Source organism: uncultured Shewanella sp. (genome assembly GCF_947497935.1).
Lineage (GTDB): Bacteria > Pseudomonadota > Gammaproteobacteria > Enterobacterales > Shewanellaceae > Shewanella.
On sequence record NZ_CANMIO010000025.1, the window covers coordinates 1 to 46,234 of the forward strand.

35 protein-coding genes are annotated in these 46,234 nt (G+C 45.0%); 21 read left to right on the forward strand and 14 right to left on the reverse strand.

The genetic code is table 11. The features are described 5' to 3' along the window. The 5 genes from Q1A86_RS19225 to hemC all read right to left on the reverse strand — a co-directional run. On the reverse strand, positions 1–2,510 hold a 2,510-nt coding region (locus Q1A86_RS19225), incomplete at its 3' end, for a retention module-containing protein (RefSeq protein WP_299810419.1). A gap of 279 nt (positions 2,511–2,789) precedes the next feature. Further along, a complete protein-coding gene (locus Q1A86_RS19230; RefSeq protein ID WP_299810422.1) occupies positions 2,790–3,959 on the reverse strand; it encodes a heme biosynthesis HemY N-terminal domain-containing protein in 1,170 nt (389 codons plus the stop codon). Further along, positions 3,959–5,134 (reverse strand): uroporphyrinogen-III C-methyltransferase, encoded by a 1,176-nt coding sequence (locus Q1A86_RS19235; protein WP_299810425.1) that lies wholly within the window; start codon positions 5,132–5,134, stop codon positions 3,959–3,961. Before Q1A86_RS19235 ends, Q1A86_RS19230 begins: the two co-directional genes overlap by 1 nt. Before the next feature lie 65 nt (positions 5,135–5,199). After that, entirely contained in the window at positions 5,200–5,931 is a 732-nt protein-coding gene (locus Q1A86_RS19240) for a uroporphyrinogen-III synthase (RefSeq protein WP_299810428.1), read from the reverse strand. Between the two features lie 7 nt (positions 5,932–5,938). Continuing rightward, positions 5,939–6,871: a hydroxymethylbilane synthase gene (hemC, locus tag Q1A86_RS19245; protein ID WP_299810431.1), complete on the reverse strand. Its 933-nt coding sequence runs from the start codon at positions 6,869–6,871 to the stop codon at positions 5,939–5,941. A gap of 198 nt (positions 6,872–7,069) precedes the next feature. Between hemC and Q1A86_RS19250 the strand changes: the two genes are divergently transcribed. After that, a complete protein-coding gene (locus Q1A86_RS19250; protein WP_299810434.1) occupies positions 7,070–9,493 on the forward strand; it encodes a class I adenylate cyclase in 2,424 nt (807 codons plus the stop codon). An 84-nt stretch (positions 9,494–9,577) separates the two neighbouring features. On the opposite strand, the gene cyaY is transcribed toward Q1A86_RS19250, so the two are convergent. Next, positions 9,578–9,907 carry an iron donor protein CyaY gene (gene cyaY / locus Q1A86_RS19255; RefSeq protein WP_220765540.1) on the reverse strand — a complete coding sequence of 110 codons (330 nt, stop codon included), beginning with the start codon at positions 9,905–9,907 and terminating at the stop codon, positions 9,578–9,580. 399 nt (positions 9,908–10,306) lie between these two features. Here cyaY and Q1A86_RS19260 point away from each other — a divergent pair, with 399 nt between their 5' ends. From Q1A86_RS19260 to Q1A86_RS19290, 7 genes are all read left to right on the forward strand, one after another. Further along, a complete protein-coding gene (locus Q1A86_RS19260; protein ID WP_299810438.1) occupies positions 10,307–10,483 on the forward strand; it encodes a hypothetical protein in 177 nt (58 codons plus the stop codon). A gap of 5 nt (positions 10,484–10,488) precedes the next feature. Further along, the gene (gene lysA, locus Q1A86_RS19265) at positions 10,489–11,733 is read left to right on the forward strand and encodes a diaminopimelate decarboxylase (protein ID WP_299810441.1); all 1,245 of its coding nucleotides are present in this window, start codon (positions 10,489–10,491) and stop codon (positions 11,731–11,733) included. A 65-nt stretch (positions 11,734–11,798) separates the two neighbouring features. Then, complete coding sequence (gene dapF / locus Q1A86_RS19270; protein WP_299810444.1) at positions 11,799–12,626, forward strand: diaminopimelate epimerase; 828 nt, start codon at positions 11,799–11,801, stop codon at positions 12,624–12,626. Further along, positions 12,623–13,255: a DUF484 family protein gene (locus Q1A86_RS19275; protein WP_299810447.1), complete on the forward strand. Its 633-nt coding sequence runs from the start codon at positions 12,623–12,625 to the stop codon at positions 13,253–13,255. The genes dapF and Q1A86_RS19275 overlap by 4 nt, the downstream gene beginning before the upstream one ends. Positions 13,256–13,267: 12 nt before the next feature. Beyond that, complete coding sequence (xerC, locus tag Q1A86_RS19280; RefSeq protein ID WP_299810450.1) at positions 13,268–14,182, forward strand: tyrosine recombinase XerC; 915 nt, start codon at positions 13,268–13,270, stop codon at positions 14,180–14,182. Then, complete coding sequence (locus tag Q1A86_RS19285) at positions 14,179–14,901, forward strand: HAD-IA family hydrolase (RefSeq protein WP_299810453.1); 723 nt, start codon at positions 14,179–14,181, stop codon at positions 14,899–14,901. The genes xerC and Q1A86_RS19285 overlap by 4 nt, the downstream gene beginning before the upstream one ends. A gap of 111 nt (positions 14,902–15,012) precedes the next feature. Then, positions 15,013–15,477 (forward strand): Sbal_3080 family lipoprotein, encoded by a 465-nt coding sequence (locus Q1A86_RS19290; protein WP_299810456.1) that lies wholly within the window; start codon positions 15,013–15,015, stop codon positions 15,475–15,477. Positions 15,478–15,550: 73 nt separating this feature from the next. Here the strand turns inward: Q1A86_RS19290 and ric are convergent, their stop codons facing one another. Further along, positions 15,551–16,291: an iron-sulfur cluster repair di-iron protein gene (gene ric, locus Q1A86_RS19295; protein ID WP_299810459.1), complete on the reverse strand. Its 741-nt coding sequence runs from the start codon at positions 16,289–16,291 to the stop codon at positions 15,551–15,553. Between the two features lie 335 nt (positions 16,292–16,626). Between ric and Q1A86_RS19300 the strand changes: the two genes are divergently transcribed. From Q1A86_RS19300 to Q1A86_RS19315, 4 genes are all read left to right on the forward strand, one after another. After that, the gene (locus Q1A86_RS19300; RefSeq protein WP_299810461.1) at positions 16,627–17,040 is read left to right on the forward strand and encodes a hypothetical protein; all 414 of its coding nucleotides are present in this window, start codon (positions 16,627–16,629) and stop codon (positions 17,038–17,040) included. 114 nt (positions 17,041–17,154) lie between these two features. Further along, the gene (locus tag Q1A86_RS19305) at positions 17,155–18,525 is read left to right on the forward strand and encodes a TolC family protein (protein ID WP_299810464.1); all 1,371 of its coding nucleotides are present in this window, start codon (positions 17,155–17,157) and stop codon (positions 18,523–18,525) included. Beyond that, on the forward strand, positions 18,522–19,637 hold the full coding sequence (locus Q1A86_RS19310; protein WP_299810466.1) for an HlyD family efflux transporter periplasmic adaptor subunit: 1,116 nt from the start codon (positions 18,522–18,524) through the stop codon (positions 19,635–19,637). The genes Q1A86_RS19305 and Q1A86_RS19310 overlap by 4 nt, the downstream gene beginning before the upstream one ends. 12 nt (positions 19,638–19,649) lie before the next feature. Continuing rightward, positions 19,650–22,802, forward strand: a complete 3,153-nt coding sequence (locus Q1A86_RS19315; protein ID WP_299810468.1) for a CusA/CzcA family heavy metal efflux RND transporter — start codon at positions 19,650–19,652, stop codon at positions 22,800–22,802. A gap of 136 nt (positions 22,803–22,938) precedes the next feature. Here the strand turns inward: Q1A86_RS19315 and Q1A86_RS19320 are convergent, their stop codons facing one another. The 4 genes from Q1A86_RS19320 to prmA form a co-directional block, all read right to left on the reverse strand. Beyond that, positions 22,939–24,471 carry a leucyl aminopeptidase gene (locus tag Q1A86_RS19320; protein ID WP_299810470.1) on the reverse strand — a complete coding sequence of 511 codons (1,533 nt, stop codon included), beginning with the start codon at positions 24,469–24,471 and terminating at the stop codon, positions 22,939–22,941. Positions 24,472–24,914: 443 nt separating this feature from the next. After that, positions 24,915–25,220 carry a DNA-binding transcriptional regulator Fis gene (gene fis / locus Q1A86_RS19325; protein ID WP_012153658.1) on the reverse strand — a complete coding sequence of 102 codons (306 nt, stop codon included), beginning with the start codon at positions 25,218–25,220 and terminating at the stop codon, positions 24,915–24,917. Between the two features lie 17 nt (positions 25,221–25,237). After that, entirely contained in the window at positions 25,238–26,206 is a 969-nt protein-coding gene (dusB, locus tag Q1A86_RS19330) for a tRNA dihydrouridine synthase DusB (protein WP_220765554.1), read from the reverse strand. A 151-nt stretch (positions 26,207–26,357) separates the two neighbouring features. After that, the gene (gene prmA / locus Q1A86_RS19335; RefSeq protein ID WP_299810481.1) at positions 26,358–27,239 is read right to left on the reverse strand and encodes a 50S ribosomal protein L11 methyltransferase; all 882 of its coding nucleotides are present in this window, start codon (positions 27,237–27,239) and stop codon (positions 26,358–26,360) included. A 350-nt stretch (positions 27,240–27,589) separates the two neighbouring features. Between prmA and Q1A86_RS19340 the strand changes: the two genes are divergently transcribed. The 5 genes from Q1A86_RS19340 (at position 27,590) to Q1A86_RS19360 (ending at position 32,995) form a co-directional block, all read left to right on the forward strand. Next, positions 27,590–28,312, forward strand: a complete 723-nt coding sequence (locus tag Q1A86_RS19340) for a fumarate reductase cytochrome b subunit (RefSeq protein WP_299810516.1) — start codon at positions 27,590–27,592, stop codon at positions 28,310–28,312. Between the two features lie 161 nt (positions 28,313–28,473). Further along, positions 28,474–29,148, forward strand: a complete 675-nt coding sequence (locus tag Q1A86_RS19345; RefSeq protein WP_299810484.1) for a fumarate reductase cytochrome b subunit — start codon at positions 28,474–28,476, stop codon at positions 29,146–29,148. Positions 29,149–29,206: 58 nt separating this feature from the next. Next, positions 29,207–31,207, forward strand: coding sequence for a fumarate reductase flavoprotein subunit (locus tag Q1A86_RS19350; RefSeq protein ID WP_299810487.1), 2,001 nt, complete (start codon positions 29,207–29,209; stop codon positions 31,205–31,207). A gap of 8 nt (positions 31,208–31,215) precedes the next feature. Next, positions 31,216–31,947: a fumarate reductase iron-sulfur subunit gene (locus Q1A86_RS19355; protein ID WP_299810519.1), complete on the forward strand. Its 732-nt coding sequence runs from the start codon at positions 31,216–31,218 to the stop codon at positions 31,945–31,947. 133 nt (positions 31,948–32,080) lie between these two features. Further along, positions 32,081–32,995: a LysR family transcriptional regulator gene (locus Q1A86_RS19360; RefSeq protein WP_299810490.1), complete on the forward strand. Its 915-nt coding sequence runs from the start codon at positions 32,081–32,083 to the stop codon at positions 32,993–32,995. A gap of 112 nt (positions 32,996–33,107) precedes the next feature. Here Q1A86_RS19360 and rho read toward each other — a convergent pair whose 3' ends face one another. Beyond that, complete coding sequence (gene rho / locus Q1A86_RS19365; RefSeq protein ID WP_299810493.1) at positions 33,108–34,373, reverse strand: transcription termination factor Rho; 1,266 nt, start codon at positions 34,371–34,373, stop codon at positions 33,108–33,110. A 236-nt stretch (positions 34,374–34,609) separates the two neighbouring features. Next, positions 34,610–34,936 carry a thioredoxin TrxA gene (gene trxA, locus Q1A86_RS19370; protein WP_299810495.1) on the reverse strand — a complete coding sequence of 109 codons (327 nt, stop codon included), beginning with the start codon at positions 34,934–34,936 and terminating at the stop codon, positions 34,610–34,612. A gap of 402 nt (positions 34,937–35,338) precedes the next feature. Here trxA and rhlB point away from each other — a divergent pair, with 402 nt between their 5' ends. From rhlB to Q1A86_RS19390, 4 genes are all read left to right on the forward strand, one after another. Next, on the forward strand, positions 35,339–36,649 hold the full coding sequence (gene rhlB / locus Q1A86_RS19375; protein WP_299810498.1) for an ATP-dependent RNA helicase RhlB: 1,311 nt from the start codon (positions 35,339–35,341) through the stop codon (positions 36,647–36,649). Positions 36,650–36,661: 12 nt separating this feature from the next. Beyond that, positions 36,662–37,573, forward strand: coding sequence for an exopolyphosphatase (locus Q1A86_RS19380; protein WP_299810501.1), 912 nt, complete (start codon positions 36,662–36,664; stop codon positions 37,571–37,573). Between the two features lie 913 nt (positions 37,574–38,486). Next, positions 38,487–41,468: a TonB-dependent receptor gene (locus Q1A86_RS19385; protein WP_299810504.1), complete on the forward strand. Its 2,982-nt coding sequence runs from the start codon at positions 38,487–38,489 to the stop codon at positions 41,466–41,468. Between the two features lie 499 nt (positions 41,469–41,967). Continuing rightward, positions 41,968–44,658 (forward strand): TonB-dependent receptor, encoded by a 2,691-nt coding sequence (locus tag Q1A86_RS19390; RefSeq protein ID WP_299810507.1) that lies wholly within the window; start codon positions 41,968–41,970, stop codon positions 44,656–44,658. Positions 44,659–44,738: 80 nt separating this feature from the next. Here the strand turns inward: Q1A86_RS19390 and Q1A86_RS19395 are convergent, their stop codons facing one another. Further along, positions 44,739–45,272: a thioredoxin family protein gene (locus Q1A86_RS19395; protein ID WP_299810513.1), complete on the reverse strand. Its 534-nt coding sequence runs from the start codon at positions 45,270–45,272 to the stop codon at positions 44,739–44,741. Positions 45,273–46,234: the final 962 nt, after the last annotated feature.

Consider the following 46,234-nt stretch of genomic DNA (forward strand, 5'->3'; position numbering starts at 1 on the left):
TATTCGGTGTTTGGCGTGCCTTGTACACTCCAAGTTTCACCGTCGTTGAGGTCAACATCGTCGGCGTTAAACTGTCCGGAAACGCTATCGATACCTGCGACAGGGGTGTTACCTTCACCATTGATATCAACCACCCCGGCTTCTTTCACCATGCCCGCGTCTGCGCCTTGGGCAAAAGACAGTACAGGAATATCGTTGGTACCCGTGAGAGTAATGGTCACGTCTTGATCTGCATAGGCGCCATAATCATCCGTCACGCGAACCGTGTAAGTGAGGACGACGACTTGGCCTTCAAACAGACTGTCGGCTAAGTCATTATCAAGGGTATAGGTCCATAGGCCGTTGTTATCAACTGAGAACAGTCCATATTCGGTGTTTGGCGTGCCTTGTACACTCCAAGTTTCACCGTCGTTGAGGTCAACATCGTCGGCGATAAACTGTCCGGAAACGCTATCGATGCCTGCGACAGGGGTGTTACCTTCACCATTGATATCAACCACTCCGGCTTCTTTTACCATGCCCGCGTCTGCACCTTGGGCAAAAGACAGTACAGGAATATCGTTGGTACCCGTGAGAGTAATGGTCACGTCTTGCTCTGCATAGGCGCCGTAATCATCCGTCACGCGCACCGTGTAAGTGAGGACGACGACTTGGCCTTCAAACAGGCTATTGGCTAAGTCATTATCTAGGGTATAGGTCCATAGGCCGTTGTTATCAACTGAGAACTGTCCATATTCGGTGTTTGGGGTACCTTGTACACTCCAAGTTTCACCGTCGTTGAGGTCAACATCGTCGGCGTTAAACTGTCCGGAAACGCTATCGATGCCTGCGAGAGGGGTGTTACCTTCACCATTGATATCAACCACTCCGGCTTCTTTTACCATGCCCGCGTCTGCGCCTTGGGCAAAAGACAGTACAGGAATATCGTTGGTACCTGTAATGGTCACTGTGAACGTTTGAGTATCAGTTAAACCGAATTCATCAGTCACTGTTATGTTAAAGGTTTCAGTTGCTGTATCGCCATAAGCCAGGCTATTAGCGAATTCGTTATCTAAAGTGAATAGCCACTCACCGGTAGACTCGTTGAGAGTAAAGATACCGTATGGAGCTACAGGGTCATCATTTAACTGCCAGGTTAGCACTGCACCATTATCAATATCATCGGCGGTTAGTGTGCCGCTAGCATGTGGAATACCGTCAGTTACTATGTTTCCACCGACTAAAACACCCGCTTCAGTAACATTACCTAAGGCATCTTCAAACGATGTGGTGATCTCTGGGGCATCATTTTCACCTGATATGGTGATAGTTAGCGTCTGGGTGACTGAGTCACCATCGCTATCCGTCAGTAGGTAGTCAAATGATTCGATAAGCTGTTCACCGAGAGCGAGTGATTGAAGCTCAGGTAATTGATTGTTTAATTGATAACTATAACTACCATCAGACGCAATGATTAATGAGCCATAAACACCTGATATTGCGGTGTTACCAGCAATGTCGTTGCTACTATTCTCACTATTAGTTATTTGAGTTACGGCAGCTAAGTCGGCACCGAGAGTATCGTTATCCAGCACATTCCCGACTACGCCATCAAGGTCATTCTGACTAGTCGAATTGCTATCATCTAAGCCGAACGGCGCGTCATCTACAATGTTTGCTGTGACTAGGGTTGTTGTTTGCACGCCCTGATTGTCAGTGAGCTGTAATAAGAAAAGCTCGGATAACATATCTGAATCTGAATGGTCGAGTGTAGCTACTAAGTTATAGCTGTAGGTTAATACAGAGTCTATTGGGTCATAGCTGCTGAACGTTAGTACGCCATGTTGAGTAGTGATTGAAACTGGCCCCACAAAGTTACCGTTGGTAAAAACTTGTATGCCATTAATGACCAGTTCGTTGATCCCTGCTTGGACATTAACAGAGACACTTCCAGTTTGTGATAGTTGTGAAGCTTGTGGATCAGAACCTTGATCTAAGTGTTTTTCAAACAGAGTCACCGCTCGTGCAGAGATGCGAGGCAATGCTAATTCGGTTAGGAATATAGGCAATTGTTCAGCTTGAGTTACATCTACCTGAACGAAGCCTGCTGTATCATGGCCAGCGTTTGCTAAAGTCTCGTCACCCGTACGGTTAACGGCAACATACTCTCCGCCTTCATTTCCGGTTTGAGCTGTTTCACCCGCTGCGGTATCGGGGAGGATTTCGGTTGGGTCATCGCCACTCAGGATCTGAGCCTGTAACGCTTCAACTTCGGGGTCGACAGTTGGTTCGCTTGTTTGCAGAGGGTCATTAGTCATAGATTCCATGACTAACTGGTCTTGAGTGACTGTACTGCCATCGATGTATTGTAAGGTGAAGGTGCTTCCCACAGAAAAGCTATAAGCCGTATTCTGCTTTAAAGTGTCACCCTGACTGAGGCTGATCTCTTCACCTTGGCTGTTTTTTGTATTTATAGAACCAGAAAGCTCGACAATAGTAGCGTCCTGCTTCGCGATAAATGTATCCATCATTAAGTGCTCTAACTGGCTCATCCTTGAGTTAAATTGGAGGGTTATCAATACTTAATTAGTCATTATTCTTATATCGACAGTATAAATTCTGTACTGGTATGTGCCGTTGTCAAATCAAGGGAAGTCAAGTCTGGACTGGGATAATTAATGTCAAATACTGATAGGACAAGGAAAGTTTTTTTTATCAGGTAGTTAGAGTAAGCGTAGTAACACAGCTGATATCGCTAAATAAAAAAAGGCCGCATAAATAGCGGCCTTTAGTTAAAAAAGGTATAAAGACTAAATTAGTTTCGCCGCATTACGTCTGGTTTGCAGCGCTCTGTTGAGTTCACCTAAGTGTTCCTGGGCATCTGCGAGAGCATGCAAGCTATCTTTGTCATCTTGCAGGTAACAGGCTTTTTGCCACCAAATTTTAGCTTGGTGATAATCATGATTTTGCTGATACAGCTTAGCTAAGCAAGTTTGATAGTCGACGTTATTTTCAAATTGAGTTTCTAAGGCGAGTAGCTGCTTTTTAGCTTCTACATCTGTTGGTTCTAGCACTTCCGCTAGCGCCTTAAAAATGGATGGTGCGACAGTAGTTTTTACTTGCTTAAGTAACATCTTCACCGCTTCAGCTTTACGTTCGAAACGGCTCAATCCAATAGCATATTGTGCAATATATTCTGCTTGTTTTCTTTCTGCTCGAGATAGCCAGTGCCAGCACTTTTCTAGCTCTTGCTCATTAGCTTTACTTGCCTCAGTTAGTAGCGCCATATTGGTTTTTAGCGACAAGGCTTGGAAGGCGTCGTCGGTCAAAATATGTTTTTTACTCACGATAGGTAGTAGTAACTTTAGGGCTTGCCAATCTTGTTGCGCCTGATAAAGCTCGATGGCTAACTTGAGTACAGGTAACTTGCTCTTACTCGTCGGATTAAGCTTATCTAACTCTTCTCTCGCGGCGACTAAGTCACCTTGTTGCAATAAATAACGAGTACGAGTGGTTCGCACCGCTTTGACGGCTAGTGGTTCTAGTTGCGCCTTAGCTAGGTATTCATCTCGGGCTTTCGCGTTATTCTGATGGTGCGCGGCTCGAGCAGCAGCGAGTAGGTTAAGAGCAGGGATTTCACCTTTCTCGGCGCCTTTAGCCATGGCCTTTTCGGCTGCCAGCCAGTCTTCTTCCGCTAGCGCTAGTGCACCAAGCAGGGTGTGTTTTCTTGCCGCTTTTTTACGCCACCTTTCTGGAAGATAGCGGCTACTGAGTATCATGTTCAATAACCAAACAACAACGAACTCAACTAACTGCAATAAGCTGTAAAAGATGATCAGTGCAATGACGGCGAAAACTATACTGGTTTCAACTTGGTAGTCGCCGATCGCTAGATAAAGGTAGCCCTTGCTGCCGACAAGAAAAGGACTAATGCACAGCCCTAATAAGATAATAACAAGATAGACGAGCGCTCTAACCATTACTGCGTCTCCTCTGTCATCAAGTTACCGTAAGTGACTAATTGATTAAGCAGGTTAGAGGCCTCGAAGTGTTCAATACTGGTCGTTTGGATCTTCAGTGTCTCTAAAGCATCTAAGGTGGCAAGCGTATCAATGGTTTGCTGATCTTTCAGATCGAAGTATTGAAAAATCCATTTTCTCGCAAGCTTGATTGAGTTGCGATAATTAACCTGATCTTGACGATACAGGGCAAGTTGGGCTTGGAGTAGTTTATTGCGAGTATTCTCGACTAAATACCACTGTTGGTCTGGCTCAAGCAGTGGCGCCGCATCTGTGGTGCGCTTTCTAACAATAACGAAGTCATCAATTAGAGCCTGCCAAGATTTTGCTAGGTTAGATTGCCAATCATCGAGTGAATGGCTGACCTCTGTATCGGCGAGTTCATCGGCCGAAAAGTGAGTCTCTGCACGGTTTAATGGTAGCTTTTCTAACCCATCTATGATGGTGTCTAAGGTCAACACAGTGCCCGATATATCAGTATTCTTTACCGTAGCTACGGCGGCAATATCTTTCGATAGGGCCTTTCGCAGCGGCATCAAAGAGGGATCGCGCATCGACTTAATACGCTCATCGGCCGCTCTTAATAAGCTAGTTGCAGTGCTTGGATCTTTCTCAAGCCAGAGTTTCTGTCCTGCCAGTCTGACTAGGTACTTAGCTTCTTCTGCGCGCCAATGGTTTGGATTGCGCTGGGCGATAATCGATACGCGCTCTTCAAGCTGAGTTTGCTGATCCAGTGTCTGTGCCATAGTTAAATCGACGCTAGATTTAAATTGGTTCTGTTGCTGTTCTAAGAAAGCAATACGTTGATTTGGCTCAACGAGTACCGTTTGTAATTTTTGCTCTAGTTCTTGCTTCAGCTCGGCTGTTTCGGCTTGCTGTGTCTGTAGTTGTTGATAGAAGTAATATCCGCCAGCCGTAGCTGCAAAAGTCAGTAACAGTAATAAGAATAGGGTAAAGATAACTCCCCAAGGCGCAGGTTTGCTTTGAGTGGGTTGTGATTGCGCAGTGTTTTCATTAGCGCGAGTGCCTTCATTAGGCAGACTTTGGGGCTCTGACTGAGTGTCGTTAACTGGCTGCGCCACAGTTTGCTCAGTTGTTGGCTCTGAAGCGCTGGCGTCAGTGTTCTTGGTTTCCATTAAACAGTCCTTGAAAGCTATGATGCTGCAGTAATAGCGAGTATTAACTTAAGTCAAGCTGCGAACTACTTTAAAGATAACGCAGCCAGCATGGCATTAGTGTTAGCGGCGCTAGCATTGCTGACATGTGCAAGGCCATAAGCCTTTGCCTTTTCATATACTCGGGGGCTAGGAACTATGATATGACAAGTTTGCAGCCAAGCAAATAGCTCTTTTGGCACTGTTTTAACTAGGTTATCGAGTATTTCGCCACTGGTAATGATAATAGTGTTAATGCCGAAGCTTTGCCATTGTAAGCAAAGGTCTGCAGCATCAAGCGTTGGGCAGCCACGTTTATAGACTTCCCAATAGCTAAGCAAGGCATTTCTGTTGATTAGCTCGGTGGCTAAATCTTCTCTGCCGCCTTGACCGCGGACGATAATAATTTGCTTACCTGCAACATCTGTCAGTGAGGGAAGGGTGAGTAAACCTTCGGTTTGTTGGCAGTCTTCAGGCGCTTTCTGGGCATCAATACCAAGTTGTTTTAACGCGGTATGAGTGGCATCGCCAACGGCAAAATATTGTGCGGAACTAGGCCATTGGTTATCGATTGCTTGCGAGGCAAAAGCAACGGCATTGGTGCTGATAAAAATGATAACGTCTGCTCGATTAAGCAGTGTATCTATTTGATTAGCATCAAGATTTGAAGTTGGTTGAACGTTAAGTAGGGGCGTGATGAAGTAAGAGACGTTGCGCTGAGTCAACGCCTCTGCCATCAACTGATTGCGCCCTTCTGGGCGCGTCAGTAAGACTCTCATCTAGGTGTTACGCGTTCGCGTAAACAGCGTCAAGAATGGTTTTAGCACCCTTGCTCAGTAGTTCTTCTGCTAGTGCAACACCTAGCTTCTCTGCATCAGCAGTGCTACCAGAGGTTGTGCCAGTGATGATTTGGCTACCATCTGGGTTACCCACTAAACCACGAAGGTTTAATGTGTCGCCGTCGATTTCAGCGTAGGCGCCGATAGGTACCTGACAACCACCTTCAAGGCGGGTATTCATTGCACGTTCTGCGATAACACGCATACGCGTTTCAGCGTGCTCAAGCGGTGCAAGCAGTGCCTTAACGCGAGCGTCATCAGTACGACACTCAATACCCACAGCACCTTGGCCGTTTGCTGGTAGTGATTGCTCTGCTGAGATAAAGCTGGCGATTCTTTCTTCTAGCTTAAGACGCTTAAGGCCCGCAGCTGCAAGGATAATCGCGTCATAGTTGCCAGCATCTAGTTTTGCTAGACGAGTACCCACGTTACCACGTAGATCTTTGATGACTAGATCTGGACGCGCAGCGCGAATTTGGCACTGGCGACGTAGGCTTGAAGTACCGACGACTGCGCCTTGTGGTAGATCTTCGATTGTCTTATAGGTGTTTGATACAAATGCGTCACGTGGATCTTCACGTTCACAAATCACTTCAAGACCTAGACCTTCAGGGAACTCTACAGGGACATCTTTCATCGAGTGAACTGCGATGTCTGCTTGGCCTTCTAGCATTGCCACTTCAAGTTCTTTAACGAACAAGCCTTTACCACCCACTTTGGCAAGTGGAGTATCTAAGATGATGTCACCTTTAGTGCTCATTGGTAGCAATTCTACAGTGAGGCCTTCATGGATTCTTTCCAGTTCAGCTTTCACAAATTCGGCTTGCCACATGGCAAGAGGGCTCTTACGTGTTGCGATACGGATCAGGTTGTGAGACATGCTCGATATTCCATCTTAGAACTTATTTGCTTCAATGCTAACACTGCCCGATTACAGATGTAACGCTCTGCTTTTGATTCTTTGAAGTTCACCCTGTTCTAAATCACGAAAAAGTGTGATCTTGATCGCATTTACTTGCTGTAGATAGCTTTGCCGTATACATTAGGGGGGAGTTATATATTCCTAAGGTGGAATAAATTGTTAGAAGATATTGATAAGCTTCAACATGCAGCCCAACGATTGGACATCATCAGGTATGCTAGAGCGATAGCCTTACTGTCGCCATTAAAGCGACATCTTCTTCGGCTTATCCCTGTTTTCTTGCATTATCATGCCCCAAAACTACCTGGGTATAATGGCCCTCTCACTCCTTGCGGCATAGTGGATTATCACACCGATTCAGAAACCATAGATGCCTGTAAAACCCTTGAAATAGACCTATCTAGGACGGTCGTTACCGATATCCCTCTCATCGAGGGGATTTACAGCATGGGGAGTACTTCCAGTTTTGGTCAAAATCCCCAGAGCGATATTGATGTTTGGTTGGTGCATAGTAATCAACTGAGTAAGGATGAATGTGAGTTACTCGACAAAAAAGCCATCTTACTGACCCAATGGTTCGCTCAATTTGATTTTGAGGTGAATTTCTATTTAGTTCACCCTGAACAGTTTATTCGGGAGCAAGGGGAGCAAGCCGATCAATATAACTGTATGGGTCAAGAGCATAGTGGTAGTGCTCAGCACTGGTTATTACTCGAAGAGTTTTATCGCAGCCAGTTTCGTTTAGCTGGCAAACCGATTGGATGGTGGCCTAATGCGGCCAAATCTCCCACGTTATTATCCCTTGGCGACGCTAACGCTTTGCCAGCAAGTGAGTATTTTGGGGCCTCGCTTTGGCAGCTCTACAAGGGTGTAGATAAACCTCATAAGGCACTGCTTAAGGTGCTTCTTTTGGAGGCTTATGCCAGTGAATACCCCCACACCCATTTAGTGAGTGAGCGGATCTGGCAGCGCACCTTAGAAGGGGATTTCTCCTCCAGCAATGACGCCTACTACCTGCTTTATGAAGCGATAGAGTCTTATCTTTTAGGGCGTGGCGAAGGGCGCAGGCTTGAAATTGCCCGCCGTTGTTTCTATTTAAAGTGTGGTGTAAAGCTGAGTCAGAGCGAGCAAGCTGTCGACTGGCGATATTACAAGATGAAAAAGCTGGTGAGTCATTGGAATTGGTCTGAAAGCTTACTGAAAACATTGGACAACTGTGAAGAGTGGCATTGTGGGCAGTTGCAGTGGTTTAACGAGCAGCTCAATGAGTTGATGTTGGGCAGCTACCGGACCCTACTACAATTTGCCTCGACTCATAGACTAAGTGAAAGTTTGCGGATCTCAGAATTAGGCTTATTAACCCGAAAGCTACACACCTACTTTAGCGAAGATGCCAACCAGATTATGTGTCTTAATTCACTCTGGAGCCGTTCGATTTTAGAATCCTACTTGTCGGTGATTTACAGTGAACAGGATGGACAATATTATTTGTACCGCTGCTCTCCGGAGCCAAGAAACTTTCTCGAACACAGCGCGGTATTTCATTCTAAGAGTAAGGCAAAACTTCTTGTGTGGGCCAGCCTCAATGGTGTTGCCAATGATAAAACCCGTTGGTATGAAGTGCGCCAGAGCAAGCGAAAATCTATTTATTTAACTCGAGCCGCAAATCGACTCGATGGGCTTGTGCTACATGAATCGACTAGGGTGTCTAAGATGGCACTCTATCAGCCTTGGCATTTCCGGAAGTTGGTGTTTTTACTTAACTTTAATAGCGATCCAACGGAGAGTTGGGCGGGGCAAGATATCATGGTCGACTATATGAACAGTAATGTGTTTTCTATCGGTCGGCGTCATCAGAATATGGTGGATTCTATCGATGTGATTAGCCTCAATAGCTGGGGAGAGTGGCATTGTCATCATTTTGAGGGCGAGAAGAGCATCTTGGATGCGCTGTCGTTTGTGACCCCAGGTATGAAGCGAGCCAGTGCTGAAGTCGAGGTTGAGGTGATTAGCTGTTCGAGTAAGCTGCGCTCACAGACCGAGCGTACGGTGCATGATCTGTTATCTCGAGCGGTGCGGCTTAGTCGTAAGGCGCAAACTTCAGCGACATTAGGTTATGCCTTGCAGGTGGGTAAGCTGCGTTATGGACTCTTCTTCAATAATCGAGGCATGCATTACGAGAATTTAAGTGATGCTAAATCTTTCTATCAGCAATTGTCGCAGCGAAAATTACTCGAATTGCCTAGGCCCAGTTTGGGTGATGAGCCCTTTGCTAAGCTGCCTGCTGTGATCCAAGACTATGCCGCCAAGGGCGCAATTCAATACTTCCTACGTCAAAGAAAGCAAGGTCTGGATGTCTTTATCTTAGATGAGATGAATGAGCTGAATCATTATGTGCAGGAGGGCACGGATGTGAATGCGCTTGTGAACCAGCTAAGCCATTACCATACATTTGAAGATCCACAGTTGACTAAAGAGAACTTTAATTTACCGCAGTTCTTTAAACTCGATCGGGTGAAAGGTGTGTTAACTGCAGTGCCTTTTGGCGTGACCCTTGGGGCCTCGGAAGTCGATTTTTAAGCTGATGAGCTTAATTTTGAAAGACTGGTGATTAAGAAACTGCGGAATGAGGAGTTGCCTCCTCATCCTATTGGCAGCATAAGATTAAAGATCTAATTTTAAGCCGCTCTGCTTGTAGATAGACTCGACGAGGAATGGCATAAATTCATGACCATTACGTTCATCCATCCACTTGCCGTCAACATAGCCAAAATGGAATCCACCAAATTGGGTGGCCAACCAAATTTCATGTAGTGGCTCTTGCTTATTGATGACGATCTTAGATGCGCCATCAAATTCTAACTGCAGCACATTGCCAGAACCATCAACATCGACATCTGCATCTTGTTCATCAATAAGCACTTCTATCGCGTTATCAATTGTTTGAAATATTTCATCAACCAATTGATGAAATTCGAAATCTGTCATCGCCATGCTAATTGTTCCTCAGATTTAGTTAATGCAGTCATAGTACCAATCGAAACAGCGTTTACCAATCACATTAATTTTGTGGTTAATCATCTGCTTAATAATCTTACACTGGATACGTTTGTGTAAAGTGCTTTAATTTCAATTTGTTGTGCGTACGTGTGGCCGGTTAACTTGGTGCGATGAGCATAAGGATTAGTTGAATTATTTTGCATTAGCACTGAGATCCAGCATCAAGTTGTGATTTATGACAATTAACCGGGGTGATTTTGGCACTATTGATGCGAGAAAGGCCTGATATAAATGCGTTATAGGGTTGACGCACAGCGGGCTTGTCTGCAAACATCAGGATTAAGAATTTTCGCCGATAGCAAGCCGTAGTGTTATTGCTCCAAGGGTCAGCCGATGTTGAAAAAAATGAGACTGTTTTTGCTAGTAGGGCTTGGTAGCCTAGTACTTTTAGGTTGTGGGCAGAAAAGTGCGTTATTTAGAGCGCCTCCGCAAGACGTTAATCAGCAGGCAGCTGACAAGCAGGTGTCTGACGCTGAGCTAAAGCAAAGCGAACAGAGCAAAAAGGACTAAAGACGTTGGATCATTTTTTATATCAGGCAGATGAACTCTACGCGGAGCAGTGTCAAGTTGCTGAGCTTGCAAAGCAGCACGGAACACCACTCTATATCTATTCTCGTGCGACACTCGAGCGCCATTGGCGTGCATTTGATAATGCGGTGAGCGAGCATCCACATCTTATCTGTTATGCGGTGAAGGCTAACTCAAACATTGCTGTGCTTAACGTGCTGGCACGTCTAGGCAGTGGCTTTGATATTGTCTCGGGCGGTGAGTTGTCGCGGGTAATTGAAGCAGGTGGCGATCCCGCCAAAGTGGTTTTCTCTGGCGTGGGCAAAACCGTCGATGAGATGGAGATGGCACTTAACCTAGGCATCTATTGCTTTAATGTTGAGTCGGCAGCCGAACTTGAACAGCTAAACCTTGTGGCCTTGCGCCTAGACAAAGTGGCACCGGTATCGCTTCGGGTAAACCCTGATGTAGACGCGGGTACTCATCCCTATATTTCGACCGGGCTTAAAGAGAACAAATTTGGTATTGCGATGGAGGAGGCGGAAGCTATCTTTACTCGCGCTAACGACTTACCAGGCCTTGAAGTTAAGGGCGTTGATTGCCACATTGGATCGCAGCTCACCGAGATTAAACCTTTCTTAGATGCCATGGATCGCATGTTGGCGCTAATCGATCGCTTAGCAAAACAGGGTATCGAGATTAAGCACTTTGATGTGGGCGGTGGACTCGGTGTGACTTACGATGATGAGCTACCACCGCAGCCAGACGTTTATGCAGCAGCATTGCTTGAGCGCTTAGGTGACCGTGATCTTAAACTGATTTTTGAACCAGGCCGCGCGATTGCTGCTAATGCCGGTATATTTGTCACGCAAGTGCTTTATTTAAAAGAAAACAGCGATAAGCGTTTTGCTTTAGTCGACGGCGCCATGAACGACTTGATCCGTCCATCACTTTACAGCGCTTGGCAGAAGATCATTCCGGTTATCGAGCGCGCAGGTGAAACCCACAGCTATGACGTTGTCGGCCCAGTTTGTGAAACGGGAGACTTCTTAGGTAAAGACCGTCAGCTTAATGTTCAGGCTGGTGACTACCTTGCCGTGCGTTCATCTGGCGCCTATGGCTTTACCATGGCGTCTAATTATAATTCACGTCCACGTGCAGCAGAGCTTATGGTGGATGGTGATAAAGCCTATGTTATTCGAGAGCGAGAAAAAGTCGCTCAATTATGGCAAGGCGAGCAGATCCTGCCGTAAACTAGAATAATACTAAGCCGCGGACGCAAGGCGTTCGCGGCAGATACTTTTTAAGGATGTCCATCTTGATCCAATTCACTAAGATGCATGGGCTAGGCAATGACTTTATGGTCGTAGACGGGGTGACACAGAATGTGTTTTTCTCTCCGGATCAAATTAAGCGCTTGGCCGATCGGAATTTTGGCGTGGGCTTCGATCAGTTATTACTGGTTGAGCCTCCCTACGATCCCGATTTAGATTTTCATTATCGCATCTTTAATGCTGACGGCAGTGAGGTCGAGCAGTGCGGTAATGGCGCACGCTGTTTTGCACGTTTTGTACGAAATAAAGGGCTAACCCATAAACACAAAATTCGAGTCAGCACCTCTTCGGGCAAGATAACCTTACGCCTTGAGCGAGATGGTAAGGTTACCGTCAATATGGGGATCCCAGTTTTAGAGCCTGGTAAGATCCCGTTTATCGCGAAGAAGGTAGAGAAAACCTATTTGCTGATGGCATCGAGCGGTACTTACCTCTGTGGAGCAGTTTCTATGGGTAACCCCCATTGTGTGATAGAAGTCGAAGATGCGGCTGCGACTGATGTCGATACGATTGGTGCCGAGCTGACTAACCATGAGCGTTTTCCAAAGGGCGTTAATGTCGGCTTTATGCAGGTGCTAAACTCTGGCCATATTAAGCTGCGAGTCTATGAGCGCGGCGCGGCAGAAACCTTAGCCTGTGGCACGGGTGCTTGTGCGGCGGTTGTCGTAGGTATTCAGCAAGGCAAGTTAGATCGTAATGTTAGAGTCGACCTGCCCGGTGGCAGCTTGATGATTAACTGGGATGGTGAGGGCAAGCCACTGTGGATGACCGGACCTGCAGAGCATGTTTATGATGGGCAGATAGCACAATGATAGATAGCTCTAAGTCAAACCTACCCTTTGATGAAATTCTGATCCGTGAATACCTGTTGGATAATCCCGACTTCTTTAGTCGTTATCCAGAGTTATTGTTAGCCATGCGTATTCCTCATGCCGAGCGCGGAGCGGTATCCTTGGTTGAGCGTCAGCAAGAGATGTTACGTCAACGAGTGAGCCAACTGGAAGAAGAGATCACGGCGCTATTGGCTATGGCATCTCGCAATGAACAGATCTTTATGTTTAACAGTGCATTATCTATGGAACTGCTAAAATGTGAGGATATGGGCGAATTACGTCAAGTGCTGTCGAATGGTCTCAAAGCACAATTTCAGTTTAGCCATGTCAGGCTGATCACAGTACATGATATCGACAGCGAGCTGTCGCAGATCTGGAGCAAGCGTCTCGACTCGGGTTATTACTTTGGCCGTTTAACCCATGAAGAGTCGAAGCGTCTATTTGGCACTGAAGTGGGCTCTGTAGCCTTGTCTCGCTTATCGAAAGAGTGTGGCCAGGTGATTTTTGCTATTGCTAGCCAAGATCCAATGCATTTCCATCCAGAGATGGACTACTTACTCCTGTCGCAACTTAAACAGTTACTCGATCATCAACTGACAAAAATCTAATAGCGAGGCTTTATGGCTGACGAAGCGTTATCGGGTAATGTGCGTTGGTTGACTGACTTTGAGCGTTACCTACGCACCGAGCGTCAAGTCTCTGCTTATACGGTGCGTAACTATTTATTTGAGCTACAACGCATCGAGAAGCTGTTTAGTGAAGCGGACTCATGGCTGTCTCTTCAGCATGAGTCTTTGCAAGCTATGTTGGCCAAGTTACACCGCAAAGGCCTAAGTCCACGTTCACTTTCTCTTACCCTTTCTGCCTTAAAACAGTTCTATGAGTTTTTACTCAGAGAGCAACAGATTAAGGTAAATCCGGCCATTGGCCTTACGGCACCTAAGCAGGGCAAACCCCTGCCAAAGAATATGGATGTCGACTCAATAAGCCACCTGCTGGATATTGATGGTGACGATCCTCTTAGTCTGCGTGATAAAGCCATTATGGAGTTGTTTTACTCCTCAGGACTGCGACTTGCAGAGCTTGCAGCGCTGAATGTGAGCGATATTCAGTTTTCACAGGGTCAGGTTAAAGTCTTAGGTAAAGGTAGTAAAGAGCGTATTGTTCCTATCGGAAAGTTGGCATTAACGGCGATAAACCAATGGCTGGATATCAAGCGCGATATTGTCTGTGAAGATGATGCCCTGTTTGTTACCGCTAAAGGTAAACGCTTAGCCCATAGAAGTATTCAGGCGCGTCTCGCTAAGTGGGGGCAGGATCAAGCTTTAGGCATTAAGGTGCACCCCCATAAGCTACGCCACTCCTTTGCGACTCATATGCTCGAATCCAGTGCCGATTTGCGAGCGGTACAAGAACTTTTGGGCCATGCCAACCTGTCGACCACTCAGGTCTATACCAGCTTGGATTTTCAGCATCTTGCTAAGGTGTATGACGGTGCACATCCGAGGGCGAAAAAGCGAGGCGATAAAGCATGAAAATATTTATTCGACCACAAGCTTTTGAGGCAATTAGCTTCGACTTGGATGATACCCTTTATGATAATCGCCCCATTATTCGAAAGGCAGAAGCCTCACTGCAGCAGTTTTTACATCAAAGCTATCCAAAATCGGCAAAATGGCAGTTCGACGACTGGCGTAAGCTTAAGCTTGCCTTGTTTAAAGAGTCTCCAGAGCTGCGTCACGATACAAGTATAGCGCGATTGGCAATGCTAGAACGTGGATTAACCCTACTTGGATATGATAAACAAACTGCAAAGGTGGGTGCTAAGGCCGGACTTGAGCATTTTGCATTACATCGAAGTGATTTTAAGGTGTCCGATGAGGTGGTTGAGCTATTAACTCAGCTTAAACAGAAATATCGCTTAATTGGTATCACCAATGGCAACGTCGATCATCAACGCATTGGTTTAGGCGACATACTTGAATTTGTGCTACATCCCGGTCACGGTTACAAGCAAAAACCATCAGCCGAAATGTTTGACCTAGCTGCTAAGAAATTGGATTTGCCTTTAGCGAGTATTCTGCATGTGGGTGACAGCGCTAAGAGTGATGTCTATGGTGCCAGACGAGCGGGTTGTCAGGCTGTATGGTTGAACCCAGGTTTCGGTGTGGCTGAAAAGTCAGCGGTGAATAGTCAATTGCCGCATATTGAAATCTCATCAATAATGCAGTTAAGCCAAGTTTGTAGCAACTAACATTCATCGGATTGAGTAATGTTGTTACTTTGTTATTCACCTTTATCTTGTTATGCTCAGCACTCTTAAAAAATTAAGAATAAACATAGTTTTAATTAGATAAGGATTATCATGAAAAAACTAATAATTGCCGTGTCAATATTGCTATTCACTAGTGCTTGCTCAATTAAGCAAAGAGTCGATCCTGTGCATGTTAATAACAACGCAGAGGTCTGTATTCAGAAAAATCCTGATGTGCGGGAAGGCTTCTTGGAAGAAATGGAAAAAATTCTAGCTGAGAAGCAAATTAATTACCGCGTTGTGGAGCAATTAGATGCGAGCCAACAATGTGAGTGGACGGCAACTTATACTGCTAACTGGCGCTGGGATCTTGCGTTATATATGGTTTACGCAGAAATTAAGGTCTTCCATGAAGGGCGCTTAGACGGCGAAGCTATTTATGATGCGCGCAGTGGTGGCGCGAATATGAATAAGTTTATTGACGCTGAACCTAAAATACGTGAGCTGATTGAGCAGCTTATTCAGCAAAAGCAAGCTTCAGTAAATTGGTCTCCGTTGCAACAAACTGCTATTTAATAGAAAAGGCTCACCTAGGTGAGCCTTTTACTTTTGATGTGCTAGCTACTCTGCAGTAGCCATTAGCAAGCCGTTATTCTGCGGTTAGCGCTAAAGCCCTCGGAAACAAGATATTGTTCTCAAGATAGATGTGCTGCTTCAAGTCGGCTTCAAATTCCGCCAAGCTGGCGTAGCAAACGCGCCATGTGGTGCAAGCGTGGGCTGGCGGTTGAAAGTCATTCGTTAGCTCGCGGATCTTTTCAAAGATCTGCAGTGCATCATCGTGCTCATACTGCATAGCATTAATTGGGTTACCTATATGGCCGAAGCAGTTTTGCATTTCAACTTGGTTGTGCAGTCCTAAAATCGCAGGGAACAAGATCTGCTCTTCTTTCATCAGATGCGGCATTAAGTCATCGACTAATGCACGGATCCAACCTGCAAGAGGCTTGATCTCATTATGGTTTTCACCATGGGCACGCACCATTTTTTGGCTGTACTCCACAAGTAAAGACGCTTTATCTCTTACAAAAGTGTGGTGAGTGGACTCAATGTAATTAAGCAGATCGGGTAAAGTGAGTTGCTCTAAGCCTTGCTGCTTATCGCCGTCTATCTCTAACGCCATTAATGCATCAAGTAACGCTGTTTCATCAGCGTCAAAGCGTGTAATTGCTCGCGCTAGTGAAATGCCGCCACCACAACAAAAATCAATTCCATGCTGACTAAAAATATGGGCAGTGCGAAAGTCGTTAGCGACTAGCTCCCCAACACGTGAGGCAAGTAGGCTTTCTTTGGATTGAAGAGCTTTCGAGTGAAGTGTGTTTGATTTAGTCATTGGCAGATCCAAGGCAAGTTTAGTTTGAAATGTACATGTATATTATTTGCATCTTTTAATGTGTTCAATTATTACTTGAGTAAAATGCTCAGGTAATCACACTTTGAGGTGTAATTTAGCTCGATCTAGGTAGAAGTCCCAATCCAAGGTTTATTGCTATAGATGTGGGGTTATCGATGTTTTTGGAAGTTTTTTATACACAGAGCAGATTAAGATTTGTAAACGCATAGTGTTTTAAATTTGATTAATTTAAACTAGTCAGCATCAAAGTAATACGAGTGTGCAATAAAGCCAGTTATGTACGTTATTAAAAACAAAGGTAATGCTGCGGCCTAATGTCGAGCTTATCGCGTTTAATTCGAGCAATATTCATCACCTCTCCAGCTAAGTTGGGGCGGATGTTGTTGATCGTGATTTTAACGATGCAATCCATGGTAACTATGGCTGATGATTGTACTTCTGCTCATGATGATTGTGGCAGTGAAGTCACCTATGTGGCTGAGCATACGAACGGCACTGTAAATAACACATCACAATGTGATGAAGTTGAAACAGCAAGTCATGTTGAAGATGACTGCGCTGAGTGTAGCAATAACTGCTGCTCATGTTGCATGACCTTAATGCACCCTATCACTGCGTTAAAATCAGTGACAGCAAGCCCTAATAGCCACATTTTTGCTTTTAGCTCTACTTCTATTGAGTCCCCTTATTTCGCTTTCCTGCGCCCCCCTAAAGCCTTAATCGTTTAATCAAAATTCTATTCATTTAGCGAGTTTTTACAAGCTTGCTAAAGAGCTGTTGGGCCTGTTGTAGGTTTAACTCACAGCTCTGTATTTTTGTATTAAATCGAGGCTTAATCTCCGATGTTTCATAATACTTATTGCGCAAAATCTGTCACTAAAATTGGCATGTTTTGTGTTTGGCGAGGGCTTTATTGCACCTTGGCACTTATTGCTCTGATATCCGCAACCTCAGTTGTTGCGGCTACTGCCGACTCTAACAGTAATGCAGAACAATCTAATACCCTGTCGTTAACCACGGTGATTGAACGGGTACAGCAGCAACACCCTTCACTAAAAGTTTTTCAGTTTAGACAGCAAGCGCTCGATGGTGCGGCGCAAACTCAGGCGCTAACTCCTAGTTATGAGATTGGATTTGATCTCGATAATGTAGCGGGAACGGGTGAATTCCAAGGCATCGACAGTGCCGAGTTTAGTGTGTCTTTATCGTCGGTCATTGAGCTCGGCGACAAATTAGATGCTCGCAGCGGTGTGGTTAACGAGCAGCGGGCTGTACTTGATGCAGAGCATAAAATTACCGCGTTAAATTTACTTGCAGAAGCCACGCGCCGCTATATTGACGTATTAACTGCGCAGTCTCAACTTGAGCTTGCCGTTGATTCATTACAGCTTGCTGAAGAGACTCAAGTGGTTGTGGCTAAGCGTGCTCAAGCGGGCGTAACACCTGACGCTGAAGTCAAGCGTGCCCAAGCGGCGGTATTTAATACCAGGCTGGTTGCTGAAACTCAGCTGCAGCAGCTCGATTACGCCAAATTAGCGTTGAGCATGATGTGGGGGGAATCTCAGGTTGATTTTGATTCACTGCAGGGCAGTTTGTTTGCCTTTACAGATGATGTCGCACTCGAGCCGTTATTTGAGAAAGTAAAATATAGCCCAGCTATCACCGCTTATTTGACTCAAGCACAGTTAAAAGAAGCTGAACTACGTTTTGCTAAAACGCAATCTAGCACTGATATCAAGTGGTCGGTTGGCGTAAAGCAACTACAACAAACCAATGATATGGCACTCACTGCTGGTTTTAGTATGCCGCTGTTTAATGGCGAGCGTAACACTGGCGCGGTGCTATCGGCTCAGGCCGAAAAAGAGCAAGTACTCGCCAACAGAGAGGTGGCACTTTTAGAGTTATATGGCCAGCTATATCGTGCTTATGCCAGCCGTAAACAAGCGATAGTGACGGTTAACCGCCTACAGGCCAGTGTGATCCCTACTTTAACCTCAGCCCTTGAGGATACTAAGCAAGCTTATGAGCAAGGGCTCTACAGCTACCTTGATTACTTAACCGCTAGAGAAGAACTGTTATTTGCTCGTCGTGCCTTAATTGATGCCGCGGCTTCAGCGCTACGCTATGGCGTTGATATTGAACAATTGATTGCCGAACCCTTACCTGCTTCTCAACATACCTTCTTTAATGATTTTCAAGGAATGCCAAAATGAACTCGATTCTATTAAACAAACTTTCACTGGTTCATATTGCGGTGGTTGCGGCGCTGACGTTTACCGCTCCGGCACAGGCCTCAGCTGAACATAATCATCAAGATGAACACCCTCAGAAGCAATCGCTTAATCAAAAAAAACACCCGGATGGAAATACGGATGAGCATGGTCATGTAGATAAGCACGGTGATAAAGATGCTCATGACGATCATGGTCATGTAGATAAGCACGGCGATGAAGATGCTCATGACGATCATGGTCATGTAGACGAGCACGGTGATGAACATGGGCATGACGAACATGAAGAAGGCCAAGTGCATATTAGCGCCGAGCAAATGACAGTGTCTGGCATCGGCACTCAAGTGGCGCAAGCTGGTGATATCAAGCAGACGTTGACAGTATATGGCCGCACAGTGCTACCGGAAGCGGCAAACAGCCAAGTACGTGCGCGTTTCGCTGGACTGGTAACGGCCATCAAAGTGAATGTTGGCGATAGGGTGCAGGCAGGTGAAGTGATTGCGGAGGTGGAATCTAATAGCAGTTTAAAGCGTTATTCAATTACCGCGCCTATCTCGGGTGTCGTCGTCAGCCGTAATGCCAACGCAGGGGAGCTTGCAGTTGATAATGTTTTACTTAGCATTATCGATACCCGTCAATTGTGGGCTGAGTATCAAATATTCCCAGAGCAAATGCGCACGGTAACGCTTGGTCAGCAGCTCACTATCGAGTCTGGGCAGCAGCAAGCGGCATCAACAATCAAGATACTGCTGAATAGCCCTAACAATGCGATATATAAGCTCGCTCGTGCGCCACTCGATAACAGCAGCGGCCAATGGGCGGTAGGGGCTTTGTTATCAGGCAAACTGACGCTGAGTAAACAAGCGGTGGCGTTAAGGATAGATAACCGCGCACTGCAGGAGTCAGAAGGGCAGCAAGTGGTGTTTATCCGTAATGATGAAGGTTTTGAAAGACGTGCAGTGACTCTTGGTCGCAGCGACAGTGAAATGAGCGAAGTCTTGTCGGGTCTTGAAGCTGGCGAAGAATACGCCGTTGCCAATAGTTTTTTACTCAAAGCCGATCTTGAAAAGTCCAGCGCCGCACACGTGCACTAAAGGAGAGCAAAAATGATTGAATCTGTTTTGCGTCTCGCGATAAATAGACGCTGGATGATGATGTTCTTAGCTATGCTGCTGGTTGCAGTGGGGCTGTGGAGTTATCAAAAATTACCGATTGATGCGGTGCCGGATATTACGAATGTGCAGGTGCAAATAAGTACCCGAGCAGAAGGTTATTCACCGCAAGAAACCGAGCAACGTATTACCTACCCGATTGAAAATGCACTGATGGGGATCCCGCACTTGTCGTATACCCGTTCGCTATCGCGTTACGGCTTATCGCAAGTGACAGTGGTATTCGATGAGGGCACGGATCTGTATTTTGCACGTAATCTTATCAGCGAACGCTTAAATGGGATTAAGGGTAAGCTACCCGCTGAGATCGAGCCCGAGATGGGGCCGATATCAACCGGCCTTGGCGAAATCTTTATGTACACCATCGAAGCCTTGCCTGATGCAAAACAAGCGGATGGTCGAGACTTTGATGCCACCGCTCTAAGAGAGATCCAAGATTGGATCATTAAGCCGCAATTGGCACAAGTCGTAGGTGTTACCGAAATTAATACCATTGGTGGCTATGATAAGGAGTATCACATTACGCCTATGCCTGCGAAAATGCTGGCGTTTGGGGTCTCCTTTGTCGATATCAAATTGGCACTGCAAAGCAGTAATAGTAATCGCGGTGCCGGTTTTATTGAGCGAGATGGTCAGCAACTCACTGTGCGCTCTGCAGCGCAGCTAAAAACCATTAGCGATATTGAGCAAGTGGTGATTAAAAGTATCGATAATGCGCCGATTGTTATTGCCGATGTTGCTAAGGTCGGCATAGGTAAAGCACTGCGTACTGGCGCAGCGACTCGTGACGGCAAAGAAACGGTATTAGGCAGCGCCATGATGCTAGTGGGCGAAAACTCCCGTCAGGTGTCTTTAGCGGTCGCGGCCAAGCTTGAAGATGTGAAAGCCTCATTACCCGATGGCATTAAGGTAGAAGCAGTGTACGACCGCACCACCTTGGTGGATAAAGCGGTATACACAGTGCAGAAGAACCTCGTCGAAGGTGCGCTGCTAGTGATAGTGGTGCTGTTCATCTTACTGGGTAACGCAAGAGCCGCATTAATCACCGCAGCCGTGATTCCGCTTGCCATGTTGGCGACAATGACCGGAATGGTGCAAGCCGGTGTGTCGGCGAACTTGATGAGCTTAGGCGCATTGGATTTCGGTTTAATCGTCGATGGTGCTGTGATTATTGTTGAAAACGCCATCCGCCGATTAGGCCAAGCGCAAGTACAAAATGGTGGCAATGTATTGCCACGTAAACAGCGTTTGCAGTTAGTGTTTGAAGCCACCAATGAGGTGATTCGTCCAAGTTTATTTGGTGTGTTGATCATTACCGTGGTGTATATCCCGCTCTTTAGCCTTACAGGCGTAGAAGGCAAGATGTTCCACCCAATGGCAGCAGCGGTTGTGATGGCTTTGCTTGCGGCATTGGTGTTGTCGTTAACTTTGGTTCCCGCAGCAGTTGCACTGTTTATGACGGGCAAAGTGAGCGAAAAAGAGAGCCGCGTCATTACTGCGACTAAGTCGCTGTATAAACCATTGCTCATCGGTGCAATGAAGCTACGTTGGTTAGTGTTAAGCGCTGCTGTGGCGTTAGTGGCATTCTCTATTTGGCTGGCTACGACACTAGGTTCTGAGTTTATTCCACAGCTCAATGAGGAGGATATCCTGCTGCAAGCTATCCGTATTCCGGGTACAGGCTTAGAGCAGTCGGTTGATATGCAGATGCAGTTAGAAGATCGCATTAAACACTTCCCGCAAGTGAAAAACGTGTTCTCTAAGATTGGTACGCCAGAGGTGGCCAACGATCCTATGCCACCAAATATTGCCGACACATTTATTATGCTTAAACCTCGTAATGAGTGGCCTAACCCTAAAATGAGCCATGACGCCTTAGCCGCGGATATAGTCGCTGCAGTGTCTGGACAACCGGGTAATAACTTTGAGCTCACCCAGCCGATTGAGATGCGCTTTAATGAGCTTATCTCTGGTGTACGCGCAGACTTGGGCATTAAAGTTGTTGGCGATGATCTGCAACAGCTATTGACCTCAGCCAATGCGATTCGCGAAGTATTAGAGCAAATTGACGGCGCAGCCGACTTGCAGGTCGAGCAGGTGACAGGTTTGCCTATGTTATCGATTCAGCCTAAGCGGATGGCATTAGCGCGTTATGGTTTGACGGTAAACGAACTACAAGGCTTTGTCGCTACCGCGATTGGTGGCGAAGAAGCAGGGCTTATCTTTGAAGGCGATCGCCGCTTTAAGATGGTACTGCGTTTGCCTGAAACGATTCGTAAAGATGTTGAGCACTTACAAGAGCTGCCAATAGTATTGCCATCGGGGGAGTATGTACCGTTATCTGAAGTTGCAACCTTGGATATTGCTCCATCGCCAAATCAGATCAGTCGCGAAAACGGTAAGCGCCGCATCGTGGTAACTGCTAACGTTCGTGGTCGTGATTTAGGCTCATTTGTCACCGAAGCCAAACAGCAGATTAGTCAGCAAGTCGATGTTCCTGCGGGTTACTGGCTTGAATATGGCGGCACCCTTGAGCAGCTAGAGTCTGCAAGTCAGCGTCTATCGATTGTGGTGCCACTGACATTAGCCTTGATTTTAGGTTTGTTGGTGATGGCCTTTAGCTCGATTAAAGATGCGTTAATTATCTTTACCGGTATTCCTCTCGCCCTAACGGGTGGCGTGATGTCGCTGTGGTTAAGAGATATGCCCTTGTCTATCTCAGCTGGAGTTGGCTTTATTGCACTCTCGGGCGTAGCAGTGCTTAACGGCTTAGTGCTGCTGAGCTTTATTCGTCAGCTCTATCAAGAGAAAGGCGAGTTGATGACTGCGATTATCGATGGTGCACTGATCAGGCTGCGCCCAGTCTTGATGACGGCATTAGTGGCAGGCCTTGGTTTTGTGCCGATGGCGCTGAATATCGGTACGGGTGCTGAAGTACAGCGCCCAATCGCGACAGTGGTGATTGGCGGCATCATCTCATCGACGCTATTAACCTTATTTGTCTTGCCAATTTTGTACCGTATGGCGCACCAGCGCAGCGAGAATAAGCGAGCCAAAGTTGAAGAACTTGAGCAAACGCCTGTTTAAGCTAGTGTTTAATAAGTAGTTAGTTTTACCAAAGCGTGAAAAAAAAGCCCTGCATTGCAGGGCTTTTTTTATGACTTTCTAAAAGCTAAGGCTAAGTCCAAATCCAAATCTAGAGTTAAGATTTAGCGCCAAAAGCTTACTTGCTTTGGGTCATGATCCAGTGGCTTAGTAAGCGTACGCCGTGGCCTGTACCGCCAGTGGGGGTCACACCCACATCTTTAGCCGCTAATGCGCTGCCTGCAATATCAAGGTGGGCCCACTTAGTGTCGCCAGTGAATTGCTGTAAGAATACCGCTGCCGTGGTTGCGCCTGGGCCGCCAAAGCCGGCGTTTTTCAAATCAGCTATTGGGCTTTTAAGTAAGTCATCATACGCAAGTGGTAAGCGCCATAGCTTCTCATCTACCGCTTGGCCAGAGAAAGTGAGCTCATCGACTAAAGCATCATCTTCACTAAATACCGCAGTGTAGCGTTTACCGAGTGCACGTACCTTAGAGCCGGTTAGCGTTGCAACGTCAATCATCACTTGTGGCTTATAGTATTCACGGGCGTACCACATGCCATCGGCTAAGATTAAGCGACCCTCAGCGTCGGTATTGAGTACTTCAACGCTTAATCCCTCTGCCGTCATCAATACATCACCAGGAGCAAGTGCGGTTTCAGACACCATGTTAGCCGCCATTGGCATAACAGCAACTAAGTTCACATCGGCTTTTTGCAGTGCCATAGCTTTAATCGCGCCAAGTACAGCAGCGGCTCCTGCCATGTCAGACTTCATACGGGAGATCGAATCCCCTGATGCCTTAATGTTATAGCCGCCAGAGTCGAAGGTGATGCCTTTACCTACCAGTGCTGTAGGCGCGTCATCATTGCCTTCCCAGTGAGCAACCACAAGACGGGCCCCCTCTTTAGAGCCGCGACCTACAGCGTGTAATGCGCCCATGCCGAGCTTGGCGATTTCCTTAGGTTCAAGCACCGTCACCTTTACGCCCAGCTTCTTAAGCTCTTTTGCTGCATTAGCAAAGTCTACCGGCGTCATCTCTGTTGGTGTTTCAGAGGTTAGGTCGCGGGCTAGGAATACGCCTTGCTCAATCGCTGCTAACTGAGTGTATAACTTGTCAGTCGTTTTTGAATTGCTCACGTTCACTGTGTAGTTCTTTTCGGCAGGCTTTTTCTCTGAAAAGTACTTATCAAACTTGTAAGCGCGCAGGTTGATGCCGTGAGCAAGCTCTGCAGCAAAGCTGGCGTTGCTGGTGGCATCGCTAATGCCGTCGGTTAATACTTGAATATCTTTTGCTTCAATACCGTTGAAATGTGCTGTAATTTCAGCGCCTAGCTTATTCACTTCACCAGGAGTCAGTTCTGCTTCATCGCCTACGCCAATCACCACTAGGCGTTTAGCATCGATACCTGTAGGCATTAAAATTTCAACCAGCTGCTTTTTCTCGCCAGTAAATTCTTGTAGCGCTAATGCTTTGCTAATTTGCTGCTTTGATTGTTTATCTAGCTTGCTAAGAGCAGTTGAGGCCTCTTCGCCAGCCTGGAAGACCACTAAGGTGTCGATGTTGTTAGCTTGCTTTTCAACAAAATCAAACGTCTCCGCTTGCGCTGAATAGCTGGTTAATAGACCTAGGCTTAATGCACTGCTTAATAGGTTTTTCTTAGTTAGCATACTGTCCTCTTCGGGATTTAGTTCCGCGGTCATGCTTGCAAACACGCCGCAGCTTTAATTGTTGTATTGGTACTTATTGTTCAATTCACACTGTGGCTGTGCTCGCTCTTTTAGTGAGCTTTACTTGAGCTAGCAGTGGCCTGTGAAATCTATCACTTTTTAAGTTAACAACTAAGTTAAAACTTGTTAGGAATTGTCACATGGTTTGCGAGTCTACAAGGTGAAAATTAGCCGAAGCTGAAAGTGGACGCAGGGATTGAGGTTTATTTAGATGATTTAGCAACGAATTTTATTTTGATTTGTAGGGGGAAGCGGATTTATTAATAGGCTTTTTAATGAAGGCAACGGAGAGGACGGGGTACATATGAGGGTACATATAAAAGCAAAACGGGCTTTCCATTGCTGGAAAGCCCGTTTTAATACAACACGTTAAGACGTTAGTCTTAGTTCATGCCGTACTTCTTTAATTTCTTGCGTAGTGTACCACGGTTGATACCTAGCATGTTGGCAGCGCGAGTCTGGTTGCCACGAGTGTGTTGCATGATGATATCTAGCAGAGGTGCTTCAACTTCGCTTAACACCATTTCATATACTTCTTCAGCTTCTTGCCCGTCCATCTGAGCGAAAAAGTTAGTGACAGCACGCTTTACCGCATCACGTAGTAATTGTGGCTTGATAGCGCCACTTGCGGTTTCGATTTTGCCAACAGTAAGTGGGTGAACTTCAGTGTGAGTAGTCTGATCAAACATTCGTATTCTGCTCTTTATTAATATGCAACAAATTCATCAAAATAGCGTTCCACCATGGAACATTGTTCTTCAACGGTCTCGAGTCGATTAAACTCGGCTCTAAAGGGCCGTTGATTTTCTTGGTCTAAGTACCAGCCAACATGCTTTCTTGCGAAGCGGATGCCCTTATAATCACCATACAAGTTGTACAGTAGTTTCAGGTGTTCAAGCATAACTTGACGCTTTTCATCCATCTCTACGGGCGCTAGCTTATTACCTGTATCCAGGTAATGTTGGATTTCCCTAAATATCCAAGGTCGTCCTTGAGCTCCTCGTCCAATCATCAGGGCATCCACACCAGTATAATCCAGCACAAAACGTGCTTTCTCTGGGGTTAAAATGTCTCCATTCGCGACAACGGGTATCGAGATCTGTTTTTTAATCGCTTTAATTGTGTCGTACTCGGCATTGCCTTTGTACATGCACTGCCTAGTTCGACCGTGAACGGCCAATGAGGCAATACCGCAATCTTCTGCGATCTGGGCGATATGAACACCATTCCTGTGCTCTGGAGCCCATCCCGTTCGAATTTTTAGCGTCACAGGCACATCAACTGCTGCTACCACGGCACGTAGAATTGCTTCTACTTGAACTGGGTCTTGCAACAAAGCCGATCCTGCGAGCTTCTTATTCACTTTTTTCGCTGGACAGCCCATATTGATGTCAATGATTTGTGCACCTTGTTGTACGTTGACAACAGCGGCATTGGCCATTAACTCAGGGTCTGCTCCGGCAATCTGAACCGAACGTATTCCGTCTTCACCTGCGTGTGTCATACGCAAGCGGCTTTTATCGGTATCCCAAACTTCAGGATTGGATGAAAGCATCTCTGACACGGCTAAGGCTGCGCCATAACGTAAGCAGAGATTTCTAAAGGGTTGGTCAGTGACACCTGCCATTGGTGCCACGATCAACTGATTTTTCAGGCGATAGGGTCCAATCTGCATTTATCAAAACACCTTGCTCGTCAAAGGGGCGCTATAGTACGCCTTTTTCAAGCCTGTGAAAAGGTCAATAAATGACCTGAGGGCAACTTTTTTGCTTGACTTTTGCCTAGCGAGAAGTCAGTCGCGGCGCTGAAAGCGCCGCGGGTTACTGCTATTTGCGTATACCTGTCAAGCGGCTCCAATCGTCTTTGTGAGCGGGCTCGTCCATATCGAACCATTGACTGTAAAAGGCAGAAATTTCTTCGGCTTGCTCTTGCAGCAGACCAGAAAGTGCTAATAGTCCACCTGGTTTTACTTTTTCTGCAATTAGCGGGGCAAGTTCGCGCAATGGACCAGCAAGAATGTTTGCCACTAGAATGTCTGCTAGTAGATCTGCTGGCTGATCTTCGGGAAGATATAGCGCTAGCTTATCTTCAACACCGTTACGCTCAGCATTGGCTTTTGAGGCTTCAATCGCTTGGTAGTCGATATCGATACCCGTTACGCGTTCTGCGCCAAGCTTAAGTGCTGCTACGGCTAGAATGCCTGAGCCACAGCCAAAGTCGATCACATCTTTATTGCTGTAATCTAGGCCATCTAACCACTCTAAACAAAGCGCAGTAGTTGGGTGGGTACCAGTACCGAAGGCCAGACCTGGATCTAAGATAACGTTCACTGCGGTAGGATCTGGGATTTCACGCCAGCTTGGGCAGATCCATAGGCGATCACCGAATTGAATTGGGTGGAAGTTATCCATCCATTCACGCTCCCAGTCTTTATCTTCAACTTGTTCAATCTTGTGGCTGAAGTTATCGCCAAGACATGGCATCAGCTTTAAGCGCTCGACTACAGGCATAAGATCGAAGTTGGCTTCAAACAGTGCGACGATCACTGTGTGGCTCCACAATGGGGTTTCGCCCAACGTTGGTTCGTAAATTGGGTTGTCTTTACCATCTTCGAAGGTAATAGAGAGTGACCCTTCTTCCATTAGTTGATCGCTAATCGCGTCAGCATTAGGACCGTCGGTGTCAATTCTAAGTTGGATCCAAGGCATGAGAATTCTCGTTATCTAGATATATGGGGCTATTGTAAACCATGGCAGGTTTGAGTGTGAACGTTAGATCTGAAATCAACGAATTAATATTCAGTAGGTAGATGAATATTGTCGCTTTTACCTTAGTTAGTTGTCCTTTGTTTCTACGATTGTTCTGTTTGAATTGTCTTGGCAAGATGTTGAATTATATTGGTTAAGTGGTATTACCACTGTTCTTCTGCATACCCACTATTTGTGATCTTGCTCCAATAGCTGAGTGAAAAAGAGTGAGCTCCTTCACGAAAAAAATCCCCGTATCATTTTGCTGACAAAGTTCTTGTTAGAGTGTAAATCCCACTATTAGGCATAAGATAAACAAGACAAGAATAATGTTAGCATCCTACGTAAACGGTACTGGACACCCTGCATCGGCAAAAGCAGATAAAATACAAAGCATTACAGGAGTGATGATGGGCTGCTTCTTATTGGCTCACCTCCACTTCGAATCGAGTATTTTACTTGGCAAAGATGCGTTTTATACGGTCGTGCAATTTTTAGAGGGCGGTATGTTTAGCTCTACTGGGCATGGCTTCCCGATTGTGACTAAGGTCTTTTCGGTGTTTATGTTAGCGGTTGTGATGCTACATGCGGCAGTTGCTCTACGCCGTTTCCCTGCACAACTTGGACAATGGCGTGCCTTAAGGCGTCATATGACGGTTATCAACCACAAAGACAGTCATGCTTGGTTTTGGCAGTTGGTCACCGGCTTTGTACTGTTTTTCTTAGTGCCAGTTCACTTGTTTACCATGATCGCCAACCCTGAAATTGGTCCTAATCTATCGGCTGAGCGTGTTTACCATCAAAACGCTTGGTTGTTGTACGCCCTATTACTACCTGCCGTGGTAATCCACGCCATGATAGGCCTATATCGTGTCGCCGTTAAATGGGGATTCACCGAAAAACGTACTGGTTTGCGTAAACTTGCCAAGGTATTGATCATCTATCTGATCGTTATCGGCCTACTGAGTCTTGGCTCTTATATTTTGATTGGTAGTGAGCTAAGTCTGCCTGTTGAGGCGTATCGACCAACTTAAGCCTTGGTCTGAGTATAAGCATTGCAAGCGAAAGTACTTAATTAATATTCACTAAACTAATCGCAGATTTGTTGATCTATCTCACAGTTAAATACCTGTTACTGGGCGACATTGTAACCAAATAGTTACAAGTTGGATGTTGACCAAAGATAGGATAGCGAATGACTAAAATAACAGATCGCGGTAATTGGAGTGGATGGTTAGATTTGAGCCAGAGTATCTCTGGCGCAGTATTGGCCATATTTTTATGGACACACCTGATATTGGTCTCCTCTATCCTGTTGGGAGAAGAGGCCATGACTTGGGTTGCCAAGACGATGGAGCTGAGTTTCTTGAGCGCCGATGGTCATGGCTACCCTTGGGTCGTGTCGATAATAGCCCTGTTAATTGCCGCAATAGTATTAGTACATGTATTGGTGGCTATCCATAAATTGCCACTTAGCTTGCGTCAACAGAAGGCGTTAAAGCAGCAACTTACTTTGGTTAATCACGGTGATACAAGATTATGGGTATGGCAGGCGGCTACTGGGGTGGTGATTCTGCTATTGCTGCCAGTGCATTTATGGTTGATAGGGGCAGCGCCTGAAACGATTGGCCCTCACGGTAGCGCTGAGCGAATTTGGCAGCAGGGAGTGTGGTTGCTGTATCTGCCATTGCTACTGTGTGTCGAGCTTCATGCCGCGATTGGTGTATACCGCCTCGCAGTGAAGTGGGGCGCGGCTAGAGATTTAAATACCCGCAATAGACTTAAAAAAATAAAGACGATCATCAGCGTGATTTTCATTGTTATAGGCTTGGCGTCCTTATTGGCGTTCCTGCCCTATGCCAATGGCTAGACTGCTGAATGAGAAAAAGAACATAAACTGACTCTGCACCCTACGTTAAGGAGCACGTGTGAAACTGATATATACCGATTCGTTAGTGATCGGCGCCGGACTTGCTGGATTACGAGTGGCTATCGCGTCTAAAGAGCGTGGGCTAGATACTGTTGTATTATCATTAATCCCTGCTAAACGCTCGCATTCAGCGGCTGCGCAGGGGGGCATGCAAGCAAGTTTAGGCAATACTGTTAAAGGTATGGGAGATGACGAAGATGTCCATTTCCAAGATACGGTAAAAGGGTCTGACTGGGGCTGCGATCAAGACGTGGCTCGTATGTTTGCCCATTGTGCACCGAAAGCGGTGCGTGAACTGGCCAATTGGGGAGTGCCTTGGACGCGTGTAACCGCTGGTCCACGCCAGGTGGTGGTTAATGCCGAGAAGGTCACCATTGAAGAAGCCAAAGAAGCGCATGGCCTGATTAATGCCCGTGACTTTGGTGGTACTAAAAAGTGGCGTACTTGCTATACCGCCGATGGCACCGGACACTCGTTATTGTACGCGGTAGACAATAAAGCGATTTCAATGGACATTCCCGTACATGAACGTATGGAAGCTTTGTCGCTTATTCATGATGGTAAACGTTGTCATGGTGTGGTGGCACGCTGTTTAATTACTGGCGAACTGCATGCCTATGTGGCGAAGTCGACGACTATCGCCACTGGTGGTTATGGCCGTATCTATGAAGTTTCTACCAACGCCATTATCTGTGAAGGTGTCGGCCAAGCGTTAGCACTTGAAACTGGTGTCGCCAAGCTAGGTAACATGGAAGCGGTGCAGTTCCATCCAACGGCTATCGTTCCTGTAGGTATTTTGACGACTGAAGGTTGTCGTGGCGACGGTGGTCTGCTGCGTGACAAAGATGGTCATCGCTTTATGCCAGATTATGAGCCAGAGAAGAAAGAGCTGGCGTCACGTGATGTGGTATCGCGCCGTATGACAGAACATATGCGCAAGGGTAAAGGGGTCGATAGTCCATATGGTCCACATCTGTGGCTGGATATCACCTTGCTTGGGCGTAAACACGTAGAAACAAACCTACGTGAAGTGAAAGAGATCTGTGAAAACTTCTTAGGGATCGATCCGGCTAAAGACTGGATCCCGGTAAGACCTACTCAGCACTATTCTATGGGCGGCATTCGTACCGATAAGACCGGACAGAGTCCGCAGCTTAAAGGCCTATTTAGTGTGGGTGAAGCCGCCTGCTGGGATATGCATGGCTTTAACCGCTTAGGTGGTAACTCCTTAGCTGAAACTGTTGTTGGCGGCATGATTATTGGTAAGTATGTAGCCGATTTCTGTCAGCAAAATACCTTAGAAATCGATACCGGTCTGGTCGAATCATTTGTCGGCAAGGTGCGCAGTGAAATAGATGCTCTAGTCGAAGGCGACGGTACTGAGAGTCCATTTGCCATCCGCAAAGAGATGGAGCGGATCATGATGGATTACGTCGGCATTTTCCGCAATGGTCCAGAGTTAGACAAAGCCGTGGCTGAGCTTCAAGAGCTATTGAAACGTTCGCGTGCTATCGGGCTTAAGTGTAACAAGCGCCATGCGAATCCTGAGCTGGTCGAAGCACTGCGTGTTAAACGTATGCTTAAAGTGGCACTAACCGTTGCTGCAGGCGCTGCTGCGCGTACAGAGAGCCGCGGTGCGCACGCTCGTGAAGACTTCCCGCAACGTAACGACAAAGATTGGCTAAACAGAACCCTTTCTTGTTGGCCAGATGAGAATGCACTCACTCCAGAACTCAGCTACGAGCAGTTAGATGTGATGAAGATGGAGTTGCCGCCAGGTTATCGTGGCTATGGCATTGATAATGCGATTGCTCACCCTGATACAGAAAAAAGACAACAAGAGATCGCAGAGATCTTGAGTCAATTAGGTCCGGATGCAGACAGACATCAGCAGCAACATGCTTTGATGCCGTTTGACGTACCTGAATCACTAAAACCAAAGAATGAACGCTTAAGTGACACGCTTGAACAGTCGAGCGCAGGAGAGATCGCTAAATGAGTCAAGAAATGGCTAAGGGCCGTACCTTAACTTTCAATATTTTTAGATATGATCCGCAAGTGCCGGGTGATAAACCCAAGATGGTGAAATACCAGATGGAAGAAACACCTGGTATGACGGTATTTATTGCATTGAATCGCTTACGCGAGGAGCAAGATACCTCTTTGCAGTTTGACTTCGTATGCCGCGCAGGGATCTGTGGTAGTTGTGCGATGGTTATCAATGGCTTCCCAACTTTGGCTTGCCGTACACTCACTACCAAGTACTCGAATGGGGAAATTAACTTAATGCCTTTGCCTGGTTTTGAGTTGATAGGCGATCTATCGGTTAACACGGGCAAGTTTATGCGTGAACTTGCGGAACGTCTAAAGCTGTGGTTGCACCCAATCAGCGATGATATCGATGTTCACCGTCTAGAATCACCTATGGATCCAGCCGAAGCGGCTAAGCTATACGAGCTAGAGCGCTGCGTCGAGTGTGGTGTTTGTGTATCGGCCTGTGCGACTAAGCAGATGCGAGACACATTCGTCGGCGCTGTGGGTATGATGAAGCTGGCACGTTTCGAACTCGATAGTCGTGATGGTCGTGAATTAGAAGACTTTTATCATGTGATAGGTAATCAGGATGGCGTATTTGGATGTATGACGCTGCTAGGTTGCCAAGACAACTGTCCTAAAGATTTGCCGCATATGCAGCAGATTGCGTATCTGCGCCGTAAGATGGCGGTAACACTGGTCTAAACTAGCGCGTTTTGATTTCGAGTTGCTATTGAAAGAGCCTGCTTACTGCAGGCTTTTTTGTGGGTGACGTTTAGCCGCTGATTATCTACAATTTGATATAAATATATGAGCCTTTGTAAATGGAAAATTGATAATGCAGCTTAACGATCTAAAATTGTTTATCAGGGTGGCGGACTGCGGCAGCCTAACAGCGGCGGCTGTCGAGTTGGATATCTCATCTGCGGTGGCGAGTGCGGGTCTTAAGCGGCTAGAAAAGGAGTTAGGTACGACCTTATTCATTCGTAGCACACGCAGCTTAAGATTAACCGATGCTGGTGAGCGCTATCTTATTCATTGCCGCAAAGCGTTGGCAGATCTTGAATTAGGTCAAAGGGCGATAGAGAGCAGTCAGGCGAGTATTTCGGGCTTGCTGAGTTTAGCGGTGCCTTCAGATATTGGACGTAATGTTCTACTCCCTTGGTTAGATGATTTTTTACTCGAGTACCCTGAGCTGAAACTGCGTCTTCATATAGGCGATAATCTATCGGATTTTTATCATGACAAGATAGATGTGGCGCTGCGTTCGGGTAAGCCTAAAGACTCTTCGCTGGTGGCCTTTAAGATCTGTAACTCACGCAGGGTGCTGTGCGCTTCGCCAGACTATATTCGACAATTTGGTGAGCCGAGTGCTTTAGATCAATTACCACAGCATAATTGCCTATTTTTCATGTTGGATGAACGTACTCATGATCAGTGGGTTTTTAATCGAAGTGGGCAGCAACATAAGGTGAGAGTGACAGCAAACCGTACTTGTAATGATGCCGATATTGCTCGGCGTTGGGCGGTTGCAGGCCAAGGACTTGTGTTTAAATCTTGGTTAGACTTGACCGACGATATCGAATCTGGACGCTTAGTGCCTTTACTCAATGATTACCAAGGCGAGGAGGCTGATCTGTATTTAGTCTGTCCAGGCAGAGAGCATGTGACGCCTGTAGTCTTGTTACTCAGAGATATGCTCAGGCAGCGTTGTAAAGCCCGCCTTGAGCGAGTGAAGCGTCGTATGGATTGAGTGCAAAATACTGCTTAGCCATAAGTCGCATTCTTATAAAATAAATACAAAAAAACCGCACGAATGCGGTTTTCTGTTTATAGCGACTCTAGGTCGATATATTAAAAGCTCATTAGCTCTTAGCGCGCTTCATCGCAGTGAAGAACTCATCGTTAGTCTTGGTCATTGCCAATTTATCGATAAGGAACTCCATACCTGCAACTTCATCCATAGGATTTAGGATCTTACGTAGGATCCACATCTTCTGTAGCTCGTCCGGCGTAGTCAGCTTCTCTTCACGACGGGTACCAGAGCGGTTGAAGTCGATTGCAGGGAACACGCGCTTCTCAGCGGCTTTACGAGAAAGGTGTAACTCTTGGTTACCTGTACCTTTAAATTCTTCGTAAATTACTTCGTCCATCTTAGAACCTGTATCAACAAGCGCTGTAGCGATAATGGTTAAGCTACCGCCATGTTCGATGTTACGAGCAGCACCGAAGAAACGCTTTGGACGGTGTAGTGCATTAGCGTCAACACCACCTGTTAGAACCTTGCCAGATGAAGGAATAACGGTGTTGTAAGCACGAGCAAGACGCGTGATAGAGTCAAGCAAGATTACGACGTCTTTCTTGTGCTCTACTAGGCGTTTAGCCTTTTCGATTACCATTTCGGCAACTTGTACGTGACGGCTTGCTGGCTCGTCGAAAGTTGAAGCAATAACTTCACCTTTTACCATACGTTGCATCTCGGTTACTTCTTCAGGACGTTCGTCGATAAGTAGTACCATCAACACCACTTCAGGGTTGTTGTGAGTAATGCTTTGAGCCATGTTCTGTAGCAGTAGCGTTTTACCCGCTTTTGGCGGGGCAACGATAAGACCACGTTGACCTTTACCGATTGGCGAACACAAATCTAGGATACGTGAAGTAATATCTTCAGTTGAACCATTACCACGCTCCATGCGAAGACGATCTTGTGCATGTAGAGGGGTTAAGTTTTCAAAGAGGATTTTGTTGCGAGAATTCTCAGGCTTGTCGAAGTTAACTTCGGTTACTTTTAGAAGGGCGAAGTAACGCTCGCCTTCTTTTGGTGGACGAATCTTACCGAAAATCGTGTCACCGGTACGCATGTTAAAGCGTCGAATTTGGCTAGGTGATACGTAGATATCATCTGGGCCCGCTAAGTATGAACCATCAGAGCTACGAAGGAAGCCGAAGCCGTCTTGTAAGATCTCTAAAACGCCACCACCGAAAATATCTTCACCGCTTTTAGCGTGGGCCTTAAGGATAGAGAAAATAATGTCTTGCTTACGAGCACGAGCCATATTTTCTAGCTTCATGTCTTGAGCAAGCTGGACTAAATCTGAAATCGAGGTGTCTTTTAATTCTGATAAATTCATCGTGGTGGGTCTTGTTTTGTACGTGGCAATGCAATCTACGATCAATGGTTTTGTAGCTTAATGAATATCGATCGGATAGCGAGAAGTGGGTTAATTAGAATGATTCTGGTTATTAAAGTAGCACTAACAGGGCAGGGCGTCTAGAAGTTTAGTTAAACCCGACACATTTTCTTATTGAAGCTGTGTCGGGAGTCACTTAATACCGTCGAATCTGCGATTAAACGGTAATTGGGTGATTAAAGCTGGGCGTCGATGAACTCTTTTAGTTGAGTCTTTGATAGTGCGCCGACTTTAGTGGCAGCAAGCTCGCCTGCTTTAAATAGTAATAGCGTTGGGATGCCGCGAACGCCGTACTTAGCTGGTGATACGTTGTTTTGGTCAACATTAAGCTTAGCGATTGTGATCTTACCTTCGTACTCTTCAGCTACGTCATCTAAGATTGGGGCAATCATCTTACATGGACCACACCACTCAGCCCAGAAATCAACAAGAACTGGCAGTTCAGAGTTAATTACGTCTTTTTCAAAGCTGTCATCGCTTAGGTATACAATCTTGTCGCTCATGTTGTTCTCCAGTTTGGTTGCCATTGCTGGTTTGTTAATGGCTTAACCTGTATATTGGGTTGGTAAAATAGCTTTTCAAGCTAAAAGTTATGCAAATATTAATGTCGGCACTCTTTAGTACAAAAAACGATTTAGACAAGACGCTGATTTACAGGCATAGTTAGCCTACGTCAACGACGTTTAACGCCTAGATGCGTTTAAAATTGTCCTAAGAGAACGGTATATACACGCTTAGATTTCATCGCATCAGCTAAAATAGAGGGAATAATGATTCCGTCACCGATGCTAAAATATCGTGCTAAACGTTTCTCAGAGTGTGCACCAATTTTCCGTGATAAAATTCTATCGCTATTTCAAACGATCGAGTTTTTTATTGCAACCTTTTACAGGTAAGCCTGCGCTATGAGCGAAACACATTTATCTACACAAAAGTTTGCTGACTTCCCTTTACATAAAGAAGTACATCAAGCACTTAACGAAGCTGGATTCGAATTTTGCACTCCAATCCAAGCTCTATCGTTACCGATTTTATTAGAAAAAAAAGATATAGCGGGTCAGGCACAAACGGGTACAGGTAAAACTTTGGCCTTCCTAGTGGCCACTTTTAACCACTTGCTATCTACGCCAATCCCAGCTGAGCGCCAAATCAATCAGCCTCGTGCGATTATCATGGCGCCGACCCGCGAATTGGCTATTCAGATTGCCAAAGATGCTAACTTGCTTGCCAAGCACACCGGTCTAAAAGTCGGGATTGTCTATGGTGGTGAAGGCTATGAAGTTCAGCGTAAAGTGCTGGATAAAGGCGTTGATATCTTAATTGGTACAACGGGTCGTATTATCGATTACGTTCGCCAAGGTGTTATTAACGTTAGTGCTATTCAGGCTGTAGTGCTTGATGAAGCGGATCGCATGTTCGATCTTGGCTTTATTAAAGATATTCGTTTCTTATTTAGACGTATGCCAGACGCTAAATCACGTTTGAACATGTTGTTTTCTGCAACGCTTTCTATGAAAGTGCAAGAACTTGCATATGACCACATGAACGAGCCAGAGAAAGTCGAAATTGCGCCAAACGAGAAAACATCAAAGAATATTAAAGAGGAGATCTTCTATCCATCGATGGAGGAGAAGATGCCTCTGTTACTGTCTCTGCTTGAAGAAGACTGGCCAGAAAAAGCTATCGTGTTCTCTAACACCAAACACAGTTGTGAGAAAGTCTGGTCATGGCTTGAAGGTGACGGACATCGCGCAGGCCTGCTAACAGGTGATGTGCCGCAAAAGAAGCGTTTACGCATTCTTGAGCAGTTCACTAAAGGCGAGATTGATATCTTAGTTGCTACCGACGTTGCTGCGCGTGGTTTACATATTGCTGATGTGTCACACGTGTATAACTATGACTTACCAGATGATTGTGAAGACTATGTGCACCGTATCGGTCGTACGGGGCGTGCAGGTCAAAAAGGCGTATCAGTCAGCTTTGCTTGTGAAGAATATGCATTGAACTTGCCTGCTATCGAGTCCTATATTCAGCACTCAATTCCTGTGACGGCTTACGACAGCGATGCTCTGCTTGATGATATTCCACCACCAGTGAGAATTCATCGTAAGCCGAGTTCCCACACGCGTAATAGCCGTGATCGTAGCACGGGGCGTCCACAGAGTGGTCAGCGTAATGGACCTCGACGTCATGACAAAACGCGTAGACATTCGTAAGCGATAAACTTAATGACAGCACCTCTTTATGCAGCCATTACGCTAGGCTCAAATAGTTTTAATATGCTGGTTGCAAAAAACGTTGGCCAGCAACCTAGAGTTATTGCTAAGTATAAGCGTAAAGTTCGCTTAGCCGAAGGGATCCAAGTCGATGGCTCCCTGAGTGAAGAGGTGTTATTGCGTGGTTTAGATTGCCTAACCATGTTTGCCGATATGCTCCTTAAAGAAGGCGTTTCTGCTGAGAATGTAGCTGTGATTGCCACGGCTACATTGAGAAATATTTCTAACTCCGACGACTTTTGTCGGCGAGCCTTACCCATTCTAGGCCACCCCATCGAGATTATTTCTGGCATGCGAGAAGCTGAGCTTATCTATCAGGGTATGGTAGCGACCACTGAAGGCGAGGGGCGTCGTCTAGTCATCGATATTGGTGGTGCTAGCACCGAGTTTATTGTTGGCGACGGTAATAAAGTATTGCTAAAGACCAGTTTGCTTATGGGCTGTGTTACTTTTAATGACTCATTTTTCTGTAACTTTCCATTCCAACAATTAGATTTTGATGACGCTAAAGCTAAGGTCAAAGCTGTGCTTGGTGAGCAACTGTCAGAGCTTAAGTCATTAGGTTGGCATGGTGTTGTTGGCGCATCGGGCAGTGTTCAATCTGTTGTTGAGCTTCTTAATCATCGTGGTCTGTCGACAGCAATCACATTAGATATTTTATTAGCACTGAAACAAGAAATATTGTCACAAACCGATTCTTCAATGATTGAAATTAATGGCTTGAATCATGAAAGAGCACCAACATTTGCGGCAGGTGTATCGATTCTTCTGGCGCTGTTTGAATTGTTAGAAATCCAAAAACTGCACCTTTCTGGCGGCGCCTTACGTGAAGGGGTTTTGCAGGTGTTAGCCTATAAAGTTTAGATTGATTTTTTGCTCCCACCGCTTGTTTACCCTTCTCAGAAATTAAGTCGTAAAGCTTAGCTCCCTTATTCTAATTGCATTCGGCGTTTCGCCCTTAGCTATAGACTGGCTGTCCAATAGTGATAATCACCCTATGACCCTGTCTGCAATAGACTCTAATACCAATCAGTATAAGAAGTTGATCTACTCAGAGGGGCTTTTGGCAAACTAATTCAAGGCGAATAGCTGTAAGAATGGCTATTCCCTTGTAAAGCTGTTCAACGCTGAAGTAGGTAGCCAAAAACGCTCCAGAATGGCGAGTTTTAGCGACTCAGCCGCTGTGTTAACGAGCTAAACCGTAGAAAAACTATGCTCTTCACTCGTTGTCTTGCATCAGAACCGCTAAACTCTCGCTGAGCGACCAAATCTTTATACTGATTGGTATATAGAATACCTTGAATGTATTCAGTTTAGGTTAACGCTAACGCTTCATGTCCAAGCGTAGTTCATCTTTTCTAAGTTACTCTCCTATCTCTATAGGGCTTGAATAAAGCGAGTTCAGCCTAATCTAACAACTGAATGAATAAGTCAGCTTCTTGAGTACTCATGTCGACTTTATAGATACGAAAAGGGAGCCCCCCACATTTGGGCTAACTCAATGTGATTTATTGGATATTTTTCATTAATAAGTCTCACGCGGCGCGATTGTTAATTTTATTAACAATTACACTGACTTCTCGTTGTGTTGTCTAGGTTTTATGCTTCGTAAAACCTTAAAAACCCTTATTTGCCAAATGCTTTTTTGAATAAAGTACATTGTATAAAGTATTCGTTTAATGTTACGATTTTGTTGCGCTTGGTTGTTTTGACAAAAAATCACGAATAATACTTTTGGCTAGGCGCTACTCAGAGAATGTTTAAGGGAGAATAAATTATGTCTGGAAGTAACGCGTTAAAGCGATATAGACCTCAAAAGACTCTGGCGGCTCTAGCCGTCGGTTCGGTTCTATTTTTATCTGCACCTGCAGCGATGGCTGCCGATGGTTTAGGTGTGATGCAAGGTCATATTACTACTGAAGCTGGTTCTAACCTCAGTAATGCAAAAGTGATCATCAAGCATGAGACAAAAGGAATTGTGAGAGAAACGACTACTGGTGCTAACGGTAGCTTCTCTCTTAAAGGACTGCCAATTGGTAAATATACGGTGACGATCTCTAAAGATGGTTATTACCAAGTCAGTGAGCAACACATTGCAGTTACTATGGGTAATGCATTGACTTTCGATGTCGCTCTCGATTTAGAAGATTCTGGTGTAGAGCGTATTACAGTTAGTGGCGCAAGAATTAGCCGTGTAGATACCTCTAGCACTACAACGTCACAAGTTATTTCAATGAGTGAGCTTAACCAATTACCTGTTGAGCTAGATTCAACTGCAATTGCCTTATTAACCCCTGGCTCAGTAGCTGGTGATGATGGCTTTGGTGGCGTTGCTATTGGCGGTTCATCAGTTGCTGAAAACGGCTATTACTTAAACGGACTAAATATTACTGATTTGCGTAAAGGTATGGGAGATATTGATCTTCCATGGGAAGCTATTGCACAAACAGAAGTTCAAACTGGCGGTGTTTCTGCGGAATACGGACGTTTTATTGGGGGCGTCGTTAGCCTAGTATCTAAGTCTGGTGATAATGAGTGGAAATTTGGTGGTAAGGCTGAAATTGCGCCTGATTCATTAGCAGAGCCTACGCTGCGTATGAAAGATGACGGTACGATCGAAGAGGCAAAGGAAGGTTATTGGCAAGAGACCGAATATAACATCTGGGCTTCAGGTGCATTGATAGAAGATAAATTATTCTTCTACGGTCTTTGGAACCCGTTTGAAGAAGATGTCACTGGCTATGGTGAGAATGAGATTGCTGATAGCGAGTGGAAAACTAACCGTTGGTTCACTAAAGTCGATTGGTTTATTCACGAAGATCACTCAATTGGTGTAATGGCCTTTAGTAATGAAGGTGATTATGAAAGTACTCAGTACTATCGAGATGAAGATGGTGGTCGTGGTGATGAAATTGGTCTAACTGAAACCACTTATGGCGGAATTGGGTGGAATGCGCTTTATACCGGTTATCTAACAGATGATATCACTTTATCTGCAATGTATGGCGAGATCACTCAATCGACTAAAGATAACTCAGGTACTTTAGATCAGTCCACTTATTGGGATCTGCGTTCAGGAACCTGGGAGCGACTAGGTGACTGGGTAGGCTATGGTTCTTCAGAAACAGAAGATAAGCGAATTACTTACCGTATCGATTTAGATTGGGTTATTGGCGATCATACATTACGAGCAGGCTATGACTATGAACGTTTAGAAATTGCTGATATCTATACACCTCATGGTGATGGTTGGTACGAGTACTTTGCTGCTGGCCCTGATAATGCTTATGGCCTTGCTGAAGGCACAGAATATGCTGATTTACGTATTTGGGGCAAGAATAGTGAAACAGAAAATGTTCATACCGCGCTATATGTTTCTGATACTTGGGCCGTAACAGATACAGTAACTATTAATGCTGGTGTACGTTATAGCGAATTTAGTAATACTACTGGTTCAGGTGACAAGTATGTCGACCTAGATGGTCAGTTTGCTCCGCGTTTAGGTGCAACCTGGGATGTACTCGGTGACGGTGCAAGTAAGCTATACGCTTCTTATGGTCGTTATTTCCAGCCAGTATCACCAAATACTAATTTACGTATGGCGTCAGCTGCTTATGATTCCCATATAGTTAGTCATCTTGATGGTGTAAACGCTGATGGCTCTCCAATATTAGGTGATGAAATTAGCCGTCGAGTTGTTGCTGATGGATCAGTACCTGATGCTGATCAGCTGTTTAACAATGAAGCGGGCTCAATGTATTCAGATGAATTTGCAATTGGTTATCAGCAGCAGGTGAGTGATGATTGGGCTGTTGGTATTCGTGGTGTTTATCGCGATCTTAAGCAATCGATTGAAGATGTATCGTTCAACTACGGTATGAACCAATGGATTTTAGATAATTATGATGCCAATACATGGCATGCTGGTAATGGTGAAACAAGTGCTGAAGATTACTTTGTTGGTGGTTGGTTCCCAACGCTAACGAATCCTGGAATAGGAACAGAGATCTATTATGATGTTGATGGTGATGGAGTTAAAGAAACCGTCAATGTTAATGCTGAACAGATGGGTTTCCCGGAAGCTGAACGTACCTATAAGGCAATTGAGCTGAACTTCAGTGGCAATGTGACAGAAGACTTTACACTAAATGGTTCTTATACTTGGTCTAAGAGTGAAGGTAATACGGAAGGTCTAGTCCGTTCGGATAACGAGCAGGCCGATCCAGGTTGGACTACGTCATTCGATTATCCTGAACTAATGGATAACGGCGATGGATACTTACCAAACGATCGTCGTCATAACTTTAAACTATATGGTGTTTATAACGTTACTGATGATTTTAGTGTTGGTTTTAACTCATACCTACAGTCAGGTCGACCAATTAACGCTTTTGGAATACATCCAGAAGATCAAGGCTACTGTGTACAGGCTGTAGCAATCGATGGAACCTGTTATGGTCGAGATTGGTACGGAGCTTCATCTTTTTATGCTGACGGCGAAGCTGCACCGCGCGGCAGCATGGGGCGCACTGATTGGATATATAACATTGATCTAAACATGTCATACACTATGGACTTTAATGAAGCTGGTCGCCTTAACTTCAAGTTGAATGTATATAACCTATTCAATTTCGATGGTGTTAAAGGAGTTGATGAGCAATACGAGTTTGACAGTGGCGCGAAGAACCTTCGTTATGGTTACCCAGATAGTTTCCAGACTCCACGTTATGTTAGAGCATCTGTTCGTTACGATTTCTAATTTAGAAGTCAGTAGCAAACACAAAAGGCCGCAAATGCGGCCTTTTTTATTTCCAGTCATTAATTGTCAACATTGAAAGGTTGACTCCTTCCCATATGCTTGAGTGTTTTATAACTAAAAAAAGTGTTTTTTATGCTTAGAAATATTTAGACACTTTTTATAGATATTGCATTTTTAGTTAAAGCCGTGGCTGCTAGTCATAATTATCTATGAAATAGCTTTTTTGAATATGTGTCTACACGCAGCTTATTTAGAGGCCTATTAACTATCCCCCTCAATATATTTCATCTAGATAATGAGTATGCAGCCCCTCCTGCTGAATAAATACTCTCTTTATTACAATAAAGTCAAAGCTGCAGCTCAAATGATATATTGCATACAAAATAAAGTATGTGATACATATGTTACCGCTTTGTTTTGTTGTTGTGGTTTGTTTGGTTTTGAATACGCCTCTTTAAGCAATAGCGCTAATAAAAATTATATTCTTGGGAGATTGAAGATGAAATTTAATAAAGTTGCTAAATTTATTAGCTTGGCGTGTGGTGGTGTTGTGGCCCTTTCTGCACCTGTATATGCAGTAGAAGCAGAAGAAGATAGTGTAGAGCGCATTGAGGTTACAGGTTCACGTCTAAAGCGCGTTGATATGGAAGGTGCAACACCTGTAACAACGATTACAGCAGAAGATATGGCTGTAGCAGGTTTCTCTACTGTTGGTGATGCGTTACGCTCATCGACTTTGAACTCATTTGGTTCTTATGGCGGTACGGCAAACAACAGCTGGTCTTCACAAGCAACGATTCAGCTTAAAGGTGCAAGTGCGAGTGACACCCTAGTTCTACTTGATGGCCAGCGTATGGCTAAATCACCAGTTCTCGGTGGTGCAGCAGCAAACATTAACACCATCCCAACCTCTGCTATTGAGCGTATTGAAATTCTATCTGATGGTGCATCTGCTATTTATGGTACAGATGCGGTAGCAGGTGTTGTAAACGTTATCTTGAAGAAAAGTTTCGAAGGTATCGAATTTAAAGCGCGTGCAGAAGAAACTGAAGCTGAAGGTGGTGAAAACCACTCTTTCTCATTCACCGGTGGTCTGAATTCTGAAAATGGTAATCTTGTATTTACCATGGAACACTATAAGAAAGATAAAATCTTGATGAGTGATCGCCCTTATACTAATGCACACGTTAGAGATGGCGAAGATCCAACTGACTTCCGTAGTTGGGTTGGCTTAAGTCAGACGGGTCGTACATTGGATATGGGACCAAATGGTGGTTGGGCTTATCAAGCTCCATTTTCTAATACAGATCGTACTTGTGCAGATGTTTATGGCGACAATTTTGTAGGCCCGTTGTCTGACAGCAAGTATGCAGGTGAGACTGCATGTGCATACAACTATACTAATGCTGCGGCGCTTGATGTTGATCGTGAAAGAACGAATACGTTAATCAACTACGGCTACGATATTACAGATGATATTAAGCTTACTGCACGTGCTTATTGGGCAGCGAATAAAACTATCGACCAATCAGCACCTGTACCTGGTTATATCTATTTCCCAGATGCTATGCCTGCCTATACTACTGCAGAAGGTTTAGATTTAGTTGCAACACCTGAAGATGCACGCATGCTATATCGTTATGATACCGCGGGTAACCGTGTACGCGAAAACCATGACAACATGTATGACATCTTGATTGGCCTAGAAGGTACAACTGAATACGTAGATTGGGACTTTTCAGCGACTTATAACCGTTACGATAACTTCGTTTGGGGTACAGGTTATGAGTTAAAAGGTGCTTCAACAGACCTTGTTGGGCATTGGGATGATGACACTAATTCGTTTGTAGGTTGGGATCCGCGAGATCCAAATTCTGTCGCCCCAAGTGGCGGTATGGCAAACTTTGATATGCGTCAAACGGCCTCTTATGCAGAACTTAGCGGTGGAGCTGGCTTTGATCTGTTCGAGCTAGATTCAGGTATAGCAGCAATGTACATCGGTGCATCATATCGTGAGGAGTCATTAGACTCTAAAGTCGATGCATTATCTGAAGCTGGCCTTATTAAAGGTGCAAGTGGTGGTTCTGGTGGTGAAGGCGAGCGTGATATTAAGGCCGTATTTGCTGAAATGACAATTCCTCTACTTGATAATCTAGAGTTAAACTTAGCCGCTCGTTATGATGATTATTCTGATTTCGGCGATACGTTTAATCCACAGGTTTCTGTTCGATATAACCTGTTTGAACCATTATTACTTCGCGCGTCGTGGGGGACAGGTTTTAAAGCACCAAGCCTTTCTCAGTTAAATCAGACACCAAGCGAAGGTTGGAATGACATAACTAACTACATGCAATGCTATGAGGAAACTGGTGTAGTGGATGGTTGTACCATCGAAAATAGTATTCCTGTATATGTTGATAAGAACGAAAACTTAGGCCCTGAAGAGTCAGAAAGTTATAATCTTGGTATGGTTTGGGATATCACCGATAACATCAACATGACTGTTGACTATTGGGTACTTGAAACAGATAACCTAATTGGTCAGATTGGTAATAATGAACTTGTCTATACTCAAGCAAAACTATGGGAAGCTGCTGACGCAATGGGCGTTGCACGTCCTGATATTTCTGTCGTTTACCCTGGAACGAGCATTTCTCAGAACAGTTCAGGCAAGTTAACTGAGATGGAAAACGTTCTGCAAAACTTCGGTACTGCTGAGCGTGAAGGTATTGATACCAATATTGCTGCAACATTCGAAACTGGAGTGGGTGAGTTTAAACTAGGTTTAGCTTGGTCTCACTATATTAAGTATACCGATAGTGCTCCTGTTGGTGGTGAACTAGTGGTATCTCGTAACTGGGCAGGTTCATCAGGAACACCTGATGATCGCGTAAGCTTTAGCACTAATTACATTTTTGCCGATGACCATAGCCTATTCTATAAAGCTGATTACATTGATGGTCAATCAACGTATGACATCAATGATGATGGTTCAAAGTATGAAATTGACTCGTTGATTTATCACACAATTACATACTCGTACATGATGCCTTGGAACAACTCTATCAGTGTTGGTGTTAACAACCTAACAGATGAAGAACCAGCATTTGAGCAAAATGGTGATTACAGCTCAAGCTTATATGACATTATGGGTCGCAGCTACTGGGTTTCATTTAGCCAAAGCTTCTAAGCGATTTATTGATAGGGTTTAATGACCCGACTAAAAAGGCACTCAATTGAGTGCCTTTTCTATTTATATAGCTATTGCAACTAGTTAATGATCTTTGCCAAATCAGCTTCTAGTGATACTTCAGGTCTTTCTACAATACGTCCAACCTCTTTATTATCTTGTTCGACAATAAAAGTAGGGATGCGAGCGAACTCGTAGTTAGCAGCTAAACCTTGTGGATCTTGTTTTTCTCTGTCAACGCCGATATAAGTTACCTTTATATTCGGGTTATTGATCTCTTTAATAAGACGGATAAATCTTGGCGTTTCACGATGGCAGTCTGGGCACCATGTACCAATGATAACGGTTACTTGCGTTGGCTTATCGACTTTTTGTAGTTTCGCGATAATCGCCGCATCAGCTTTATAGTTTGTGTATTCGTCGTTAAACCAATCAAATTCATTAAGCTCTTGATGTGTTACTGCACCAGTTAAAATCACTTCTTGTTTCTCCTCACTGCAAGTTGCTAGAAAGCCATCTTGTTTATCTTCAAATCCGCAGCCGCTATTTGCCATGCTTTGGCTACTGAAAAATAACAATGTGGTCGCGAGTAATGCTTTAACGTTATTGTGCATGATAATACCTTTGGCAAAAAGAAATGATGTTGGCTTTATTCAAACATGTCTTAACAAATGGGTGAAGCTAACGATCGCCGCATTGTTAAAGGGATCACCTTATAAGTAAGAAATGTATTTTGAATGTCGGTTTCAATTCTAAAGCCTTAAAACTAGCTGAATCTAACTCGTTAGAGCCTTAATGCTAACTATATAAGATAAGGCAAAAATGAGATTATTCGGTTTGGATAAAGAAAGGAGTCAACCAGAGAGTGTTACGCATATAAAGTGTGATGACATATATAGCTATCATCTAAATTGATATTGCAGAAATTGAGCCGAGCCAGCTTGGAGAGTGTCAGTAAGATCAAATGAAAGACTGCGTTACTGACTGTCGTAGCTATTATAGTGATGAATTTTGCAATTGATGCTAGCAACGATATCTCTCCTTATATAGCTGAACTGCTTTATTGGTTAGCTAGGTTAAAGTTCTAGGCTATAGAGATATCTACGGTTTAGCTATCATCAGATAGTGAAAATATCAAATTAGTTTGAAATTGTTCGTGCAACTCAAAAATACTGTACTAGACTCATTATCCCGGCGCACAAATAGTAAGCTCTAAGTCGATATTTGTGGGTAACTCTGGGGGTATGTAGTGCGTATGGTGTGTTTATAATATCTTTTTGAAAAAACTTCGTTTTTCTTTCAAAAAGCGCTTGCGCTCAGATCAGAACTCCCTATAATGCGCATCCACTGACACGGCACAGCAGGCCAACTACCCAGCTTTAATGCTAGATAGAGCGGGACTTGCAGCAGTGTTAGAGGTTCGAAAATCGAAAGAGATTTGAACCAGGTGACAATCGCTTTAGAAGCTCAATTAGATGGTTGTTAACACGAGAGTGTATAAAGAATCATCGCTTGAAAAACTTCTTAAAATAAGCGCTTGACGCCGACACTGGAGAGTGTAGAATACGCCTCCTCA

Excerpts from the sequence above, each read along its gene's own strand:
- Q1A86_RS19230 (WP_299810422.1), bottom strand. The coding sequence starts at position 3,959 with ATGGTTAGAGCGCTCGTCTATCTTGTTATTATCTTATTAGGGCTGTGC.
- Q1A86_RS19235 (WP_299810425.1), bottom strand. The coding sequence starts at position 5,134 with ATGGAAACCAAGAACACTGACGCCAGCGCTTCAGAGCCAACAACTGAG.
- Q1A86_RS19240 (WP_299810428.1), bottom strand. The coding sequence starts at position 5,931 with ATGAGAGTCTTACTGACGCGCCCAGAAGGGCGCAATCAGTTGATGGCA.
- hemC (WP_299810431.1), bottom strand. The coding sequence starts at position 6,871 with ATGTCTCACAACCTGATCCGTATCGCAACACGTAAGAGCCCTCTTGCC.
- cyaY (WP_220765540.1), bottom strand. The coding sequence starts at position 9,907 with ATGGCGATGACAGATTTCGAATTTCATCAATTGGTTGATGAAATATTT.
- Q1A86_RS19260 (WP_299810438.1), top strand. The coding sequence starts at position 10,307 with ATGTTGAAAAAAATGAGACTGTTTTTGCTAGTAGGGCTTGGTAGCCTA.
- Q1A86_RS19275 (WP_299810447.1), top strand. The coding sequence starts at position 12,623 with ATGATAGATAGCTCTAAGTCAAACCTACCCTTTGATGAAATTCTGATC.
- xerC (WP_299810450.1), top strand. The coding sequence starts at position 13,268 with ATGGCTGACGAAGCGTTATCGGGTAATGTGCGTTGGTTGACTGACTTT.
- Q1A86_RS19285 (WP_299810453.1), top strand. The coding sequence starts at position 14,179 with ATGAAAATATTTATTCGACCACAAGCTTTTGAGGCAATTAGCTTCGAC.
- Q1A86_RS19290 (WP_299810456.1), top strand. The coding sequence starts at position 15,013 with ATGAAAAAACTAATAATTGCCGTGTCAATATTGCTATTCACTAGTGCT.
- ric (WP_299810459.1), bottom strand. The coding sequence starts at position 16,291 with ATGACTAAATCAAACACACTTCACTCGAAAGCTCTTCAATCCAAAGAA.
- Q1A86_RS19300 (WP_299810461.1), top strand. The coding sequence starts at position 16,627 with ATGTCGAGCTTATCGCGTTTAATTCGAGCAATATTCATCACCTCTCCA.
- Q1A86_RS19305 (WP_299810464.1), top strand. The coding sequence starts at position 17,155 with ATGTTTCATAATACTTATTGCGCAAAATCTGTCACTAAAATTGGCATG.
- Q1A86_RS19310 (WP_299810466.1), top strand. The coding sequence starts at position 18,522 with ATGAACTCGATTCTATTAAACAAACTTTCACTGGTTCATATTGCGGTG.
- Q1A86_RS19315 (WP_299810468.1), top strand. The coding sequence starts at position 19,650 with ATGATTGAATCTGTTTTGCGTCTCGCGATAAATAGACGCTGGATGATG.
- Q1A86_RS19320 (WP_299810470.1), bottom strand. The coding sequence starts at position 24,471 with ATGCTAACTAAGAAAAACCTATTAAGCAGTGCATTAAGCCTAGGTCTA.
- fis (WP_012153658.1), bottom strand. The coding sequence starts at position 25,220 with ATGTTTGATCAGACTACTCACACTGAAGTTCACCCACTTACTGTTGGC.
- dusB (WP_220765554.1), bottom strand. The coding sequence starts at position 26,206 with ATGCAGATTGGACCCTATCGCCTGAAAAATCAGTTGATCGTGGCACCA.
- prmA (WP_299810481.1), bottom strand. The coding sequence starts at position 27,239 with ATGCCTTGGATCCAACTTAGAATTGACACCGACGGTCCTAATGCTGAC.
- Q1A86_RS19345 (WP_299810484.1), top strand. The coding sequence starts at position 28,474 with ATGACTAAAATAACAGATCGCGGTAATTGGAGTGGATGGTTAGATTTG.
- Q1A86_RS19355 (WP_299810519.1), top strand. The coding sequence starts at position 31,216 with ATGGCTAAGGGCCGTACCTTAACTTTCAATATTTTTAGATATGATCCG.
- Q1A86_RS19360 (WP_299810490.1), top strand. The coding sequence starts at position 32,081 with ATGCAGCTTAACGATCTAAAATTGTTTATCAGGGTGGCGGACTGCGGC.
- rho (WP_299810493.1), bottom strand. The coding sequence starts at position 34,373 with ATGAATTTATCAGAATTAAAAGACACCTCGATTTCAGATTTAGTCCAG.
- trxA (WP_299810495.1), bottom strand. The coding sequence starts at position 34,936 with ATGAGCGACAAGATTGTATACCTAAGCGATGACAGCTTTGAAAAAGAC.
- rhlB (WP_299810498.1), top strand. The coding sequence starts at position 35,339 with ATGAGCGAAACACATTTATCTACACAAAAGTTTGCTGACTTCCCTTTA.
- Q1A86_RS19380 (WP_299810501.1), top strand. The coding sequence starts at position 36,662 with ATGACAGCACCTCTTTATGCAGCCATTACGCTAGGCTCAAATAGTTTT.
- Q1A86_RS19385 (WP_299810504.1), top strand. The coding sequence starts at position 38,487 with ATGTCTGGAAGTAACGCGTTAAAGCGATATAGACCTCAAAAGACTCTG.
- Q1A86_RS19390 (WP_299810507.1), top strand. The coding sequence starts at position 41,968 with ATGAAATTTAATAAAGTTGCTAAATTTATTAGCTTGGCGTGTGGTGGT.
- Q1A86_RS19395 (WP_299810513.1), bottom strand. The coding sequence starts at position 45,272 with ATGCACAATAACGTTAAAGCATTACTCGCGACCACATTGTTATTTTTC.